Source organism: Mesorhizobium tamadayense, from assembly GCF_003863365.1.
Classification (GTDB): Bacteria; Pseudomonadota; Alphaproteobacteria; order Rhizobiales; family Rhizobiaceae; genus Mesorhizobium; species Mesorhizobium tamadayense.
The window spans coordinates 1-57,671 of record NZ_RQXT01000013.1 but is presented as its reverse complement, the minus strand read 5'-3'; the positions used below and the strand labels follow the sequence as shown (position 1 = coordinate 57,671).

The following is a 57,671-nucleotide window of genomic DNA, read 5'->3' as shown; positions in this document are numbered from 1 at the left end:
TTGCAGTCGAAGATAGACTTCTTCCTCGGCTTCTCGCCCGAACGCGAGGATCCCGGCAACCGCAGCTTTGAAGTCGCGACGATCCCCAAGGTCGTGGCAGGCGACGGCATTGAAGCGGCGGCGCTCGTGCAGGCCTTCTACCAGGGCGTGGTCAAGACCGTCGTTCCGGTTTCCACCACGGCGACCGCCGAGGCGGTCAAGCTGACGGAAAACATCTTCCGCTCGGTCAACATAGCCCTCGTCAACGAGTTGAAGGTCGTGCTCGGCGCGATGGGCATCGACATCTGGGAGGTGATCGAGGCGGCAAAGAGCAAGCCCTTCGGCTACATGCCTTTCTATCCTGGCCCCGGACTTGGCGGGCACTGCGTTCCGATCGATCCCTTCTACCTGACATGGAAGGCGCGCGAATACGAACTGCCGACCCGCTTCATCGAGCTGGCGGCAGAGATCAACACGGCCATGCCGCGTCATGTGGTCGATGAACTGGCGAAGGCGCTGGACCGGCGCTGCGGCAAGGCGCTCAGCCGCTCGCGCATTCTCATCATCGGGCTCGCCTATAAGAAGAATGTGCCCGACATCCGCGAAAGCCCCTCATTGCGACTCATTGAACTCATCGAGGAATGGGGCGGCAAGGCGGAATTCCACGATCCGCATGTTACCGAGATCCCGACCACACGGGAGCATATGGCGATCAAGGGGCGCCGCTCGGTCGAATTGACCGAGGCGGCCTTGAAGGATTTCGATGCTGTCATCGTTGCAACAGACCACGACGCGATCGACTATCAGACGATCGCTGACCACGCCCTTCTGATCGTCGACACACGCAATGTTTTTGGCCGCCTCGGGTTGGCCCGAGAGACGATGGTGAAGGCTTGACGGCGTCTGAGCCGGCGAATTTTTTGCCCGATGTCAGGATCGTGATTGCATCCGCCGGCAGGCTCGCCACATAACGCCATAAGACATAGATGCAGTTACGCCTGCTCCTTGGCTGCAAGGACAGCCATCGGGAAGTTGCCGCCGAAGCCGGTCTCGTTGACTTCGGGGGTCTTATCTTTGGGTCGTTGGCGGACTGTGTTATGGCGGATCAAAGGATAATGGCTCCCTCTTCGACGGGTTTCGAGATAGCATGAGCACAGCGCAAGCAGAAATTTCCACCATTCTCATGGATAAGGTTGCCGATTGGCTGAACCAATCGGCGCTGGCGGGCAACGACCTGGAAACATTGGTAAAAGGCTTTTGCGAACGGCTGGCTGCCGCCGGCCTGCCGCTGAAGCGGGTGCATTTGAGCTTTTCGATGCTTCATCCGCTTTATGACGCGCTTGGCTTCACCTGGTTTCGCGGCCAGGGCATGGAAGTGGAAGGCTTCCGCAAGAAGGCCGGCGTGCCGTCTGACAGATTCCTGACCAGCCCATACTACCATCTGCTCAGCAACAAGCTCGACCATCTGCGACGCCGGCTCGACCCGTCGGTGCCGTCGGAGTTTCCTGTTTTCGATGACCTCCGGCATATGGGCGTCACCGATTACATGGCTTTCGTCCATCCCTTCAGCGGCAACACCAGTCAGGGCATGATGGGGTCTTGGTCCACCGACAGTGCTGAAGGCTTCAACGACAGCATGATTTCGGCGCTGCTGCGCATCCAGAGCCATCTCGCTATCGCAACCAAGATGGCGGTGCTCACCAAGCTCGCCGACAACGTGATGACCACTTATCTCGGCGGCGACGCCGGCAAGCGCGTGCTTGACGGCCAGATCAAGCGCGGCGAAGGCGATACAATCCGGGCCGCACTGGTCATGGCCGATATGCGCGGGTCGTCAAGGCTTGCCGAAACCTCCGGCCGCGAAATCTATATCGATACGCTGAACCAGTTTTTCGACGCCGTTGCTGCGCCTTTCAATCGCCAAGGCGGGCAGATCATGAGTTTCATAGGGGATGGCTTCATTGCCGTCTACCCTTGCGAAAGGCACCGCTCGCAGTCCGAGATCGCCTGCCAGGCTGCTCTTGCGGCAGCGCACAAGGCCACCGCGCGCATGATGGATCTCAATCTGCGAAGAAAGGAAAAGGGGTTGTCCGACATAAAATTTGGCATCGGCCTGCATGTCGGCAACGTGATGTTCGGCAATGTCGGGCTTACCGACCGGCTCACATTCTCTGTCTTCGGCTCGGCTGTAAACGAGGTCCAGCGCCTCCAGACCCTGACCAAGAAATATCCGCACAGCGTTCTCGCCAGCAAGGACTTCGTCAGCTATTGCGGCGCCAACAGCTGGCTGACGCTCGGCAATGAGGAACTGGCGGGCATCAAGCAGAAGCTGACGGTGCTTTCACCCGATCTGTCGGGTGCTCTCGCACTCGATGAAGACGGTGCGCTGGAGCCGATTTACGACCGAAGATCGGACGCCGAGCAGGTCATGCTGCTTCATCGCGATGCCGCGCGGCTGTCGGCGGGCGACCGGAGGAAGCTCCAGTAACCGCCACGATCTGATCCGAACGCCTTTGGTAGGCAGTCCGGTCGCCGGTTCCGCCACTGGCGACCGTTTCGAATCCAAGTTGCTCTAGGCTGGCAATGCGCTAGTCTCGCTTTCTGGCCTGCCGCCCGGCAGGCCGCCAGAGTGGGGCTGGTGTGAGAATGAATTCGGGTGTTGATCTGCTGCGGATGGAGGATGTTGGCATCTCTTTTGCCATTATCGGGGGACCGTTGCATGCCGTTAGGCGTGCAAATCTTCGCGTCCTGCCCGGCAAGGTTACCGCGCTTGTGGGCGAGTCAGGTTCCGGAAAATCGGTTTTGAGCCAGGCAGTGATGGGCATTTTGCCGAACACAGCCCATGTTCGCGGCCGTATCCTGTTTTCCGATCCTGAAAGGCCCGGCACGACGCAGGATATCCTGCAGATGCCGCGTGATGGACCCGAAATCCGGGCGTTGAGAGGCAGCCGCATCGGCATGATCTTTCAGGAGCCGATGACATCGCTGTCGCCGCTGCACACGATCGGCAACCAGGTCAGCGAATCCCTGCAGATTCATACGCCCATGGCTCGGGCGGAGCGCAAGGCGCGGACCGAGGAAATGCTCAGCCTTGTCGGCTTTCCCAATCCCAAGCGCGCCTATGACATGTATCCGTTTGAACTTTCGGGAGGATTGCGTCAGCGCGCCATGATCGCCATGGCGCTTATCTGCCGGCCCGCCCTGTTGATCGCCGACGAGCCGACGACGGCGTTGGACGTCACCATCCAGGCGCAAATCCTGCAATTGCTGCGCGAGCTTCAGACCAAGCTGAACATGGCGATGCTGCTGATCACGCACGATCTCGGCGTGGTCGCCAATGTCGCCGACGAGGTGGTGGTCATCTACCATGGCGAGATCATGGAAGCGGGACCTGTCGAGGCGATATTCCGCCGGCCAGGTCACCCTTACCTTAGGGGCCTGATGGCAGCCGTTCCGCATTTCGACCTGAAGCCTGGCGAAAGGCTGAAGGCGCTCCGCGAGGTGCCGGTGAATGTCGGGAACCTGCTCGGCAAGCAGACGGCGCCGGTATCGAAGGGGCCGCACGACATCCTGCTGTCGGTCAGGGATCTGAAAAAGGTCTTCACCATCCGCAAGTCCGGATGGTTCGGCGGGGATCATCAAACCTCTATTCGCGCCGTGGACGGCGTGAGCTTCGATATCAGGCGGGGTGAGTGCCTGGGTTTGGTCGGCGAAAGCGGCTCCGGCAAAACCACTGTCAGCAAGATCCTCATGCGGGCTGTCACCCCTAGCGGCGGCTCTGTGATCTTCAACGGCCGCGATGGACCGATCGACGTCTTGGAAGGCGAGGGAGACGCCCTGCGCCTGCTGCGCGCGAAAATCCAGATGGTCTTTCAGGATCCGGTTTCGTCGCTTTCACCTCGCATGACGGTGGAGAACATCTTGAGCGAGCCGCTGGAAATCCATCAACGCGGCAATGCCGCGTCCCGACTCGCCACGGTCAAGAGCCTGATGCAGGCAATCGGGCTCGATCCGCGCTTCATCAAGCGTTATCCGCACAGTTTCTCCGGCGGGCAGCGTCAGCGTATCGGCATCGCGCGCGCGTTGGCGCTGGGGCCTGAACTTCTGATCTGCGACGAGCCGGTTTCGGCGCTCGATGTCTCTGTCCAGGCGCAGATCCTGAACCTTCTGAAGGACCTGCAGAAGGAACTGGGCTTGACCTACCTGTTCATATCCCACAACCTGGCGGTGGTGGACTACATGGCAGACCGCATCGCGGTGATGTGCGGGGGGCGTATCGTCGAGCTTGCGCCGCGCGAAATTCTGCTTAGGAAACCGATCCACCCCTACACGCGCTCACTGGTCGCCGCAGTACCTTTCCCCGATCTCGACAGGCCGATGGATTTCAAGACGCTGAAGCTCAGCGGCGCTTCCGACACCAGCGCATGGGGACCGCAATTCCGCGACGAGGGCGACGAGGATATGATGTCGCCGCTCGATCTTGGCGGCGGCCACCTCGTGCTGGCCCGACGTTCGGCCGATGTCAGCGAGCTACGCCATTGATCAGCCGGCGCACCGTCCTTGGGCTCATGGCTTCGGCATTTCTGCCGGGCACGTTGCGCGCCGGCGATCTGGAGCCGGAATTTCTTCAGCCGTTGCTGAAGGCCTTGGCGCTGCCGGCACTCGCCGAACGCTTGCCCAAGAGCCCGCGCGTGTTGAATCTCGCTGCGATGGGCCGGCAGCCCGGCCAGTATGGCGGCACGCTGCGCACGATCATCGGCAGCCAGAAAGATATCCGGATGATGACGATCTACGGGTATGCTCGCCTGGTCGGCTATGACGAAAAGCTTAACTTGCAACCCGACATTCTCGAAAGTTTCGATGTAACGGATGATCGCATCTTCACTTTCAAGATACGGGAAGGACATAAATGGTCTGACGGTAGCCTGCTGACGCCGGAGGATTTTCGCTATTGCTGGGAAGATGTCTGGCTGAACGATGAGCTTTCGCAAGGCGGGCTCGCCCCGGGCCTGCTGGCGGACGGCAAGCCGCCGCGCTTCGAGATCGTCGATCCGTTAACGGTCCGCTATAGTTGGGATGCGCCCAATCCCGACTTCCTGCCCAAGCTCGCTGCTGCTTCGCCGCTATCGCTTGTTCTGCCGGCCGCCTATCTCAAGCAGTTCCACAAGAAATACCAGGATCCATTCCGGCTCGCTGGCCTGATGGAGGAGAACAGGGCCAAGAAATGGACGCTCCTGCATATCCGCATGTCGCGGCAGTATCGTCCGGAGAACCCGGAACTGCCGACGCTAGATCCCTGGCGGAACCGGACCAAGCCGCCGGCTGAGCAGTTCGTCTTCGAGCGGAACCCGTTCTTTCATCGAATAGACGAGAATGGCCGGCAACTGCCCTATGTTGACCGGATTGTCATGAATGTCAGCTCGTCGGCGATCATTTCCGCCAAGACCGGCGCGGGCGAGAGCGACCTGCAATGCATGGGAATTGACTTCGCCGATTACTCCTTCCTGAAGGACGCGGAGAAACGCTACCCGGTGAAGATGCACCTCTGGAAACGCACACAGGGTTCGCGGCTGGCGCTGCTGCCCAATCTGAATTGTGCCGACCAGGTGTGGCGTGGCCTTTTTCGTGACGTGCGCGTGCGCCGCGCACTTTCGCTCGCTGTGGACAGGCGCGAGATCAATATGGCTGTGTTCTACGGATTGGCGCAGGAAAGTGCCGATACAGTCCTGCCGGAGAGCCCGCTCTACCGGCCGGCATTCGCGAAAGCCTGGGTCGCCCATGATCCCGACCGGGCCAATGCCTTGCTCGACGAGGTCGGGCTTCAGACGCGCGACGATGACGGCCTGCGAATACTTCCCGATGGACGCCCGGCGCAGATCATAGTGGAAACGGCCGGCGAAAGCACGCTGGAAACCGACGCACTCGAACTCATCACCGATCACTGGCGCCAGATCGGCATCGCCCTGTTCATCCGGACTTCGCAGCGCGACATCTTCCGCAGCCGCGCGCTTGGCGGCCAGATCATGATGTCGATGTGGTCGGGCATCGACAATGGCGTGCCGACCGCCGACATGAACCCGTACCAGCTGGCCCCCACCGTCGACGACCAGCTGCAATGGCCGCTCTGGGGTGCTCACTACTTGTCTCACGGCACGCTCGGTGAGGCGCCCGATCTTCCGCCTGTGGTCGAGTTGATGGCTCTGCTCAAGCGCTGGAACGCATCGACCGAAGCCGCGGAGCGCGCCGAAATCTGGAATTCAATGCTGTCGATCTACACCGATCAGGTGTTTTCGATCGGCACGGTGAACGGAACGCATCAGCCGGTTCTGGCGTCCTCGCGGCTGCGCAATCTGCCTGACAAGGCGCTCTACGGCTACGACCCGACTGCCTATTTCGGTGTCTACATGCCGGATACATTCTGGCTTGGAGAGACCTGAGCGTGCTTCGATATATTGTCTGGCGCATCGCCGTGATGGTTCCAACGCTGCTGATCATATCGGCGCTGGTGTTCACGATCATCGAACTTCCCCCTGGCGACTATTTCGACAGCTATGTTGCCGAGCTTAGGGCTCAGGGCGAAGCAGTGGATTCCGATCGCATCGAGATGATGCGCAAGGAATATGGTTTCGACAAGCCGCCGGTCATTCGCTACTTCTACTGGGTCGGCGGGATGCTGCACGGCGATTTCGGCTATTCCTTCGAATATGAGCTGCCGGTTCGCAACGTCGTCGGAGACCGAATGTGGCTGACGATGCTGGTTTCCTTCGTCACGATCATCTTCACTTGGCTCATCGCCTTTCCGATCGGCATGTACTCCGCAACGCATCAATACAGCTGGGGCGACTACGGCCTGACTTTCTTCGGCCTTCTCGGCCTTGCCATTCCGAACTTCATGCTGGCGCTGATCCTGATGTATTTCGCCAACATCTGGTTCGGCACGTCCATCGGCCATCTCATGGACCAGCAATATCTCGGCGAGCCGATGAGCTGGGCCAAGGCGAAGTCGATCCTCGCCCATCTCTGGATCCCGGTCTTGATCATTGGCACCGGGGGCACGGCAAGCATGATCCGGCGGCTGCGCGCCAATCTGCTTGATGAGCTACATAAGCAATATGTCGTGACCGCGCGCGCCAAAGGCCTTCATCCCTTCAGGGCGCTGGTCAAATATCCGCTGCGCATGGCGCTCAATTTCTTCATTTCAGACATCGGCTCTATCCTGCCGGCCATCATCTCCGGCGCCGAAATCACGGCGATCGTGCTGTCTTTGGAAACGACCGGGCCGATGCTGATCAAGGCGCTGCAAAGCCAGGACATGTATCTGGCAGGGTCGTTCCTGATGTTCCTCGCCTTCCTGACGGTCATCGGCGTCCTGATTTCCGACCTGGCGCTGGCGCTACTTGATCCGCGAATTCGTTTGCAAGGCGGCAGCACCAAATGAACACGCAATCGCCGCTGCCCGCTCCGGGTGCCCCACTGCAACACTACGTTTCCATCGCGCCCTTTGACCTGCAGTCGGTCGAGGCGATGACGCCGGAGCAGTCGAAGGTCTTTCAGGCGTCGCAGTTGCGGCTGATGTGGTGGAAATTCCGTCGGCACCGGCTTGCCGTTGTATCCGGCATATTCCTGGCAGCGCTCTATTTCGGGATACTGATCTGCGAGTTCCTGGCGCCCTACAATCTGCACACGCGCAACATGGACTACATCTATTCGCCGCCGCAGCGGGTGCACCTGTTCCACAACGGCCAGCTTGTCGGGCCGTTCGTCTATGGTCGGCAGATGACGCTGGATATGGACACGCTCAAGCGGAACTACATCGAGAAACAGGATGATGTTCAGCGGATCCGTTTCTTCTGCAAGGGCGACAGTTACCGGTTCTGGGGCCTGGTCGAAGGTGACAGGCATTTTGTCTGTCCTGCCGAAAACGGCCAGCTGTTTCTGGCCGGCACTGACAGGCTGGGGCGCGATGTGTTCTCGCGCATCATATATGGCGCACGCATTTCACTGACAATCGGCCTCGTCGGCATCAGTTTCAGCTTCCTGCTCGGCATAGTCATCGGAGGACTGGCCGGCTATCACGGCGGTATCTTCGACCTGATCGTTCAACGGATAATCGAAGTTCTGCAATCGATCCCCAGCATTCCGCTATGGCTGTCTCTGGCGGCGATCATGCCGATAACCTGGAGTCCGACGCTGATCTATTTCGGCATTACCGTCATCCTCGGGCTGCTCGACTGGACCGGACTGGCGCGGGCCGTGCGTTCAAAGCTTCTAGCCTTGCGCGAGGAGGATTACGTTCTGGCCGCGCAATTGATGGGCGCCAGCAGCAGCCGCATTATCCGGCGACACCTCATTCCCGGCTTCATGTCGCATCTGATCGCGACGGCGACGATCTCCATACCCGGCATGATCCTGGGCGAGACGGCGCTGAGCTTCCTCGGGCTCGGCCTGAGGGCGCCGATAACCAGCTGGGGCATCCTGCTAACCGAGGCGCGCAGCGTCAGCGTGATCGCGTTCTATCCATGGCTGCTTTTGCCAATGCTCCCCGTCATTCTCGTCATCTTGGCGTTCAACTTCCTCGGCGACGGCTTGCGGGACGCCGCAGACCCCTACAAGTGACATCGCTATTCCGCTCAGGACACACAAACGCATATGACTCGCCTCGAGAGTTTCATCCGCAGGATGACCGCACAGCGCGACATTCTCGATCAAGTCTGCGCGGAGGTGGCGAAGATTGAGGGGCCCGTGATCGAGCTCGGCCTCGGCAATGGCCGGACGTTCCACCATCTGCGCGAGCGCCTGCCCGGACGCCGGATCGTGGCGTTCGACCGCGCACTGGCCGCACACTCCAGCTCAATTCCCGAACCTGAAAACCTCGTGCTCGGCGAAATACGCGAGACGGCGAGCAGGTTCATTGGCATCGACGCAGCTCTTGTTCATGCCGACATCGGCACCGGCTATGAAGATCGCGATGCAGTGACCTCTACCTGGCTTCCCGATCTGACCGCGCGCCTGCTTCGCGTCGGCGGCATCGCGGTCAGCGGCACGCCGCTCGATCACCCGCAGTTACAGCGCCTCGCGCCGCCGCCTTCGGTGCCCGCCGATCGTTATTTTATCTTTAGGCGCGTATGAGGGGCTGGGACGACCCAAATCTTCAGGGGCCAGGTCTTCAGGGGATCATATACACCGCTATCTCTCGCTCAATGCCGCGCAGCGAGACCTCGTGGGGCACGGGCGTCAGCGCGTTCCTGTGCAACAGATCGGCGGTGAGATTGTCGTCGACCACCGCACGAGTGGCGAAGATCGCCTGTGCGTTGGCAAGGTTCTGGACCCGCGAAGCAATGTTGACCGTCTGGCCGAAATAGTCCTGTCGCTCGTTCATAGAGACGGCGATGCAGGGGCCGGCATGGACTCCGATCTTGAGCAGCAGATCCTCGCGCCCGCTCTTGTCGTTGAGCGCACGCATTGCATCGCGCATCCTGAGGGCCGCAGCAATCGCACGATCAGGCGTCGCGAATGTCGCCATCACCGCATCACCGATCGTCTTCACCACCGCGCCTGCCTCCGCCGCGACGATCTCGTGCAGAACCTGGAAATGCGCGCGCACGAGATCGAAGGCCGAAAGGTCGCCCACCCGCTCGTAAAGCGCGGTCGATCCGCGCAGGTCGGTGAACAGGAAGGTCAGGCTGGTGATCTGCAGGCGCTGGTTGATGTCGAGCGTATCCGTGCGATAGAGATCGCGGAACGTCTGGTTGGTGAGCAGGCGCTTGGCGGTGAGGAAGGGCCGGCGTTTGCCCAGGAAATCATGCAATGCCTGGCCGGCGATGAAGACCGTCGGCAGCACGCGGGTGTCGGTCCTGTTTTCCAGCGAAATGCGCAACGGGCCGGGCTGCATCTCCAGCGTCTGGTTCTGGACATGGTCGCGGTCGAAGACCAACGAGAGGCTTCGGCGCTCCTTTGTTGGTTCGCCCTTCACGTCGATGAACTGCGCTGAATGGGTGACCGGCTCGAAGACGATGATGAATTCGGACGGAAGCTGTATGGGCAGAACTGCCTTTTCACTGGGCGCAAGCTCGATATCCTCCAGCGAGAACGCTTCCAACTTTTTCGCGAAATCCTCATCCGGCACATCGACGCCGGACGCCCAGTAGATCTGGCGGAAATATTCCACCAACGGCAGTTCGTGTGGATTGTGGGCGGCAATCCTGCGAATGCGCGGACTGACGGTGAATGTCACCTCGACCATCTCGTCGAGGGTCGGCGAATAGCCCTCGGAGCACAGCGCGCAGGTGTATTCGTCCTTCTGGAGGGTTTTCAGCGTGGCGTTGGTGTCGAGCACGCCGCCGCAGCCGGGGCACAGAACATTCCAGGAAATGTCGAAGATGCCCACCCGCGCCGCATGGAGAAAGGCGCTTATGGCGCGCTCCTCGTCGAGGCCATGCTTGCTGGCGAAGGCTGGCGCATTGATGCGGCAAAGTTCGCGGTCCTTGCCCTCCGCGACGGTTCGCTTGATTGCGTCGATTGCCAGCGGATCGACATCGGTCGATTGCCGCAGAAGCGAGAACAGATCCTGAGCTTCGTTCATCGTGCAGGCTCCGGAAAATGCGCCCCCGAGGTGTCTTGACCGGACCGCTCTTTGGTCCGAGCGCTCCATTTTACTTCGAAACGGACCGTACGGCCATTCGAATAGACAATCCTCCATTCGGCGGATTTTCACCGGCCGCAAGCGGCACTATGATGGTCGATAGGCATTCATCTTTGGGACTCTCTCCGATGCCGACATCCGACAACCCGCCATTTCCCGCGGCCCTGCGCCTTTTCTCAGTGGTGGTCATCATCGTCCTGATCGTCGGCGCCGGCCTGTTTTTCGCGCCTGTGCTGGTCAAGCCGCGCTGGCCTTGGGCCGTCACGCCGTTCAATGCCCGCTTCCTCGGCGGCTTCTACACCGCCGAAATGGTCGTGATGGCGGCGCTGCTGGTCTGGAATCGCTGGTCGCCCGGCAGGCTCGTGCTCGTCATGGCCTTCATCTTCACCGTCATCGTGTCGGTGGCTTCGTTCATCAATCTCGGCTATTTCAACTTCGAGCGCAAAGCGCCCTGGCTCTGGTTTTTGGTCTATCTTGCTTCGGTCGCGGTATCCGGGCTGTTCCTATGGCGGGCCAGGGCCCGTCCGTCTGCCAAAGGCGTCACCTTAAACCCCGCATGGCGCGGCTACATGCCCGTGGAATCGGCGATCCTTGGGCTCTATGGCGTCGGCCTGTTGCTGTTTCCCCTGACATTCGGCAGCATCTGGCCATGGCCGATCGATGCCTTCCACGCCCAGGTCTACAGCGCCATCTTCCTCGCCGGTGCGGGCGGCATATATCTCGTCTGGAGAAGCGCGCCGCGCGAGGAACTGCTGGTGCTCGGCTTGGCGCAGTTTCTGGTTGGCCTGCTTGCCGTCCTTGGCCTCGTCATCACCGACGCTGCGGTGCACCGGATCGACTGGACGGCGACCGGGACATTGTGCTGGCTCGCCCTTTTCGGCTGGATCGGCATCAGCGGCGTCTTCAAACTCTACGCCGCCTCGCGGTATTTTAGCTCGCAATCGGCATCATAGGTTGCAGAGACGGCTGGATTTTCAGATGACGTCCGGTGCATCGTGCCGGGCCGATTGCCTTCGCCGGGAACGCCATGACCAGAACGACCTCGCCATCCTCCGAGAAAATCCAGCCGCAGCTCCGGGCCGTCCGGCCAAGCGATGCTGAGGCGCTTTGTGCTATCTTCAACATGCCGGGCTTCCGCTGGGGCACGTTCAGGATGCCCTTCGAGATGGTGGAGCAGGTGGAGCGGCGCATCGCCAAGTCTGGCCCCGAAACCACCTGGATCGTTGCGGAGTTGGACGGCAAGGTCGTCGGCCATGGCAGGTTGGTCGTGCAGGGTTCGCCGCGCCGTTCGCATATCGGCGAGATCAATATCGGCCTAGACGATGCCTTTGTCGGCAAGGGCATCGGCTCTGCCATACTCGGCGCGCTGCTTGACGTGGCCGACAACTGGCGGGCCCTGAAGCGGGTCGAATTGACCGTCTATGCCGACAACGAACCGGCCGTCCGTCTCTACACAAGCCACGGCTTCGAGGTCGAAGGTCGGCATGTGAAGGCCGGTTTTACTGACGGGCAGTACCGCGACCTCCTGAGCATGGCCCGGCTGCGGTTCTAAGATCCGCTGTTTGGCCTTAGCTGTTTAGCCAATCTGACAATTCGTGCCGAGTCGGCGAACAGGTGATTGCTCATGGAGAACTGCGTAGGATACGGTCAATTTCGTCTCACACCATTTGATCAAGTTGACGATCTGGGCCGGCCGCATCCAGCAAGTCTGGTCTCCCTTGGCGTTTGCACCGCAAGCGGCTAGACGGGACCAATGACCGCCGTCTTTGATCCAGCCCCTACGCCTCCGGTGGAAATTCTGGCTGTGCTGTCGTTGCTCTGCCCGGAAGTCGTGCGTGATATCGAGCAGAACTGGAATGCACCGGTTTCCGATTACGCCCGCCATCTGTGGCGGCCGGTGGCAAGGCCTGCATCGGGCCCGGCGATCGCTGCCCGATCGATCCTGCGCGAAGTCCTGCATCAGCGCCTCGGTGTGATTATGCAGCCTGAGGAGATCGGCAAGACCCTCGAAGAGTTCGAGCACAGACCGGTGATTCAGTCCGGGCTGCACTGCCTGCTTCTGATGGACCGGATTACCTTCGATGCCCTCCTGCTTGCGTGGCTCGGCGCGGTCGAAAACGGGCTGTCGGCCTTCTTCGGCTTCATGGGAACGACGATGACCATGGAGACAATTGGCCGGGAGGGGCCGGGCTGGCTCGATGTCGGCGACGACAAGATCAACCTGTTTGGCATGGGGCGCCACAAACTATGCCGCAAAAGCGCCTGCGTGGCCGGCCCCGTCTCGCTCAACAAGCGCGCGCTCGAAGCGGTGGGCGATGAAACGGATGCCAGCCGCTGGCTGGGCACACTGCTTGCCAGTCAGGACAAGGTGTTTGGAACCGCCGCCGATGCGCTGACAGCCCTCAACGAGGATCTGGTCGCCAATTGGGATCGTTCCGGCATGGCCCTGCCGGTTTTCATCGATGATCGGATCGCCGCGGCTGCCATGGCGCGGCATCTGGAATATGACGGCAGCCTTCTTTCCAGGCTGCTCATTGAACCCGCAAGACGCCAGCGTCTCGAACATGCCTTGCAAGAGGCCGCATCGAGCCCATTTGGCAGATTCCTGCCCAACGCCACGGACTATTTCTGGGGCATCCGCGAGGAGCGCGTGCGCAAGCTCGTCCTCGAGAACGGGCACCTGATCGAACCTGACAGGCCGCATGGTCTTTCCATCCCGTTCGAGCGGCCGCATCTCAAGCAGGCGCTGCTGGACGGCGTGCTGCTGCCGAACTTGTTCCTGATGTTCCTCGTCCTCGCTATATTGCCGCGGGTTCGGGTTGTGGGCGGCCTGAGACAAATTGGCTATGTAGCGCTTTTCCATTCGATCCTGCTGGCTGCGCTAGACGAAAACGCGCCGGAAGAGCGCGATCTGGCTGCGGAGCTGCAGGTTCGGGAAAATGCCTGGGGCACGCGGGTCATCGATGAAAAGATCTCGGTCCGCGAGCAGCTTGCCGGCCTGCCGGAAGCGGCGCTCTTCCCGGACTTGCTCCGGCAATACCGATTGCGGACATTGGCCGAGACGACCGACGACCTGAAACTGGTTCGCGAAAACGCCCGATGGCGCAAGATCGGCCAGGCAGAGATCAAGGCGACCTGAGCCTCATTTAAGGCAGCGCCCGCAACGGCAACTTGCGCCTTATCCGGACCTTGCCAGTGATGCCGCGAATGTTAAGTCTCGGCGCCGATGCGGACTTTCCGCCCGGGTTCGAAGACTGACTGCGACCGTACTGCGGCCTTCGCATCGATAGCGCCAATGAGCGGCGTCCCACATCCCACTCCTTGCGTCCATTGGGAGGGGTCGTTATGGACCAAGCCTTACTACCCGGGCTTGTGACAAAGCCGATCCAGCGCGTCTCGAAGTGCAGTGGCAGCATCGCCACGCTCGTCAGGGGACATCAGCTCCGGTTCAAGTTCCAGCCTGAAGTGCGGCAGCTCGGTTCGAACGGCACGACGAGCGGCCGCCAGATTGGCCTTCACATCGATGACGCGGTAGGTGGCGACGGGATAGGCGATCCCCTTGACCTGGACGTGCCCCAGCTCCTCACAGTCGATCGAGTCCTTCACTTGCGCAAACGTCTCGTAGGAAATAACGATGGCGCCCGGCGGCGCCTCCTGCTCCAGGCGCGAGGCGAGATTCACGGCGCCGCCGATTATCGTGTAGTCCATCCGGTCCTCACTGCCGAAGTTACCGACGGTGCAGTAGTCGGTATGGATGCCGATGCGACAGCGCAGCGGTGTTTCGATCCCCATGTCCCGCCAGACTTCGGCAAGCTCGCTAATCCGCTTTTGCATTGCAAGTGCCATCTGCGCGCAAGCCAGCGCGTCCTCCCTGACGCCGCGAGTCTCGGGATCGCCGAAAAACATCAGGATCGCGTCGCCGACATATTTGTCGATCGTCGCGCCGTGATCCGAAGCAATTTTCGACATTTCCGTCAGATAGTGATTGAGGAGTTGGGTGAGATCCTCGGATTCCATTTTGTCAGTGGTCTCGGTAAAGCCTGCGATATCTGAGAAACATATTGTCAGTTTCTTCCGCTGGCTGGCGATCCTGACCTCCTGGCGGCCGGTGAATATCGAGCGATACACTTGGGGCGCCAGATACTTCGCCAGCTTGCTGGAAAGTGCCTCCAGAACCACGGATTTCTCGGCGAGGTTCTCCTCCCTTTGCTTCAGCTCAGTGATGTCCGAATAGACGGCGACCGTGCCGCCGGCGCTGATCCACCGCTCGCTGATCATGACCCATCGCCCGTCCCCTCGCCGCTGCACCCAAGGTTCGCCAGGGTTGCGGTGCCGCGAGAGGCGCTCGGCGACCCACTCCTCGACCCGCCCCTCGGCGTCCCTGATGTAGCCGCGCTCAGCGGATCGGCGAATGATTTGCTCGAATGTCGTGCCGGGCGTCAGTTCGGTCTCCAGACCGGTGTAGAGCAATTCGCGGTAGCGGCTGTTGCTGAGGACGAGCCGGTCCTCCCCGTCGTACAGAGCGAATCCTTCGGAGATGCTTTCGATGGCATCGATGAGCCGCTGACGAGCTTCCGCAACGTCGCGCAGGTTCTTTTCCTCGACCTCGACAGCAGTATCCCGGAAGAGTCTCAGCGCTTCGGCCATGCGCCCGATTTCGTCGCTGCCCGCGGCTGGCAGCGGCGCACGAAGGTTGCCCCCCGCAATCGCGAGCATGCCCTGGCTCACGGCCCCCAGTCGGGCGAGGAGGCTGCGATCGACATAGAGCCAGACAACCAGAACCGAACTCAGGAGGCTGAGGAAGGCGGAGCCGAGCACAACCGCGGTGCCGTAGCGCTGGACGAGCGCGGCTTCGCGACCGGACGCAGCGATCTCCTGGTCTGCCGTGGCGACCAGGCGATCGACGCCAGCGGTGAGATTGCGCGACAGTCGATTGTTCTCGGCCAGAAGCCTTTCGCCCTGTGCCAGGACAGCAAACTCGTCCTCCCGCGCCTTGGGGATGCTGTCCTCGCCGTCGGTCAAACCCTTGAATTCGTCGACACGCTGCCGGAAGCGGGTCCGCAGCTTTTCGTCAATCTCCGTGGAAACCTTTTCAAGAGCACTGAGCGAACGGCGCAGCGGAAAAAGGATCAACGCCAGGTCGCCCGGCGTCGGCGCGTTCGCAACCTTCACCAGCGCGTCGTTGACCGCCGAGATCTCCAGCTGCGCCTTCTGCTGGGGGATGTAGGCCGCAATCGCCTGGACCAGGTCGGCCATTGCCGCTGCGCGACGATCGGGCGACAGCGACGTGTCGGCCGCGACCGCCCGCCATTGCGGGAGCCTGGAATCCATCACTAGGATGCCGGTGGCGACAAGGCGCTGGCTTCCGGTCGTCGTCGCGGCGAGGCGGTTCAGGAGCGCCTCCTTGCGGGCGACCACGTCGAGGCGGGCGACAACAAGAGAGTCGAGCTCCTTCAGGTTGCGCCTCAGAACAATCGCGGCTTCCTCGATCTCGGCCAAAGGCACTGTGCCCAACGTGGCATCCCGGAGGTCCGTGCGCAGGGCCTCGAGGCGGGACATCTCGAGCGCGACGGCAGCCGAGACCTCACTGTGCTGAGCCCTGCTTGTCGCCGCCAGCACCGATGGCGCGGCAGCAGCGACCCGTTCGGCCTGGCGCGACAGCTGGAGGGAGGCGAGCGCCGACGGCACTCGATCCTTGGTAATTCGGTCGACGACGTCGCCAACCTGGAGGAAGGCATAAAGCGCCGCAGCGGTTGCCAGCACCGCAAGTGCGCTGATCCCGAAAAAGGCGAGCAACAGCCGGCCGCGTATGCCGAGGCGTTCAAGCATCTCGGGGAGTCGGAACAGTCCGGCCACACTGGTCTGCATCAGACTAGACGTCTCAGCCGGCGCGCCGGCGATCAACGAACCCCTATTCAACCGGCACGTACTCTCCACCGCGCCAGACGTACCAAACCCAGCTCTGCTTCGTGAGGTCGCCCTTGTCGTCGAAATCGACCCGGCCGATGACGGTGTCGAATTCCTGTTCGTGCAGTGCCGCAATGACGGCCTTCGGCTCCAGCGAACCTGCCTTCGAGACTGCCTGGGCCCAGACCTGGACCGCGCAGTAGCTCAACAGCGTGTAGCCCGCGGGTTCGAAGTTCTCCGCACGGAACTGCTCAACGACCGCGGCCGCTTCGGGGCTTCGCCTCGGGTCCGCCGGGAACGTGAAGAGGGTCCCCTCCGCCGCGGGGCCGGCGATCAGGGCAAATTCCTCGGTCGCCAAAGCATCTCCGGATATGAGCTGAACCGTGTAGCCACTGTCGTGTGCAGCGCGAGCAATAAGCGCAACCTCGGCATGATACCCACCCACATATAAGGCGGAGACGCCGGCGGTCTGCAACGCAGCGACCTCGGCCGAATAGTCGTCCTTCCCGGGAAGGTATGCGTTGTAAACGGCCTCAGTCACGCCCCGCTTGTTCAGCTGCTTCTTGGTCTCGTCGGCGAGACCCTTCCCATAGGTCGAGTTGTCGTGGAGGATCGCAATCTTCTTGTTGCCCCAGCGATCGGCAAGGTAGTTGCCGGCGATGAAACCTTGCGCGTCGTCGCGGCCAATGGTGCGAAAGACATTGGCACGGCCCTGTTCGGTCAGCTGCGGATTGGTCGAGCCTGGGGATATCTCAACGACGCCCGCCTCCTCGTACACTTTTGATGCGGGGATCGAGGCCCCGGAGCAATAATGCCCGACGACGAACACGACCCCGTCAGCCACCAGCTTCTTGGCGGCCGCCACAGCTTGTTCGGGATCGCAGAAGTCGTCGACCGAGATGAGCCTCACCTTCTGGCCGAGCACGCCGCCCGCCGTGTTGACGTCGGCCACTGCCATCTCCGCGCCGCGCTGTCCCTGCTCGCCGATCCAGGCGAGCCGTCCCGTCATCGCAGCCGAGACGCCGATCAGCACCTCCGCCCGCGCGGAGCTGAGCGCGGCCGCGAGAACTAAGATCGCTATGGCGATGATGCGGTGCATGAGTGCACCCCTTTAACTGTAGCTTACGCCAATCCCGTCAGAGCCGACAGCCCCTTCGGCAAGCGCGACTATCTCGGCTGCTATTGCAGCGCACACCCAATTTGGCGAAGCGATCATACACTGGAATGGCGTATTATAACTTCGTTCGCTGAGGTCGGAATCGCGCGCCAAATCCGGACGTTACCACTGACCGGAGTGAGCGTCGTGATTGGGTCAAACTTCATCATAGGCCCTCTGCGAACGACCGTCCGCAAAGGGTGCCTCGAGGGGGTCGAATGTTCTCATTCGCATCTTGCATGATTCGATTGCCTGAGCCGATTGGTGCTATACTGGCGAGCCGGCCAACGCCGCAGACCTCTGTTGAAGAATATGACCAAGGTAACCGCTCTACCTGACCAGATCGATTTTAACGTGGCCGCCGATGAAACCTTGCTCGAGGCGGCTCTCAGATCGGGCGTGCCATTCGCCCATGCCTGCGGCGGCCGGGCGAAATGCTCTACATGCCGCGTCTGGGTGCTCGATGGCCTGGAGGCCTGCCCGGACCGCAATTCCGATGAGACTTCGATGGCGGATCGGTTGAGATTGGCGGATGAAGTTAGGCTGGCCTGTCAGCTCAGGCCGCAAGGCGAGCTTCGCGTCCGACGCCTGGTGCTGGACGAAACCGATATGATGATCACCAGCCAACTTGGCGGTGCTGCCGCGACGCGTTGCGGCGAAGCAAAGCATGTTGCGGTCTTCTTCAGTGACATTGTCGATTTCACGGCGCTGTCTGAGCGGCTTTCGCCCTACGACGTGATGTATCTGCTCAATCGCTACTTCGCTCAGGTCGGCGACATCATTGAGCAGAATGGCGGTTTCATCGACAAACTCATCGGCGATGGGCTCATGGCAATATTCGGCATCGACGACCAGCCCGACGCTCCGCTCCGTGCCGTGAATGCCGCGCTCCAGACCCTCGCCACAGTCGATCGTCTGAAGCCGTTCTTTAGCTCGATGTATGGCATCGATTTCGATATTCGTATCGGCCTCAACTATGGCGAAGCCGTCATTGGCACATTGGGTTTCGCCGGACACGAACGTCTCACGGCGATCGGCGACGTGGTGAATCTGGCCAGCCGGATCGAGGCGGCCAACAAGGATGCTGGTACGCGCTTGCTGATATCCGAGGCCCTCCGCGACCAGATCGCCGACAAGGTGGAAATCGCCGACTTCGTCAGGGTGCGCCTTCGCGGTACCGGCGAGCGCACAAGCCTGTTCGAAATCGTCAGGCTGAAGCCCGAAATTGACGCCGAGCTGAATGCCAGACGGCCTCGCGAAACCATCCGCCAGGGCGGCAGGAGGTGGATTCGCGCTTTTGCCGAAGACGAGCTTCAGCCCCACGAACGCCGGATTCTCGATTTTGAAGATTACGATATCGTCGTCGTTCGCGGATCCGACAACTATTGCGCCTTCAACAATGCCTGCCCGCATCTTCATCTGCCGCTCTACGAACGCCGAAGTTCCGCTCAGGCCGAAGTGCTGAAGCTCCCACACACGGAGAGCACGATCACCGCAAATCTTGGCCTGGTCTGCCGCTGGCATCAGAGTTGTTTCGACCTGCTTACCGGCGAAATCAGGGAGTGGGCGAAGTTGGAGCACGATGGTACCAGGGCGGGCCTTGAATATCTGGGTGACATTTCGAAAAACCGCGCAAAGCTGATCGTATATCCCTGCCGAAAGCAGGACGGCTTTGTGTGGATCGGGCTCGACTGAAGCGACTTTCCGATATTTCAGTTTTCCGGACGGCCACGCAGCCGCCCGAATCGGCAGCGCTCTGCCACAGGACCCATACCGATCGCTCGATGCCCATTTGCGCTGCCGCTTGCTGGTCGACGGCTATCGGTTCATTCTTATGAATACCCTGGCCGTGAAGTGCGTAGCGAGATCACGCGTCACGGCCCCTAGTGAGGTCTTGTTCGATGGACTGCTCGGGCTGCGGTTTCGAGGTTGAGGGCGGTTACGCCTTCTGTCCGAGGTGTGGCAAGCGCCAGCCCGTGCCATGCGCCAGTTGCGGCTACCCCTGCGCACCTGATTTCGAGTTCTGTCCGAAATGTGGGGCAAGCGTCGGTGCGCCCGCAAAAGCCGTCGAACGGCCTGCTCCGACACCAAGCCGGACCATTGTGGCGCCTTCTCGAACTCCGTCGCTGCCTCCGAACATCGAAAGCGAAGAAGGGCTGCATCCCGTCTCTGACGCCGATCGCCGGACGGTAACGGTCCTGTTCGCCGACCTTTGCGGCTTCACGACACTCAGCGAACAGCTCGACCCCGAGGTCATGCAAACGCTGCAGAACGAACTGTTCAAGGAATTGACGGCGGCCGTGCGAAACTTTGGTGGTTTCGTCGACAAATTCATCGGCGATGCACTGCTCGCTTTGTTCGGTGCGCCGGTCGCGCATGAGGACGATCCGGAACGTGCGCTTCGCGCCGCTCTCGACATGATCGCCCGGACGGCGCGGCTCGGCCAAAGCACCCCCCGCTCCGGCTCGCCTCTGTTACTCCACATCGGCATAAACACTGGTCCGGTCGTTACTGGAGGATTGGGCATCGGCGCCGCAAAATCCTATTCGGTGACCGGCGACACAGTGAATACGGCGCAACGCCTGCAATCGCTGGCCGCACCGGGTGAGGTGCTGGTAGGCGAGCTCACTCACAAGCTGACCCGGCATGCCTTCTCTTACGAGTCGATGGGTGATGTCGTGCTTCGCGGCAAGGCTGGCAGTGTGCTCGTCCATCGACTGGATGCACCGCTAGCGGCGCCGCGTGCAGCGCGCGGGCTCGAGGCGCTCGGCCTCAGTGCGCCGCTAATAGGTCGTGGTGCGGAGCTCAATAGAATGCTGGCGAGCCTTGACCAGGCGTGCGGCGGCTCGGCCCAACTTGTCCGCCTCGTCGGAGAAGCCGGTATCGGGAAATCGCGGCTGGTGAAGGAGTTCGTCGCCCGCGTCGGCGACGAGGATCGTTTTCGCAACGTCGCCGTGCGACAGGCCACGTGCTCACCGCTGGGCGAACAATCATTTGGCGCCTTGGGTGCAGTGGTGCGCAGCGCTGCCGGGATGATGCAAAACGACAATGGGGACGAAATGCGGGGGAAGCTCGCAGGCTTGCTTACCGATCTCGGCCTGCAGGGCGAGGAGGCGAAGCGGCTGATGCCTTTGCTCTACCATGTGCTTGGCCTTGGCGACCCGGATGCCACCTTGCAGCATGTCGAGCCCGAGCAGCTGCGGCGGCAAATTCTCTACGCAGTCCGCACAATCGTCGAACGGCGGCTTGCATTGTCGCCGCTGTTGATTGTCGTCGAAGACCTGCACTGGGCCGACGCCGTGTCGCTCGAGGCACTACGTTTCGTGATGGACAGGTTGGAACGCACACGGTTGATGTTGCTGGTCACGCATCGTCCGGCGCCGGACAACGACCAGCTCGACTCAAGTCGGGTCAGTCACACAGCGCTCAGGCTTTCGCCGCTCAACAGTGATGACGGACGCAGACTGCTGGCGGCGCTTTTCGGCGAGAGCTGGGTAAACTCAGCAGGAGGGCTTCTCGACCAAATCCTCGAGCGGGCGGGCGGCAACCCCCTTTTTTTAGAGGAGATCGTTCGCGGCCTTATCGATCGCGGTGTGCTGATGCGCGAGGGCCAGCGATGGCGGACTGTGGCAGGCGAAGTCGCAACCGGCATTCCCGCCACTATCCAGGCAATGCTGCTTGCCCGTGTCGACCGGCTGCCCCAAGAGGCGCGCCGGTTGGCCCAGGAAGCCGCGGTAATCGGCCCGCGCTTCGACGCGACACTGCTGAAAGCCGTGACAGCCGACCCCGGCCGTCTGGAAGACGGCTGCGAACTGCTTTGCGATGCGGAAATCATCGAGGAAGTTGCCGGTTCAGGCTCGGTCTCGTCGCAAAGCTACCGCTTTACGCAAACATTGCTGCAGGACGTGATCTACCAGAATCTGCTCCTGCAACGCCGGACCGAAATCCACGGGCGGATCGGTGCTGCCTTGGAGCAACTGTGCGGCGACATGAAGGAACGGCTCGAGGATTTGACCGTGCTCGGTCATCATTTCGCACTGAGCGCCGAGCGGGAGAAGGGCGCGCGTTACCTGCAGGCGGCAGGCGATCGCGCGCGCATGATATACGCCAACGACGACGCCCTTCGTTTCTACGAGCGAGCACTGACTGCGTTGGACACAAGCGGGCAAACACCGCTCAAACTGGCAATTGCAGAGCGCATTGCCGATTTGAGCGGCCCGGCAGGCCGCCGCGAGATCGCGCACCGCCACTACGAGACGGTGTTGCAGGCATATCGCGAGTCAGGCGATCGTGTCGCTTCGGCGCGAGTTTTGCGTAAGATCGGTCGGCTGCTCTGGGACGTCGGCAAGCGGGACAAGGCAGAATCGCGCTATGCTGAGGCGGCGGCGTTCCTCGATGGAGCGGATGCCCCGGTCGAGCAGGCGCATCTGTGGCAAGAACGTGGCCGACAGGCGTTCCGCAGCGGAGATCACGCTCTCGCGGCAAAATGGGCAGACGCGGCGCTGGATTGCGTACGCACTCTGACAACGGAGCATGCCTCCGAGGTAGGGCGCGAGGCCACTCTTGTGACCGCCGAAGCACTCAATACCAAGGCTGTCGCGCTGGCTCGCCTTGGGCGAGACCTTGAAGCCGTGCGTCAGGTTGAGCGTAGCATTGAATTGGCCGAAGCCGCCGGCCTCCTGGGGGCTGCCTGCCGCGGCTACACCAATCTCGGCGTGCTTTACACGACCATCGATCCAGCAAAGGCGATGGAGGTCTGTCGGCGCGGTCTTGAAGTGGCGCGCCGTATTGGTGATTTGGGTTTCCAGGCGCGCCTCCTCGCCAATCTGGCGGTCGCTTGTTGTACTTTCACGGATCGCTGTCCAACGGAGGGTGTGCCTGCTGCCGAGAAGGCCATCGAGATCGACCGGGCGCTCGACCAGCGCGAGCACCTGCCGGTGCCGTTGATCGTGCTTGGGCAGATCCACCAGTGCAACGGCCGTCCGGACTTGGCGGTTGGGTTGTTCCATGAAGCACTGGACGTAGCCCGCGAAACGGGCGAACCCCAACTGCTGTTTCCGTGCTATGATGGCCTTGCAACACTTAATCTCGACCTCGACAATCTGGCCGAGGCCGAACGCTACTTTTCCCTGGCGCAGGGTATATGCGCCCAGCACGGGCTCGACCCGGAAGCGCTTGTGGTGCTGCCTTTTCTCGACTAGCCGGGTGGGAGGTTGGAAATGTCCGCGCGTATTGACTTGGTACCGCTTCAACCGGGCGATCGTGCGCCAAACGTAGTACTCGACGCCATTACCCAGGAAGGCAAGATCGCGCTTGATGACTTTCGCGGACAAAAACCGGTGCTGGTCGGCCTGTTTCGAGGTCTGCATTGTGCGTTTTGCCGGCGCCATATCGCCGCCCAGGCGCGGCTTGATCCGGAGCTGCGCGAAAAGGGCGTGCAAAGCCTGACGGTGGTCAACACGCCGATCGAACGGGCGCGTCTCTATTTCCGCTACCACCCGATGCCGAATCTGCTTGCAGCCTCCGACCCTGAACGCACTTCACATCGTGCTTTTGGATTGCCCAATCTCGAATTCACCCAAGACGAGACGAACTGGCCGTACAAGGTCTCGATGGCAGCGGCAAAGGATATGCGGGTCGACATACCAGGCGAGTTGCCCGGTCCTATGGATCCTTTTGCGGCCAGCGAATTCCTCGACAAGAGGGACCATTACGAACTGACCGAAGCCGATGAGCAGATGATGGCAACGGGACATGGACAATTGATCGGTCAGTTCCTACTGGACCGGCAGGGGATCGTCCGCTGGAGCTTCACCGAGGTTCCAGAGGGTGGGCGATATATGTTTGCGGCGCCAAGCCCGCGGGAGCTGATGTCAGCCGTGACCCAAGTCACCCAATAGACCTGCGAACGAGGTAAACCGGCGGGACACTGAACAAAAAGCGGAGCCAATTGCTACAAAACCAGACATTGGCCTCGTTCATTCGAGCACGGCCTCGATATTGGCAACAAAGTCATCGAGCGAGCGATCGCCGCGAATCTCGATGCGCGGAAGGTCGATGGGATCGCAATCGAGGTCCGCCGACCCGTGCCTGCCGCCGAAGCCGATCCGATAGCCGCACTCCTTGGCCAGCCGGCCAAGCCGTCGGTCGGTGACCGAGAAGGGTGCCGCGAACGCCGTGGTTGGTCGACCGGTCCACCGTTCGATGAACATACGAGAGCGCAGGAGTTCGGCGGCCAAGTCAGAGCTCGACAGACCATCGATCGCGCGATGCGTCGCCAGATGGCTTCCGAAGAACGCGCCTTCGCCGGCGAGGCGTCGTACCGTCCCGGCGTCCATAAGCTGCGTCGGCGGGCCGCTGTAGGCATCCCACCGTGCACTTTCACCCACCAAGTCCGTCACCAGGAACACTTCCGCGGTCAGGTCGTTCGCGCGCAAGGTCGGCCAGGCATGGTCGGCAAAGTTCTGGAAGCCGTCATCGAAGGTGATGAGCACTGGGCGGCCAACGAAAGGGTGACGGTTGGCGATGAACCATTCTAGCTGCTCGGACCTAATCGCGTGAAAGCCATTGGCGCGCAGCCATGCCATCTGGCTGGCGAATGCGGCGGGCGTGAGCCGAAAACGGGCGAGCGCGGCCGGGCCTTCATCGGCGACGCTATGATACATGAGGACAGGGATGCGCTGCCGCCGCTCGCTACGCGCGACGTCGCGGCGCAAGGCCCGCGCCCCGCCCCAGACGATATTTCGCGCGACCCCGATTTCGATGGGTGCGCGGATTGGCACATGATCTATCATCGGTTCCGTCGCCACTTCGCCTGGTGACAGGCGGCGGAAGCGGTCTATGCGATAGAGCTCGGTCTGGATCGATTGCTCGAGGACGAAGCCTTCGGTTGCTGCCAGCGTCTCTGAGATCGCTTGTGCACCGAATGTGTTCCAGTCGAAGCCCGTCCTTTCAACATTGTCACGCAGCACGAATGCGTGTGCGCTGATGAAACTGCCGCCAGGCGCCAACGCCTCAACGAGTTTTTTGGCGATGCGCCGCAACTCGGCGAGATCATCCAGGTAGTAGAGCACTTCCGAACAGACGATCAGATCCATCTCACCCGGCAGCGTGTCCGCGGAGAAATCCAGTACGCCGAACTCAACATTCGGCTGATCGCTGCATCGCGCGCGCGCCCGCCCGATGGCTATGTCGGAGATGTCGGTTGCGGTCAAATGGCCCACCCGCGGCGCCAGCTGCCGCGTGAAGTGGCCCTCCGCGCAGGCCAGCTCAAGCGCCCGTCCGATGGGACCGGCAGGCAGAATTTCGAGCTGCCGCTCATATTTTTCCTGCTCATAGGGCGAACTGTAGTTCCAGGGATCCTCGATCGCGAAACGGCGATTCCAGAACGACGTGCGATCATTGTCGTTCCTATCCGCGGCCGGTGCACGGCGCGGTGCTGCAAGAGGCTCTGTAGCTTCGGCGCTCGAGCGAACCAGCGCCTGCGCTTCCGCGGCCAGTCGCGCGAGCTTGCCGAAGTGGCTGTCCCGAGCAGGCCAGCGTCCCCCCATAGACAACACTGCCTCGGCTGCAAACATGTTTGACGTGTCGGCGCCGGCGTCCTGTTGCGGCGCATGGACAGGCGATCGCCTCATGCGCTCATAGCGGGAGAGGCCAAGCCGCTCAGCGGGCATGAAACTCAGGATCAATTCGATCCAATGACGCCTCGTCACTTGCCCGAGCACGCCGAACTGCACGACAGCCTCGATTTGGCCATCCATCATCAGATAGGCATAGATTTGATCGATTCCTTCCGGAAGTTCGATCGAGGTCGGATTTCGCGCGTCGACCCGAATTCCGAGTGTCCGCGCCAGTCTTCGCGGTGCAGCAAGATCGTCGGCATCGAGCAGCATTTGCTCGAGGTGATACTGGACGCGGCGAGCCGCGTCGGGATTGTTCCAGACCTTGCCGAGTTCGATGATCAGTTCGGCGAGGGAGCCGCCGAACCTGTCCCACCCGGCAGCCAATTGCGCTGGCACCGACAGGCTTCCTGCCATAAGGCCATCGACGGCCACCTTGGCGATCTCACGCGCCCATTTCCGTCCTGGGGGGAGCGCGCGCAGCGACTGCGGGTTGATCGAACCCGAGCCGCGGCCGCAATCCGATGCGGCGTTCCACAACGCGAACCACGCGAGTGCTTCGGAAGCGCTGCCACCGTTCGCCTCGATCGCTCCATTGATGTGAGCCGATGCCGGGTGTTTGATCCTGGGATCAGGAGAAAAGCCGCGGGCGATCACGATTTCCGCATCTGCCAGCATCTGCGTCGAATTGCGGCTGAGCGCGTTGGGGCTGGTCCGATAGAAGGCGAGCGGCTCGTCGACCATCACCCAATTTTTGCCTAGACGTGCGAGGCGCTGCCACAGATCCCAGTCCTCGCAGGTGTGTAGCGACACATCGAAACCACCCAACTCGACAATTGTCTCCCGGTCGACCAGCAGCGCGTGAGTGCGAATGGCACACCGGCGGGCGAATGTTTCGAAGGGCTGCATCGCAACCTCCGTTGAGATGCTCGACGGGGTGAGTTCGCCATCGGGCATCACGCGCCGAGAACCGCAATAGGCGGCGACGGCATCGGGGGCGGTTTTCAGTGCGGCCAGCATTTTCGCAAGGAAGCTGGCATCCACCCAATCGTCCGCATCCAGAAACATGAGCCAGTGGCCGCGCGCTGTCGAAATCCCGCTATTGCGCGCGCCGGCGGCGCTATACGCGCAAGAGCTCAACGTCCGAAATCGGGCATCGTGCTCCACATAACCGGCGATGATCGCGGGAGTGCGGTCCGTTGAGGCGTCGTCGACAATGATCGCCTCCCAATCCACTATTTCCTGATCGAGAAGGCAGTCGAGTGCGCGCGCCAGCGTTACCTGTGCGTTGTGCGCAGGAACCACGATTGAAACCAACGGATTATGCGCCACGCCGTCTTACCCTCGCCTGGTTCGGTAGAACACAAGAGTCCCGAAACATCGTCCACCACGACTATATCCAGTATCTGGTAGGTCTGCCGGCGGATGCCGGCAAGCGTTGCGCCGATGGTTTGCTCGGCATTGAACATCGGTACCACACCGCCTTGCGGCAGCATTGTCCTGGATCATCGAGCTTTCGTTTTCTTCGGCAAGAGTCAGCGAATGTCAAAACCGGATGACGGCATCGGATGGCAGCACTGCCCTGTCAAGATCGGGGCGAATTAGAGGCAGGCAAAAAAGACTTGAAGACAGGCTTGAATGGCAAGCGCTCATGCCCGACGGTTTAGAGCGCACGACCGGCCTAAGCCGAGAAGAATCCGGCTTGCGGGCCGGCTATTTTGCTGACATGTTTATTAGTTGCTAAATTAGCACTGTGACAGCTGGTCAAATGAAGGGGCATAGGGATGGCCAAGGAATCTTCGAGTACCGCTTCTTCGGCAAATAAAGCGGACGGAAATCTGATAAGTAATGCAGACGGAAACGGGCTGACCTTCATGGCCGGCCAGGCTCGCGAGAGCGGGGCCCCCGGCGACGCTGTAGGTGTCGACAAGATACGTGATCTGCTGTTCGGCAACCAGATGCAGGACTATGACCGCCGCTTTTCCAAGCTTGAAGAACGGGTCTTGCAGCGCTTCAAGGATGTCGAATCCGAGGCCAAGCGCAATCTTGAAATGTACGAGTCAAATGCAAAGAAGCAGGTCGACTCGCTTGCGGCGCAATTGCGGAACGAAAAAGACGCGCGAGCCGACGGCGACAAGGAGATTGACCGGAATCTTCGCGAGCAAAATCAGGCGCTTGAAAAGCAGGTGCGCGCGCTGTCGGATCAATTGAGCGAGCTTGAGCGCGAAGTTGCGGACCGGATAAATCGAAACGATCATTTGCTGCGTGAGGAAATCAAGCAAAAGAATGAAAGCATTCAGATGCTAATGGAGAAAATGTTTTCCGATCTCGGCAATGTCAAGACCGACCGAAATCTTTTGGCTGGCCTGTTTGTCGAGGTTGCAAAATGTCTAAATCAGGATCCCGTCGGCAGCAAAAGCAACTCGGAGCGTAGCTGGAAAGGGAGTTGATCGGAACTTGACGTCGACCGTCGACCCAATCAGCCTTCCTCAAAGAGCAGCTTCGAACGATTCAGAGATTGATCGCGAGGCTCTGGCTAGTCTTTTGATCGAAATTGCCCGGAACGTTGATCCGGACTATCGTGCGCGTTTCGACGGAGTTCCAACCGCCGATCCTCGCATGGAAACGCTGCGCCAGTTACTGGTCGGCCGCGAAATTTCGGAGCTTTCACGAGTTACGCACCTGCTCGACGAACCTGAGCAGCTTGCGGTGGCAGTGGGGGGCGTTCTCCCCGGTGCGGCCGCACGTGCGTCTCATGCGCAACTCGGCGAGGCCCTTGCGCCGGCTGTCGAGAGGGCTGTGCAACGGTCCATCCAGAAGAGCCCGCGCACGCTGACGGATATATTGTACCCGGTGTTTCTGCCGGCAATTCGCAAGTCGATCGGCGAAAAGATCGACCAGACCTTTCAGTCGCTGAATGAAACTTTAAGACATATATTTACCTGGCATGGGCTTAAGTGGAGATTTGAATCTTGGAGAACTGGAGCCAGCTTCTCGGAAGTTGTTCTGAAGCATTCTCTTATCTATCGTGTAGAGCACGTCTTTCTCATTAACCGCAATTCCGGGCTTTTGATAGCACATGTAACTGCCGATAATGCGACGAGCGAAGATCCTAAACTCATTTCTTCTATGCTTAGTGCAATTCAAGATTTTGTGAAAGATTCTTTTAACGAGAAAGAGCAGAGCGGCCTGGACACTATCCGTTTTGGCGACCTTCGTCTCTGGTCGGAAGTTGGACCGTTTGCGACCTTGGTCGCGGTGATCCGGGGAAATCCGCCAGAGGAATTACATGAAATAATTCGCGATGTATTGCTTCGCATTCATGATGAATGCTCACAGGCTTTAGAGCAGTTTGACGGCGACAGTTCGCAGTTGGCCGGCGTAGAGACGCAGTTGCAGACCTGCGTTGAACTGAAGCAGGAGGAATCAAACCAGGGATTTCCGTGGCTGGTGCTGGCGGCAGTCCTGCTGGTTTCGATTCCGGCAGGCGGTTGGTTCTTTCTTTCCTGGCAATCCGGGCAGCGCTGGCAGGCCTATGTGTCGCGACTGGAGACCCAGCCGGGTATCATCGTTGCCGAACAAAAGATACGCGGTGGCCAATTCTATATTGCCGGCCTGAGAGACCCGCTTGCCGTCGACCCGCAGTCGCTGTTGTCCGGAATGCAGGTCGATCCCGCCCGCGTTCATTCGCAGTGGCAATTCTATCAGAGCCTTGAACCGGAGTTCGTGTTGAAGCGGCTGACGGCGTCGCTGGTTCCGCCGGATACAGTGCGACTTTCGATCGTCAATGATCGCATCGTCGCCGAGGGTGAGGCTACCGCCACGTGGATCAACCGCGCATGGGCCGCCGCCCAGCAGCTTTCGGCAGGCGGGCCGGTATTCGATATCTCCAGGGTCCGTGATGTGAGCCCCGAGGAACGCGAGGCGGAGCGCTGGCAGGCTTATGTGTCGCGACTGGAGACCCAGCCGGGCATCATCGTTGCCGAACAAAAGGTGCGCGGTGGCCAATTCTATATTGCCGGCCTGAGGGACCCGCTTGCCGCCGACCCGCAGTCGCTGTTGTCCGGAACGCAGCTCGATCCCGCCCGCGTTCATTCGCAGTGGCAATTCTATCAGAGCCTTGAGCCGAAGTTCGTGTTGAAGCGGCTGACGGCATCGCTGTATCCACCGGATACAGTACGACTTTCGATCGTCAATGATCGCATCGTTGCCGAGGGTGAGGCTCCCGACACCTGGATAGATCGGGCGCGGGCCGCCGCCCGACAGCTTTCGGCAGGAGGACCGGAATTCGACATCTCCAAGGTTCGTGATGTAAGCCCCGAAGCACGCGCGGCGGAGCACTGGCAGTATTATGTGTCGCGACTTGAGGCCCAATCGGGAATTATCGTCGCCCAACAAACGGCAAGGGGCGGACATTTCTACATTTCCGGCCTGAGAGACCCGCTTGCTGCCGACCCGCAAGCTCTGCTGTCCGGAACGGAGGTCGATCCTGCCCGCGTTCATTCACAGTGGCAATTCTATCAGAGCCTTGATCCGAAGTTCGTGGTGAAGCGACTGACGGCGTCGCTCACCCCGCCGAAATCGGTTCAGCTTTCGATCATCCAGGGTCGCATCGTTGTCGCGGGCGAGGCTCCTGCCGCCTGGATCAACCGGGCGCAGGCCGCCGCCCAGGAGCTTTCGCAGGACGGAGTGGCCATGGATGTCTCACAGCTGCGTGAGCTGGACCTTGCAGAACTTAATCAGTTGAGGCAGGCCATCCAGACGACCGATATTTTCTTCTCTTCCGGCAAGGTTGTACCGGGACCAGAGCAGATGCCGGTTCTCGACAGATTGGCGGATCAAATAAAGGAATTCGCCCAAAGTGCCCGCAAGTCAGGCGTAACAGCGCGGTTCATGCTGACCGGCCATTCGGACGCCACGGGCCGTGAGACGGCCAACGCGTCGATCAGCGCCGCCCGCGCCGAGACAGTTCGTGCGCTTCTCAACAAGCGCGGCGTCGCTCCGGAACTGCTGCTGGTGCGAGGCGCGGGCACCTTTGAGCCGGTGGTGCCTGAAAATAGTCGAACCGGGAGCTCCACCAATCGCCGGGTTTCGGTTACGGTAAACCTGGACTAGCGCGGGGCCTGGGATGTTGCAAAAAAAGATCTGCATGCTGGGCGGGTTCTCTGTCGGAAAGACGAGCCTGGTTCGCAGGTTTGTGCAAAGCATCTTTTCAGAAACCTACTTGACCACGGTGGGAGTGAAAATCGACAAGAAGAGTGTCGCACTCCCGGACAAGACCGTGGATCTGATTTTGTGGGATTTGGCCGGCGAAGACGATATCGGCTCATTCCGCGTCAGCCATGTGCGAGGTGCGACCGGGCTCGTGCTTGTCGTCGATGGAACCCGCGCCGCTACTCTTGCCGCCGCGCTCACGTTGCGCGAGCGGGTCGAGGCCGAATTCGGCGCTATGCCGTTTGTATTGCTGTTCAACAAATCCGATCTGGCCGATCGGTGGGTAATACCGGATAGTGAGATTGACGAACTGAGGCAACTTGGATGGCAAATCTATCTAACAAGTGCGCTTTCGGGTGAACATGTTGATGATGCATTTCGTCAACTTGCTTCGATGGTTGCCAAATAGACCATGCATGGATTGCCGAGAGAAGTCGGAAACTGGATTTATAATTTCTTCTACAACGAGCACTCTATCGCATATGTGAAAATCGACACCCAGCTTTGCATAGCGGCGAAGGGCGGTAACGTTAAACATTACGGGCTCTCATCCCTTCGCATCGGTAAGCCTGTTGCCGAGCAGCTTGAATTCATGGAAGGGTTGCTGCCTTGCCCGGAGCTTCCATATCATATGGCCATGGTCGAGCTGCCCGGCGGGCGTGTCGCGGACCTTCATCTTTTTGCCGGCAAGGCCTGCGTGTGGCTGCTCTTTCTTGACGCCACTGCCGAACGCGACAATAGGCAGCGGCTTCAACAGAAGGCTTATGAAATGACGCTCCTGGAAGAAAGGGCGCGTCAACTCAACGAGAAATTACAATCGACGAACGAGGCGTTGAGGAAGACCCAAGAGGGATTGACGCGCGAATATCAGCGCGCCGAATCCCTACTCCTCAACATTCTTCCGGCGTCGATTGCGGAGCGGTTAAAAGCGGACGAACAAATTGCAGACAACCACGCGGAGGTGAGTGTGCTTTTTGCCGACATTGTCGGTTTTACGGAAAGAGCGCGAAGCGTCGGAGCCGCGACGACGCTCGCTATTTTGAATTACTTCTTCAAGGCGGCGGATCTGCTCTCGGAACAATACGGCTGCGAAAAGATCAAGACAATCGGCGATTGTGTGATGGCGGTCGCTGGCCTGCCTACCGCGCGATCCGATCATGCGGAAGCCCTTGCGCACTATGCACTTGAACTGCGGAAGGCGGTCAAGCGCGAACGCTTCGCAGGAGAACCGATAAGACTCAGAATTGGAATTCACTCAGGACCAATCGTCGCGGGCGTCATAGGCAAAAGGCGGTTTGCCTATGACCTGTGGGGCGATACCGTTAATCTCGCCGCACGTATCCAAACGTCCGCGGAGCCCGATGAAATCCGTATTTCGGATGCAACTCACAGACTGCTTGGACCAAATTTTGCTTGCGACCCACTCGCGGAAACGGAATTGCGTGGTACGGGTCGTGTGCGAATGTGGCGGCTCCCGGCAAATTGGGATTCGGTGTGATGGTGGTCGACGATCGTCTTCTCGAAAGGCAAGATGACCGAGATCGAGCAAGCGCGAGCCTGGAGCCCGCGCGTCATCTCAAAATTCGAAACGCTTATCAGGAGCGGCGACGACCAGGCGCTCTATCGTGTCAATCCGCTGGCCTTCGCCCGCGACCGCGCAATCGCCGAGCCTGAAGCAATCGACCTCTTCCTTCACGCGGCCCGCTGCGGCCTGTTCGATATGAGCTGGGACGTGCTCTGCCCCCAGTCCGGGATGGTGCTCGAAAGTTTCGGCGCCCTGCGCACGCTGCAGACGCACTACGTCTGCGGCCTTTGCGACGTATCGGGCGATACCGACCTTGACGACTTCATCGAGGTCTCCTTCTCTGTTGTATCGCCCCATTTGCGGCGCCTTCCCTTCAACGAGCCCCAGACGCTCTCTGTCGAGAACTTTCACTGGAAGCTACGCTTCGGCAATGACGGGCGGCTGCCCGGGCAGGACGTACGCTTTCTGGACGTTCTGCGAGGCTTCGTGCGGGGCATGACGTTCCTGCCGCCGGGCACCACAACAATGCTGCGCGCTGACCTCGATCCCGGCTCCCTGTCGGGTGTCAACGTGCAGACACAGGCGGCATTCGCTGTACCTATATCCGGGGACCCGGTGTTGGCGCCGACACTTCTTAAGATCAACTATGACGGCAAGCGTTTCTTGCCGGCGTTGCCGGCCGTGCCGCCCGGTCCGGTTGTCATTGAGGTTGCGAATACCGGACCCGATCGTGGCGCGTTGCTTCTCATCAACTGGCCGCCCGAGCTTGTCGCGTTGACGACCAAACCGGCGCTCGATTTCGACCCATATGTTTCCGGTGGGGCGCTGCTTGCGCGGCAAACCTTCCGCCAGCTCTTCCGTTCCGAGCGTGTCGACGAGAAGGAGGGGCTCGGCATCCGACAGGTCACCTTCCTGTTCACGGACCTCAAGGGTTCCACCGCCATGTATGAGCGCCTCGGCGACCTCAACGCCTATGCCCTGGTCCGCGAGCATTTCGCTCTTCTCAATGCTGCGGTCCACCAGCATTCCGGCGCTGTCGTAAAGACGATCGGAGATGCGGTGATGGCAGTATTCTCGCGGCCATCGGATGCGATTTCGGCCGCCCTCCACATTTTTGAAGAAATCGATCGCTTCAACGGCGATAATGTCAGGCCGGGGATTGTCCTAAAGATGGGTGCCCACTGCGGTCCATCGATTGCCGTCACACTCAACGACAACCTCGACTACTTCGGCCAGACCGTGAATGTCGCCGCACGCGTGCAGTCACTGGCGGAAGCCGGACAGGTCTGCATCTCCGAGGCGCTCTATTCCGCGCCCGGCGTGAGTGACCTGCTTGCCGGCCGAGGCGTCGTCGCGTTTGATGCGCCGCTTCGAGGTGTAGAGGGCGATGCAACTGTCTATCGCATTATGCGGGGATAGACGCGACTGCGTGCCACAAACTATTAATGGGAGGCGGTGCCTGCCCCTGCACTTGTAGAGATGGCCGAAAGGCCGAGCCAACTCGTTGGCCAATACGCGGTGATGCCATCGGCTGCCTTCATGTGTACAGCTGTGTCAGAGTCCCAGATAGGCAGCGCATATCCGCTCGTCTGCAATCAGTTCCTCGGCCGGCCGCTGCATGGTCATGCGCCGAGTTTCCATCACATAGCCTCGGTCGGCGATGCCAAACGCGGCATACGCGTTCTGCTCTACCAGAAGTACCGTGATGCCCAGCGTCTTCGAACTACGGATCACATCCATGATTTGCGCGACCAGACGCGGCGCAACGATCTAGCTCGGAACGATGAAGGCTTGCACCGCAACATCGGTTTCTTCAAGGTTAGGGCAACGACGGACGTAGATGTCGTTGCTTGCCGATTTGACTGGAAGGGTACAGCACGATGCCGCTCATGATTCGACGATTGGGGGCCAGGAACCTGGCGCGCCCGGCACGGCGTCTCGGAGACCTGACTGCGATGTTTGTCCTGATTGCCAGGCCGCTCGTCTTTGGGATCGCCCTCTTGTTGGCTGGTCAGGCACAGGCGCAGGCGCCGGCGACGGTCCCGCCTGAAAGGGTCAAACAGCTATTCGAGCTTCTCGACGATCCGTCAGTGAAGGCCTGGGTGGCCGAACAGCGAAATCAGGACGCCGTATCAACGGGAGCGCCTGCCGAGGCAGGAGCTTCGCCGAGCGACGCATCGTCCGGCGCCGTGGCCGCACCAGGCCAGATGAATACGATGGCATCCTCGACGCTCGATCGGATCAGGCACCATATCGAAAGAATCGTGCGAACGTTGCCCCTGCTGCCAGGCCAGTTCGCGCGCGTTCGGGCAGAGACCATGGAGGATATGTCCAGCAAGGGTTCTGCCGGCGTATTTGTGCTGATTGCGATGTTCATCGCTGCCGGCTTGGCGCTCACTTGGGTAACGTACAGGTTCACCCGTCCATTTCGTCTTTGGATTATCGCGCAACCGAAGGATACGCCCATTGGGCGAGCCAAGAAGATTGGTGGTCGCACGCTTTATTCCAGCATGCTGATCGTCTCGTTCGCACTGGGCAGCGCCGGCGCGTTCATGTTGTTCGACTGGCCAATGCTTATCCGCGAGATTGTACTGACATTTCTGATGGCGGCAGTCGTTACATGGGGTGTGCGCATGTACGTCATGGCCATGCTCGTCCCTTCCTTCATGAACGTCGAGAACGCCGTCGAGGTTCGTGCTTTGCCGATCACGAACGAAGCGGCTGACCATTGGTCCTATTGGCTACCCCGGATCGTCGGCGTCTTCGCCTTCTTCGGCGCCGCGTTCATCCTCTTGCCAGGCCTCGGCATCGATCAGGACGGTATGATGGTCCTGTCACTGGGCGCCGATTTCGTGCTGCTTTTGCTCTTGCTGCTTGCCATTTGGCGGCGGCCAAGAACGCAGCGAGACGGTGCGCGCCACAGCGGTCACACGGAAGCGACATGGCTATTGACTGCTTATTTCGTCGTCCTGTTCCTGCAGCGCATCGCCGGTCTTTATACATACTTCTGGTTTACCTTCGCCGCATTCTTCCTGCCTTTGGCAATCGTGATGACGCAGCGCGGGGTTAATTTCGTTCTGCGGCCAGGTTCGGAAGATGTCGGCCGGCCTACGATCCCGGCGGTCACGATCGCTGTCATCGATCGCGGAATCCGAATGATTTTCATCCTGGCGGCGGCTTACTTTCTCGCGCGTGTCTGGGGTCTGAACATGCAATCCATGCGGGACAGCGATACGACGACGACGTTCATATTGCGCGGCTTGATCAATGTCGTGGTCATTGCCCTCGCAGCCGATTTTGGCTGGTCGATCATCAAAGCCTTGATCGAACGAAAGCTGGGCATCGAAACACCGCACCCTGTGATCAGCGACGAGGACGTCCCGATCCTCGATCCGCAGCAGGCGCGGCTGCACACGCTCTTGCCGATCCTCCAGAACATTCTGCTCGCATCGATCATCGTGATGGCGGTGCTTATGATGCTCGCCTCGCTGGGTATCCAGATCGGCCCGCTGATCGCCGGCGCTGGCGTCGTCGGCGTCGCGGTGGGCTTTGGGGCACAAACCATCGTCAAGGACATCATTTCGGGGGTGTTTTTTCTGCTCGATGATGCGTTTCGTGTCGGCGAATATATTTCCTCGGGCAATTACAAGGGTACTGTGGAAAGCTTTTCGCTGCGCTCGGTGAAGCTGCGCCACCATCGTGGTCCGCTGTTCACGATACCTTTCGGTGAACTTGGGGCAGTCCAGAACCAGAGCCGTGACTGGGTTATCGACAAATTCAACATCACCGTCGGCTATGACACCGATATCGACTTCGCCCGAAAGCTGATCAAGCGGATCGGGCTCGAACTGGCGGAAGATCCCGAGTTCAAAAACTGGGTGCTCGACCCGATCAAGATGCAGGGCGTACAGGAGTTCGGCGAGTACGGCATCGTATTGAGGGTCAAGGCCACAACCAGACCGGGAGGCGCCTTCGGTATGAAACGCAAATTCTATGTACGGCTGCGCCAAGTCTTCAAGGAGCAGGGCATCGAGCTGCCATTTCCAACCGTCCAGGTCCAGGGGCTCCAGAACCCACATGGGGCAGAGAATGCGCCGTTGGAGATCACACCCGAATTAAAAATGGCCGTCGCGCAGTCGCACACTAATCGGCGCAGAAAAAGAGGTAGCACAACGGAGTAGGAAAGCTGTGACACCTGCCGGTCACAACGCGGCTTCCGCGCATCTCACCGACCCCTGACGGTACTTTGAAAGGTTCGGCCGGCAGCATGCCGGAGGTCCGTTGGGCCGTTAGAAATCTATGACGCTGGTTTAGATAGGAAATTTCCGCCGAAAAATTTGAGCTTTCGTGCACTATCGAAGTTAATCGCGCTATATCGGCCTGACCCGCTGCGATCGTCAATTGGGCTGGAGCGCTAGATGATCTTTGCTCATTTTCCGATGGCACGGCACCCATCGGAAGTTCCGGGCTATTCTCAGCAAAGTATTTATGACTATCAGCATTAGATGTAGCTCTAGGTAGGTCATCGGCCACATCAAGGCCGAGCATCGGATGGGCCGCAACTACCTCGCCGGCCGGCAGGGCGACGCCCTCAACGCCATCCTGGCCGCCGCCGGATACAACTTCTCCCTCCTGCTCAACTGGTTCAGGCAGCTTTTGTGGCTTCTCATCGCAGCCCTCCAAAGTCAGCCAAACGAGATCGAAGCCTGACCAATCTCATTGTTCGACGATGAAGCGCGTGGATGGCCGAAATAAGCCTGGATCGCGTCGCCTATGTAACTCGCCGTCACTCCCTTGTGGCGCTCAATGACCGCGCTGCAAAGCCTGCAGAAGCTTTCCATAAGGCGGCGAAAATCCTCTGGATCGAGACGGTCCGCATATTCGGTCGACCCGACCAGGTCGCAGAGCAGGATCGTAAGGTGGCGCCACTCCGCTGCAGGTGTCTCGGTGCTCCTGAGCGGGGACGGATTGTCCGTTGGATGCGGAGTTGTCACGTTTTGAGGCTCTCCTTGATGGGCCGCCCTGTCGCTCCGGTAGCCGATTTCGGACTTGGCCATTGCTGGCAGCGCGGCGCTCAGTCGCAAACGATGTCTGCGTAAATCAGGTGGTCCATCGCACTGTACGTGGCGTTGCTCTCGTCAAAGCAGAACCTCTTGGGAAGAAGCCGGATGAGGATGCGCTGATTGCATTTGCCGGGAACGTCAAGCCGGAAACTGCGCGGCAGCGTGGATGCCACCGGATCAGTCCACCTCGTGTGGCCAGCGTAGGAAGCGTTCTGGATCACCAGGCTGGACCCGGCTGAGCCGATGGCTTCATGAGGCTCGAGATCGATCCCCTTCGCCTCCTCGACCGTTGGATAGGCATCGATCTTCGGCGGCGCGCGGTCCCACGGCATCGCGCCCGTCTTGATGGCCACATTGACCCTGACGTCGTCTCGCTCGGGCACGCCGCCATAGCCGTTGAGATACTTCCAGCCGAAACGAAGGACACGAACCGTCGTCGCCTCGCCTACCGGTGCCGGAAGCACCTCGATCGTCGCATTGGTCAGCAACGACCCTCCGGCCTCCAATTCCGGGGCGGGGCAAGGGGTATAGAGCGGGTGGTACCCGCACTCTGCGCCGCCGGCATCCCACAGGCAGTCGCTCAGCCTTTGCCAGTCCTCGGCGCTCAATCCCGGTGAATTCAATGATAGATCATTGCCGGACCCAGGCACCATCCAGGGATGGATGCCTCCTACCCTCTCGAGGGCCCAGTCCGTCCGATGTGCAGCCGCGGCCGCGTAGATTATTTTCTCCTCCCGTAGTTGCAGCAATTGAACCCAGCTCGGCAGCGTGATCCTCGGTTCGCGTGAAACGGCATCCGGTGCCAAGCGCTGGCCGGTGATTTGCGTCGTCAGTGTGTGACAGCCCGTGCAATTCCCACTCGGATCCTGAACCGTCTTGGCCCGCATGAGATCGACGCTGTAAGTGCTGGTATAGCCCGATCCGATGACGCGGAAGGGAGAGTCCAGCAATCGGGGTCGTAGCGGCAGATAGTCTGCGAGGCTGAACGCAGTCGCTCGGGAATCTTTTTCGGCTGCGCGGTAGCCTACCCTGCTCTGCGCAATATGTGGATCGATCACATACGGACTCTTGTTGTCATGGCAGGCGTGACACGGAACTTGAAACGTCGGGTCGTAAAACGCCTCCGCCTCGGCGCGGCCGACCGAATCGGAATAGGAGTGGCCCCCCGGCGGAACAAACGTTTTCGACCAGTCGAACACACCGCGATCCTTTCGACCGTCAAAAAAGACGATCTCGCCAGATTGACGATTGAATCCGATCGTGCCGAAGAGGGAGAAGCGCGGATCTGACCCCAGCCAGTAGGGATCGGTGCTGACCTCCTGGCTGTAGTGCGACTTTCTGCACAAGAACAACCATTCAACGTTGCCGCGGACAACGCGAGCGAGACGGGAATTCAACCCACAAAAAGTAGCACTTCCGGCTAATGATGGCTTGTCACATTTCGGCAGCGTCGCCGTCCACTTGACCTCATTGCCATTTTGATCCCTGTGCTCGAACTCCAGCGGATGCCCCTGCTTCGCAGGATTGGGCCGCAGGTCAACGATGTTTCCGTCAACTTCGCGGGGAATGGTTTTCGATTCAGGGCCCTCGCAATCTCCCTCGGGAATAGGGCCGAACACCGCGCGAGCCTCGTCTCCGGACCTCGTGACGATGTTGGTGCTCTCGGAGGCCGGCCGCCAGAAGATATCGCCGTTCCATCGCATGACGGTATCGGCAAATGCCCTCCGTTCGAGGTCGGAAGCAGAGAAAGCGGCGAGTCGGATGTCGCGCTGCGCACTCGCTGGCTCAGCTAGGGCCAGTTCCCTGCACGCCTGGAAGGCCGCGAGATCGCGGACGTACCGCTCGTGATCCCGACCGGCAGGCAAGACTTCGAGCACGGGACCGGGTGGAGCTTGCGGGGCCACACAGCCAGTCAACCTGTCGCATCGGTCATCCCGCTTGCAGGGGAGCACTGTAGCTAAGCGGAGCGTCGTAGCGGCAGGCAGCCCCAACTCGCTCGTCCAATGGACGAGAACCGCAATCCCCAGAATCGAGGCAATGCCCGCTACAGCCCGCATGCAGACTACGCCCTGCGTCTAGGTCTGTCGCCCGCAGTAGCTTGTACCAGGGTTCTCGCAGCAGCCAAACCCATTATCGTTTCTTGGCCACGATAGCGGCATTGTCGGCGTAGACAGTGAGGGATTGAAATTTCCAGTTCCCGTCGCCGTCCTTTGCCAAGGTCGCCCTGACATCCGCCGAGTAATCAAGCTCCGGCGCCTCGAGGTTAGAGGCTTGCAACGTCACGAGGACGGTCGACTTCGTCTTCACCGTCTTGCCGTCTTTGGCTGCGTCGAACAAGGTGTTGGTGACAAGGTGTCGAGTCTGAAGATCGTGGTCCTTCAAGTACTTCGTGATACTTGCCATTTCGGTTTCGAGGTCCTTGCTGGGATCCTGGTGTCCAAACGTCAACTTGAAGACTTGTCCGCCGACATTGCAGAGTTCATAGGAAGACGACGCCTCCTTGAGGAACAGATCAACAAACGATGTCGGATCCCTGTCATCGATCGTCCAGGCATAGCTGGACAGAACATCCGTGATCGACCGCTGATCATCGAGGGAAGGGTTGCGTGGGAGCCACCCGGTAACAGCGGTGGTGCTGCACGCTTGCTGCGCCTGTGCGGGCACCGACCCCTCGAACGCAAGGCAAATTCCGGACACGACGGCAAAAGATCTCAAAGCTGTTCGACTATTGAATAGGCCATTCCAAAGATCGCTCATGACAGTTCCCCTCATATAGAACGTGATGGAAGGTGCCTGCTTACCCTACACGAGAACATGAAATTCGTAAGTCGAAATCGTCGACATCTCACGGCTGGAACGGGCATGCCTATTGGAGCACTGCGGCGGGAGGTCGACCGTTCCCAAAAACGCAAATCACTCTTCGAATTATTCTTCCTCCATCGCTTGTGGTAAGATATCATTGAAGCATCCGACAATTGCTCGATATTTTTATTGAGATCAAATTGTTTGTCATGCTCAGCGACTGACCGACGATGCATACACCTGTCAACGGGCCGCTCCCGATGTCCCTGCCCAAGATGTTAAGAACGCTCAAGCTCGGCGTGCTTTTAGCCGTGTTGCTTTCTCTTGCTTCGGCGGGCCTTGCCGGGGACTCGGTCGACGGCACGGTCATCGCGGTCAGACAGGCAGACCTCGTCCTCACTTTCGACTATGGCGCCGGAACATATGAGATCCGCATTGTCGGCATCGACAATCCGCGGGATTCCGACATGGCGGAAAAGGCCACCCTGTTCGTGTCCCAGCGGCTGCTGGGAAAGAACTGTACGCTGCGCTTCGAAGGCCGGACGCCAGAAGGGGAAATGATCGGACGACTGTTCACCGATGATCCGGACTACGGAATCAAGGATGTAGGCGTCGAGTTGGTACGCAATGGTCTCGTTTCCCGGCAGTCGAGCTACGTCGGATACAAATACGACGAAATGAAAACGGCGGAGGACCAGGCAAAGGAAGCGCGGCGCGGTATCTGGAAGACTCGACAGTGACAGGCAACTCGTTGGCCTACACGACCGGCCGATACAGCAGGAGACCACCACCATGAAGGCGACTTCTTTGGGTGGCAGGCGGGCACTGGCGGCCTGCCTGTCAGCGATAATTTGGCTCTCGATCGATGTTGCGCATACGTCAGCGCAGATCGTCGGCGAAGCCGAGCGCAATGTATCGGAGATGGAGGACTTTCAGAACGAATGTGCGATCGCCATCAACCCGTCGAACCGGAACGAGCTGTTCGTCGCGTGCAACAAATCCGGTCCCGGTCTTTTCTTCGCCCGCAGCATCGATCGCGGCCATAGCTGGAGCTATCCCGATTCGGACAAGGCGATCGCTGACGGCGACCCAGGCCAGGGACCTCTCGCCTGCTGCGATCCGAGCGTCGCCTGGGATTCGTTCGGCAATCTCTACGTCACCTATTTGGCAAATGTCAGCGATATGGAGGACGACATCACCGGCGTGGTGACCCTAATCAGCACGGATGGGGGGCAGACATTCGAGATGCTGACGGAATTCGCAGGAAGCGCCGACCAACCAACTGTCGTGGCAGAAAACACAACTGCTGCCGGCGCGCCGGTTGCCGTCTGGATCGTGTGGTATCTGCCGCATCGAATGCGGGCGATGGGCGCGGCCGTAAACGGTCTTGGTCGTACCATGATCGGTCCGTTCCCTTCGACCCCGCAATCGGTTCCAGGCACGAATAGCTGCTCGTTCGGCGATGTCACGATCGCGCCCGACGGGACAGTCGTCCAGGCTTGCCAAGTTCCGAAGGCGGGCGAAGGCCCCGGGCATATAATGATCAATATCGACCCCGACGGTCTCGGGGCTCTCCCCTTCGGACCGGCGGTAGTGGCCACGCCGACGAACGTCGGAGGGATCGACTTCATCCCGCCGCAGGACTTTCATGGCGTCGACGCTGAAGCCGGCCTGGCCTACGACCGCAATCCCGCCAGCCCGCATTTTGGTCGACTATACCTCGTCTACACCGACGAAGTGGCCGACGAGGGCAACGACACTGACATCATGCTGCTATACTCGGACAACAATGGCGAGACATGGAACTCAACCCCGATCAGGGTGAATGACGACTCCTCTAGCCCTGTTCGCAGCCAGTTTCTGCCGAGAATCGCTGCCAATCCACTTTCAGGCAACATCCTGGTCTGCTGGCACGACGCTCGGAATTCGGCGAGCAACACCGAGATGCAGGAATTCTGCTCGGCTTCGACCCCAACGTCGTCCGTTCCGTCGTTCTTCCCCAACAAGCAGGTCGGGGCCGGAACCTCCAGCGGCACGGGTTCCTCGGCCGCCGGGAAGCATGACATACAGTATGGAGACTATTCCGGCCTCGATTACCTCCAAGGACGAGCTCATCCGGTATGGGCCGACCAATCTAACATCACCGGTGACAACCCTGACGGCACACTGACATGGGAGGCCGAATCCAACCGCGTTGGCGGCGGCCCGATGGCGAGCGAGGGGGACCCCCACATCACGACGGTCGATGGCATCCACTATGATTTCCAGGCATCCGGTGAATTTGTCGCGGCTCGTGCGGCAGATGGATTCGAGGTTCAGGTCCGGCAGACGGCAATACCGACCAGCTCTTTCCCGGGACAAAATCCTCATACTGGTCTCGCGACGTGCGTAAGCATCAATTCAGCCGTTGCGGCGCGGGTCGGCAAGCACCGCGTCACGTGGCAGCCGAGCCTCGTGGTCAGTGCCAACCCTTCCGGGATGGAGCTTCGGATCGATGGAGTTTCCACGCCTTTGATCGATGACGGGGTAGCACTCTCCGGAGGTGGGCGCGTCCTTCGTTCGGCCGTCGGCGGTATGGAAGTCGAGTTCCCAAATGGCGGGCTACTGGCGGCAACGCCCGGCTTCTGGCCCTCTCAGGGCAAGTGGTACCTCAACCTGAACCTCTCGGGGACCGATGCTTACGAGGGGATCATGGGCGCGCTGCCGGCCAACAGCTGGCTGCCGACCCTTCCGGACGGCTCGTCGCTCAGCGCGAGGCCGGCGTCCTTATCACAGCGCTATGATGTGCTCTATCGAGAATTCGCGCAGGCTTGGCGTGTCAGCGAGGCGAACAGCCTCTTCGACCGAGGGCAACCCGCACCCGAATTCGCGTCTGCAACGTGGCCGAAGGCTTCCCCACCCTGCGACGTCCCCGACCAGAAGTCCGGAGGGCCTGCTCATGAGAGCATTTCGCGGGATGTTTGCCGCGGGCTTGCCGACTATCAGAGGCGTCAGAATTGCATCTTCGACGTGGGGGTTACGGGCGAGACCGGATTTGCAGAAACCTATCTCAGGACCGAGCGTCTGGAACGTTGGGGAACGACTACGATCCTGGCTGCAGAGTCGAAACCGGAACAGAGCGGCGGCACGATCCAGCGCTTTTTCGTTGCGACCCCCGTGCCGAGATGGTTGCCCAGCAAAGAAGCCCCGACGGGGACAGTGCAGTTCTATGTCCGCGGCGAGCCGGCGGGCGAACCCGTGGCACTCGATGACACCGGGCGCGCAACTTGGGTGCCGAAGGATTTCGATCGGCAAAGCTATGAGGTCTCAGCTCGTTATATTCCGGCGAAAGAAAGCGCATTCCTCACTAGTATCAACGAGACAGCCAACAATCCCAAATGATGTTAATTTCTTGATACCACTGACCTACCCGCACGCCTGCATTATTTGCGTCATGTCGCCTTTTAGGATGGTCTCGGATACTGGGTGGAGACTCGCCTCGCTCAAGCCGCCTCGCTCGGAAAGCATCCTCTGGTTTCCAACGATGCCCAATTTCGGGGCGCCGGTGTTGGGGTCGATTGCCACGATCTTCACGACGCCAAACTTTGCGCCTGGCTCCACGTTTTGCGACACCCAGCTCGAGAAGGTCGTTCGCGCTGGGATGCACTAAATTGGCTTGCCGCTGAAACACATTCAGCGAAGTCCCCAAATCCTGACCGTCCGAGTACGGGGCCAAGTGACGCCTGCCTCGACAACTCTGAGTTCCTTATCCTCGCCGCCGATCTTCACCCATTCTGAGTGGAGAGCCTCAATCGCCGCCCGTCCCCGCGCGGGAGGCGCGTAGGGTGAGAAGGCTTCGCTGTCATCGGTGAAGATCGCGGCGCAACCGGTGGGGAGCCGGTGGCTCTGAGTGTGGCTACCGCCCACTCTACACTCGCTGCCCGGCGCCAGAGGCGGAGGATGAAGGCTCTTCGCTCGCCGATGCTGAGATTCAGGTTTTGCCTCCACCGCCCGGAGAGGAGGCGAAGGCGCGTGTCCTTCGCCTAAGCTGGACCTTTCGCAACAGCTACGGTGATGTTCCAGAGCGCGACGATATCAGGATCAATGTGGTAGTCAGCGCGGCGCGATCCCGGCAAACGGGGATCCGCCGCAAAGCGGCGAATATCCGAGCATCGAGCAGGCAAAGGGTACCAACGTCGAGGCCATTTCCGGCTCAGTCAGCTTAGCCGGCTCCAGCCTGTTGATCCAGAACGTTTCGTTTGCCGGTCACACCAAATGGAGCGATCCGACGTCGATGTTGCCGCGCACCTTCCAAATCGATCTACCTGGTGAATGCAACCGACGCACCTTGATTCGATTGGTGCCCAAACGGTTCTGCTTCGACCAGAGCGAAGCGGCATTTGGCGAGGCAGACCATTTGAACTACGCCGATGTTCAGTGTGACGACCTTCGATGATCCACTTGACGCGATCGAAAGCGGCTGATGAGCGCAAGGATTTGCGATAAGATGACTGGTGCTACATAGTCGCCGCACCAAGGAGGGTCCCAGAGCGTGACCACACCGGTTCCTTTGGCTAGCCCGATTTTGCCCAGCAGTCCCGCGAAGTCTGTTGCAGAGCGGCGTTATCTCACCATCCTGTTTTGTGACATCGTGGGGTCAACCGAATATGCCGACCGCCTAGATCCCGAGGATTTCCAACGCCTGATTGAGAGCTTTCTGCAGACCTGCAGCAGCGTTGTCCGGCGCCGCAAGGGTGTGACGGCTAGTTACATCGGCGACGCCGTCCAGGCCTATTTCGGCTATCCAAGAGCTGGCGAGGACGACAGCGAGTTCGCGGTGCTGGCGGCACTCGAGATCGTCGATGCGGTGGCCACCATCTCGGCAAATCAGGGATATCCGTTGCAAGTGAGGGTGGGGATCGCGAGCGGCCAAGTCGTGGTGGGGGAGTTCGTCGGCGCGCCGAGCGGCGTGTCCACTGTCGCCTTCGGCCACGTCGCGCATCTAGCGGCACGGCTGCAGGTACTGGCCAAGCCGAATACGGTCCTTGTCGACGCGGCGACCTTCGAGGCCGCGAGCGGCGCGATTGATTTCACCAAGTTCGGCAAACATGAGCTGAAGGGATTCGCCGAGCCAGTCCAGGTTTGGCAGGTGCAACGGGCGCGCATGGTGCCGACCCGCTTTGCAAAGCGTGCGCATATGACCAAGCTGTGCGGCCGCAATGCCGAATTGCGACTGCTGATGGAGCGCTGGGAGAGCGTCGTGCGCGACAGGCGCGGCAATGCGGTGTGGGTCTCGGGAGAGTCGGGAATCGGCAAATCCCGGTTGCTCAACGAGATCCAGCAGCGCCTGCGCAGCTTTCCGCAGCTGACCATGCAATGTTCTCCGACCTTCGAGAACAGCACCCTTTATCCATTCCTCGCAGAATTGCAGAGGATCGCAACGATCGAGGACGGTGACTCGACGGAAGAAAAGCTACGAAAGCTCAGCAACGGACTGTCGATAGGTTCGGTGTCCAGCGACGTCGCGCTGGCGATCTTCTCAAGCCTGCTCGGCATACCAACGACCAGGCCGGACAGGCTCGAGGGGATAAGCGCCGAACGACAGCGCAACATCGCCGAGCAGGCGTTCATGGATCTGATCAGTTATCTGGCGCGTGCTACCCCGATCCTGATCTTGTTCGAAGATGAACAATGGGCCGACGCGACCTCACGCGAGCTTCTCGACAAAATCGTCGCCGGGCTGGCTTCGACTCCTGCGCTGTTGCTTGTATCGAGCAGGAACAACGCAAGCGTTCCATGGTTCGACAGGCCGGATGTGCATCACATCAGGCTTGAAGCGCTCGGACGCGAGGATGCCGAAGCGATTGTCCACGATATTAGTCCGAATGCGCTCGCTGCTGATGTTTCAGTGGTGCTCGATCGCAGTGAAGGCGTCCCGCTCTATATCGAAGAGCTTACTCGGAGCGTGGTCGAAACGGGGTTGCGGCTGGACGTACCGCAGCCAAAGCGTTTGTCGCTTACGAACAACATTCCAAACTCCCTGCAGTTCTCGCTGCTTGCCCGCCTCGACAGGCTGGGGCCTGCCAAGGAAGTTGCGCAGATCGCAGCGGCGATCGGCCGCGAATTCGATTTCGACATACTGCGCGAGATTTGCGATTGGCCCGAAGCGGAGTTGCGCGCCGCAGTTGGTGACCTGATGCGCACGGGACTGATCGTAGCCGAGCGAGGGACAGCCGGCGCGGGCTTTTCGTTCACCCACGTGCTGCTGCAGCAGGCCGCTAGAGGCACGATGCTGCACGAACGTGCGCAGCAGATCCACAAATTGATTGCCGAATGTATCGAACTGCGCGACGACAACGCTGCTTTTGCCTATCCCGAAGTGCTCGCTGAGCACTTCGCCGACGCAGGTCTGTTTGATCGCGCCGCTGACTACTGGCTGCTGGCAGGGCTGAAGGCGGCTAAGACTTGGGCAAAAGTTGACGCAGTGCGTACCTTCAGGAAGGGGCTCGAAGCCGCGAAACTCTTGCCCGAATCCGATGATCGTAGCCGCAGGCTGCTTCGCTTCGAACTGGAGCTGGGCGATGTGCTCTACGCTGCGCTAGGCTATGTGACGGGCGAGGGCAGTGCCGCGTATCAGCGGGCCATTGCACTGAGCGAAAAGCTTGGCGAGCCGGAAGCGACGATCAGGGCGCTCGACGGGCTTTTCGGCACCCATTTCAACTCTGGCCAGTTTGGTAAGGCCCTCGCGGCCAGTGATGAGTTAATTCGAGTCGGCGAGGAGGGGGGCTACCTAAACGCGCTCGTCATAGGTCTGCAGTTCAAGGGGATGAGTCTGTTCTGTCAGGGCGAGTTGGCGGCGGCCCGGCAATATCTTGAGCGCGCTCTCAGCCACAAGGGCAGCGCAGACAAGGTCGGCAGCGACTTTCCGAGTATGGCCATGATCTACCTTTCCTGGACCTTGCATATTCTGGGGTATCGCCATCAAGCGCTGAAACTCTACCTCGAGGCGGAGGCGACCGTTCGGCAGCAGTCCGCCTATCGCTTGGCCGCCTGTTTGGGAAACGGGTGCGTGTTGTTCGCCTTCCGCGAAGAGAGCAGGGAGATCGCTCGACTGGCGGATGAACTCCTGCCGCTAGCGCAGGAAAACGGTTTCAATCTCTGGGCAAGGGTGGCGCGTTTTTTTGGCGGCCTAGCTGCATCGAACCTCAATGACAGTCTGGCGGGAAGCCACATGATGGCATTGACCGAGAGCGATCTTGAAGATCAGGAGGTCGACAAGTCGTGTTATTTAGGCTTACTGGCCAAGGCTTTCATGAACTCTGGGCAATTCAATATTGCGGCAGAGACCGTTGAGAAAGGTCTGCGAGAGGCCGAAAAGATTGGCGAGCATTACTTTACGGCTGCCTTGCTTCGCATTCGCGGTGAGATCGAACTTGCAAATGGAGTAGGAGACAGAGCGGCGGAGACTTCCTTCCGCGAGGCGATTGCCTTTGCGCGGCAGCAGAACGCTAGGAGTTGGGAGTTGCAGGCGGCCAATAGTCTGGCGAAGCTATTGCGGTCGCAGGGTAGGTTCGAAGAGGCCCGTGCGGAATTGCGGGAGGTCAACGATTGGTTCATCGCAGCAGACGTGGCGTAATCAACGGTGCATCACGTCTCTGCCGGCAGACGAGCGCGGCTTCGGCGACATCACGATCCTGACCGTGGCCGAGTATCGCGACTTGTCGCGCTGGCATACAGGCTCTACCGCAACTCCGTCGTGATGTTCGGCATCGGCCTATCTGGCTTTTCCTGCTCAAGGAAAGGCTTCCCTTCGGCATGCATGATGCGCGGCCTCAAAGACGGGACATCCACGGTCAGCCTCGGCAAAGACGGCCCTGGCGCAACCGCGACTTACAGTCTTACGCAGACCAATGTCCGCTTTCGGGTAGCGATGGCATTGATCTGAATGGCCGGCATTAAGGCGCAAAGCAGACCGGCCTTTGCGCGCGCCGTTCCACGCCACAGGCCTCAACCCCCTTTGAAAGGGCTTTACGTCATCAGCGACCTGGCCGCAGATGGGACTTGCCGATAGGAGATGGCGAATGCCAGTTCGGAGAGAAGTGAGGGCGCGAAAACAATCTATGCGACGGCGAAAATCGCCGTCCCAGCTCCTCACTCCCACTCGATTGTTCTGAGGGATGATAACGCATTGATCCATCGAGGAAAATCTTTCCGCTGACGACGAAGAACCGTGTCCCGGATCCGTCAGAAATTCTCGCTCTTGAATTCAAAGGAGAATTTCGGCGATCCGCGATTTGCTCGGGTTCAAAGACTTTCGATATCGGTTGGTCTATTTTCCTCGGAGTTCTCCGCAAAAGCGGCGTCTCCAGCCTGCCAAAAGACCGTCAGCGATGGTGAAGTCCGTCGCCGTCAGTAGTGTGGCCCTCGCGCCGGTTGCGATACGGCGCACCATTCGCGGATTGAACGACGCCGCTTCAAGCGATCGCAGCTCGGCTTCCGACCGGATTACGGCAAGCGTCGCCGGCGACTGCCGCGCGTCAGTCGCGCGATACGGACAGTCCCGCGAGAAGCGGCGCGTACGCGGCGAGCCTGCGGGAAACGAACTCGGTGAAGAGCCGCACGCGCTTCGTCTTGCGTGTCTCCCCCTGTGTGAGAAGCCAAACCGTTCCGTACATGTGCAGGTCGGTGCCCGGCACCCTCACCAGTAGGGGGTCGGCATCGCCAATGAAGCACGGCAGTGTCGTCATCCCGAGCCCTTGCCGTACAGCAACGATCTGCGCCTCGGCGTCCGTGGTCCTGAATGGAACCCCCGTGGTGCGAACCTCACCCTCGCTGGCCCATTCCGGAATTCCATGAATGCTTATGACGATCCACCGGATGGGATCAGGCGCGCCCGCACGCCACGCGGCTAGTCGATCGCAGGACATGTAGACGCCGCCGAACAGCTCCGGTCCCTTCAGGCCGTGAAGATTGAGCGGCAGGGTTTTGCGGTCGTAGACGACGCGGATCGCGACGTCGGCCTCTCGGTTGGTCAGATTTGCCAGCTCGCCGGACGACAAGATTTCCATCTCGATGTCCGGATGCAGACGCGCGAAATCGGCGAAGTCCGGCATGAGCAGGTGTGTCGCGAGGGGCGGTGCCAGCGTCACCCGCAGAAGCCCGCGCACGCTCTGGTCGCGCCCGAAGACGCGCGTCTCCAGCAGGTGCGACGACACTTCCATCTGGTCCGCGAACTGGAGGACCTCCTCGCCCGCAGCCGTCAGGCGGTAGCCCGAAGGCAGCTTTTCGAACATGTGCACCCCGAGGCGTTCCTCGAGCTGGGCGACGCGTCGCAGCACGGTCGAGTGGTTCACGCCGAGGCGCTCGGCGGCAGCCCGCACCGAGCCTCCGCGCGCGACGGCAAGAAAGTAGCGAATGTCATCCCAGTCGATCATGGTGCAATCCGGCACCGCGCGGTGCGCCTTCCAAAGCCCGTATCTAACACATCGAACAGCGGTACGGGCGGTCATCATAGCCTATGTCGACGAGCGCGGCCCAATTCCGAACGGCGGACACCGATCGTCGCGGCTGGCGTCAGTCGTCCAGCCGGATCGATTTCGCACCACCGATGTGCGCGCTTCCGCACTCAACAACGGACGCCGGCGGACCCATTTCGAGGTTCTCGGAGGCAGATGCTGTCCCGACACCACGAAAGGAGAAGTCATGGGAAAGCTTGAGGGTAAGATTGCGGTCATCACGGGTGGATCGAGCGGCATGGCGCTGGCGAGCGCCAGGCGGTTCGTTGAAGAAGGCGCCTATGTTTTCATCACCGGCCGGAGACAGGAGGCGCTGGACGAGGCCGTCAAGCTGATCGGCCGGAACGTGACCGGCGTGCGCGGCGACGCGTCCAATCTCGACGACCTCGACCGCCTGTTCGATACAGTCAAGCGGGTAAAGGGCAAGATCGACGTCCTGTACGCGAGCGCCGGCATGGGCGAAGCCGTCCCACTGGGCGAGATTACCGAGCAGCACTTCGATGCGGCCTTCAACCTGAATGCGCGCGGCACGCTGTTTGCGGTTCAGAAGGCGTTGCCGTTGTTCAACGATGGCGGATCGATCTTCATGACCGGGTCAGTTGCTTCGATCAAAGGTTTTCCTGGTTTCAGCGTGTATGCGGCGAGCAAGGCGGCGTTGCTCGCATTCGCACGCGGGTGGCTCAACGAACTGAAGGGCAGGAATATCCGGGTGAACGTGCTGAGCCCGGGGCCGATCGCCACACCGATGCAGGACCAGGTTCTAACCGAGGAGGCGAAGCGGATGTTCGAATCCGTGATCCCGCGGGGAAAGATGGGGCGTCCTGAGGAAATTGCTGCGGCCGCGGTATTTCTTGCTTCAGACGATTCGAGCTTCGTGAATGGGGTGGAGTTGTCTGTCGACGGCGGCCTCTCGGCCATCTGAAAGGTGGGGGAATCAATATCAACACGGATCGGAGAAGTATTATGAGCTATGCGATTGTAGGATTCGGTAAGATAGGCCAGGCCCTCGCCCACGCCTTCGCCCGTAAAAACATCGACGTGACCGTCGCGAGCCGCCGGGCGCCCGAGGCGTTGGCGCCGCAGGCTCGGGCGATTGGACCCACGGTCGTCGCCAAGTCGCTGCGGGATGCACTCGAGGCCGACACAATCATCTTGGCGGTCCCGTTCGGGGAGCATCGCGAGGTTGCGAAGGCCCTGCCGAGCTGGAAAGGCAAGACGGTCATCGACGCGATGAACGCGTTAGTTCCCCTTGAGGACCTGGACGGTCTCCCGTCCTCCGCCTTCGTTGCGAAGTCGTTCACCGGCGCCAAGTTCGTGAAAGGTTTCAATCACCTGGTTGCGGCCACCCTGGCTGCCGATCCGGTCGTCGAAGGCGGCCACCGGGTCGTCTTTCTATCGAGCGACGACGAGGACGCGACCGCTCCCGTGGCGGCCTTGGCCAAACTACTGGGATTCGCACCCGTCGAACTGGGAAAGCTCAACGAGGGTGGCGCGCTGGTGCATGCACGCGGCCGCACTTGGGGCCAGCTCGTCTTCCAGGATTTGTTCAAGAAGGAGCAGTAATCGATCTACGACCGTGTGATTTGGCCCAAGAAGTACGATTCCGAAAAGTCGGCCATCTATGCGCTCAATGACATCGACGTGAAGGCCCCCCTCAAGCGGCGTGACGCCCGACGGAGCGGCGGATCAACCCTTTTTCATGCGGTGTGCTCAACCAGGATTGCGATGGCTTAAGTGCTTGTGCCTCTGTCGCTTTCAGTGGCAGCGATATTAGGCGCCATTCACCGTGACACGGCCCAGTCGAGCACCACGAACGGTTCATCGATCTCTCTGTTGAGCAGCGCGCCATAGACAGCAGACGGGTCACTGGGATCCAAGCCGCGGACCAAGCCGTCCACCGGGATACGTCCTTCCGATAACCATTTCAGCGCCTTGGCCAGGCCGGTAAAGGTGCTATGCGAGGCGTTGTTGTACCCCTCGTAAAGTTCCTCCCACACGAAGCTACGGGCAAGGATCGGAACTTCCCATTCCCAGCCGCTGCGTAAAACTACGAAATTGAAGAACACTGCGTGGAGTATCTCTTGCGCCAAAATGGCCGTATTCGCCTTCCACGGCACACCGACCAACACGACCTCGCCGCGCTTTCGCACAACTTTGCAGCCGTCGAGCACTGCCCGTTCATGTCCCGAGCAATCGATCACAAGAGCGACCGAGCCGACATAGGCCGGATCGCCTACCGGCATAGTTGGGAGCGTGTTGAGGATGCCCGACCGTAGCGCTTGAGCCCGCCGTTTTTCATCTGGCTCGACAACGGTAACCTCGTAACCGGCGATCCGGCACTGGTGCGCTGCCAGGTAGCCGATAGGACCGGCGCCGCAGACGATGACCTTGTCGCCGGGCCGCGCCGTCGTGGTCATTAGCGTGGTCATCGCCACTCCCATCAGGCGAGCCACGACCGCTTTCTCTGGCGTCATACCATCAGGAAGCTTGAGTACGTAGCGCGCATCGCACCTCTGGGTTGACCGGTGGGCGCCCATGCATAGCAGCCGGTCGCCCGGCTTGATACCGGAGACGGCCGAGCCGATCTCCTCGGCCTCGAACACAGCGGCATAGCCTGGACGAACTGGGAAATCGCCGCCATCGGCCCACGCAAGTTCGGTGCCAGGGCTAACCAGGGTCACCAATGTTGGACCACGTACTTCATTTGGCGCGGTTGGAGTGTCGTCGTAATCTGCTAGTTCAAACTTGCGCTTCCCGGTGAAGACGATCTCTCGTCCCATGGCGTCCTCCAATGGATTCGACGTGACCGCAATCTCCGGGCCGAATGGCCTGCCCGCTTTGTGTGTCAAAGATGTGCAGTCTGTCGGGATCAAAAGCGATGCGGACATTTTGCTGCCCGGCGGTGGGCCTGTCCGACGCAGGTACCTGCGCCACAAGCGCCTGCCCGCCCGCGCTGAGGTTTAGCAGTGCCTCTGTGCCGAGATATTCGACGACCTCGATCGAGGCGTCATAAGAGGTCGTCGCGGCGTCGCTACTCACCAGCCGGATGTCAGATGGTCGCACCCCAATGGTGACCTGCTGTGCCGTTTTGAGGACCCGACTCAGAGCGTTTGGTGCCGGAATCTGCAATGAGCCACAGGTAAGCGCTGCCCCCCCGCCAGAAGCCGCTACGACACCCGGCATGAGGTTCATCGCGGGACTGCCGATGAAGCTGGCGACGAACAGATTGCGCGGCAGCGAGAAAACCTCCTCCGGCGACCCGATCTGTTCTATGCGGCCATCCTTCATGATGACGATCTTGTCGGCCAGTGTCATCGCCTCGATCTGGTCGTGGGTGACATAAAGGATCGTGGTGCCAAGCCGTTTGTGTAGCTTCGCAATCTCCACGCGCACCTGCGTGCGCAGCTTTGCGTCAAGATTGGAAAGCGGCTCGTCGAACAAGAAAACCTTCGGCGTTCGCACCATTGCGCGCGCCATGGCGACGCGCTGCCGCTGGCCGCCTGAAAGCTGTGAGGGTTTTCGCGCCAGGAGCGGTTCGAGGCCGAGAATACGCGCAGCTTCGCCGATACGACCTTCCGCTTCAGTCGCGGAGAGTCTTTGCGGCTTTAGCGCGAACTCCATGTTCTGGCGGACGGTCATATGTGGGTAGAGCGCATAGTTCTGGAAGACCATCGCGATCTGCCGGTCCTTTGGCTGGACATCATTCACCCGGCGGCCCGCGATCTCAAGTTCGCCGCCCGAAATGTCCTCAAGTCCGGCGACCATGCGAAGGGTGGTGGTCTTGCCGCAGCCTGAGGGGCCAAGCAGGACGACGAACTCGCCCTCCTCGACGGCCAGGTCGATACCGTGCACAACTTCGACTTGGCCATATCGCTTGACCACATTTCGCAACGTCACCGACGACATTGACGTCCTCCTCTGGAATTGATTGCCGGTATCGCACTCATCCCTTGACCGACCCCATGGTCAGGCCCTTCACGAGCCAGCGCTGGCAGGTGAGAACAAAGATCACGCCTGGAACGAGGACGACTAAAGACCCCGCCATGATGCGGCCCCACTGGACCGCATCGCTCGACCAGAAGGACATGACCGCCACCGTCACAGTCTGGGCTTTCGATCCCGTCAGCATCAGCGCGAACAGAAACTCGTTCCATGAGAAGATGAAACAGAACACCGCGGACACGGCGAGCCCGGGAGCCGTCAGCGGAAGGGTCACGTAAAGAAAGGTCGCGAACACGCCGTGACCGTCGACCTGGGCCGCCTCCTCCAGCGCCTCCGGCACCTCGTCGAAAAATCCTTTCATCAGCCAAACAGTGAGCGGGATGTTGAAAGTTGAGTAGACGATTATGAGAGCCAGCGGCGTGTCAAGCAGGCCGAGCGACTGGAAGATGATGTAGTAGGGAACTACGACCGCGATGGGCGGAAACATGCGCATCGACAGGATCCAGAAAGCTACATCGTTGATCCATCTGCTCTTGATGCGCGAGATGGCATAGGCGGCGAGCGTCCCAACGGTGAGGCTGAAAGCGGTCGAACCAAGCGCCACGATCAGGCTGTTCAGGATTTGCAGGTGAAACGGCCGCATCGTGAAGAGGTCATAATAGTTGTCGAGCGTCGGCGTGAAGATGAAGGCTGGCGGTTTGGAAAACATGAGCGCGGCCGGCTTCAGCGAGGACACCAGGATCAGATAGATCGGCGTCATGAAAATAATGAGCACGACGCTTAGCAGCAGGTAGACGAGAAGCTTTTCGCGAACACTCGATGTCATGGCGATTTCCCCCCTCACCGCGCCTGAGTGACCTGGCTGCGCTGCATGGACTTGAAAAAGAATGTGATCAGGACAGTGATAATGATGAGCGACACAAAAGACGCAGCCGCCCCGACGCCCATGCGCCAGAAGGTGAAACTTTGCCGATATATGTAAAGCGACATGACCTCGGTCGCGTCGCCCGGCCCGCCTTTTGTCAGCACGTAGATGATGTCGTAAATTTTGAAGGCGTCGATGGCACGCAGGAATAGCAAGCTTATGAGAACTGGCTTGAGCTGCGGTAATGTCACGTAGCGGAACACATCCCAACGCGAATTGCCGTCTATGCGTGCGGCCTCATAAGGTTCCGGCGAAAGGCTCTGCAACGCCGCAGCGGTACCCATCATGATGAAGGGCGTCCACTGCCAGATATCGGCGATCGCTATGGCGGTGAGCGCCCAGCGGGTGCTGGTAATCCAAGGTACGGGCCCCAGGCCAACGAGACCGATGAAATAGTTGAGATAGCCTAGCTCGGGAAAATAGAGGAAGAGCCAGACCAACCCAACGACGACTGGCGAAATCATCATCGGGATAAGCAGCAATGTTCTTGCCACCGCCATGCCGGGCAACTTCTGGGTCACGAGCAGGGCAATCCCCACCCCAAGCACAAGCTGTACGGACAACGTCATCGCCATCAGCTTGAACGTCGTCAGCAGCGCATGGAAGAATGCCTGCGACGTCAGGATCTCGAGATAGTTGGCAAGTCCGACGAAAATTCGCGGGATGAAGGGCTTGGAAAGGTCGTAATTGCGAAAGCTCAGCCACAACGCGTAGACCATCGGGTAGATGGTCGTGACGAACAGAATGAGGACGGCTGGCAAAAGAAATATCAGCGCGATTCTCTGGTTACGGCCGGCAGTGTGGCTCATACGGCTCTTCCTCCCTCTCCCATTTGAAGGAACCCGCCCTGACCGCGAAAGATCGGGGCGGGTAGACCACAACTACTTCGCAAGAACCTCGGCCGGTACGTCCTGAATCCAGCGCAGACGCTGTTCCAGCGGAAAGATCGAGAGCCGCGAGTTGACGGCATTGCATGCGTTGGAAAGCGCTTCCAGAGCAGTCGGCGTTTCACCTGCCATGTACTTGCTCAGCTCCACACCAAAGTTCTCTTCCATATCCTGATAAAAGGGATGGAAGATGCGGCGGCGAGCATTGACCTGGCTGTCGAGAAGCACCTTGTAGTAGGGATATTTTTTCTGCAGCGCCGGGTCAGACAGGATCGACTTGCGGAACTGGCTGACGCCGCTTCCCTCGTCAGCGAACCGCCTCATTATTTTTTCGCTGGTCGCCCACTTGATGAACTCCCATGCGGCATCCTTTTCCTTGTCCGAAGACTTGGCATTTATGGCGAAGCCAAGGGTGCCGGTATAGGTCGGCTGGGGCCCCGCGTCAGATACAGGACTTTCTGCAAAACCCGCCTTGCCAATCGTAGCAAGCGTCGCTTCCTTGGGGTTCGTCAGGCGTACCGAACGCACGCTCCAGTAGGCCGCCTCGGCAGCTTCACCGCGCTCCATGAAGCCCGACTGAATGTCCCACATCAGACCGAGATAGTCCGGCGGATTGAACGGAATGAGGGACTTCATGTACTCCGCGGCCTTGACATGCGCGTCACTCGTCATGGCGCACAGCCCAGTCTTCGGGTCCCAGTAATCACCACCGAACGAGCGCATGAATGGAAAGTAGTCGTGAGTGATAGCACCCTGGACACGGCTATAGGATTGGCTCGCGCCATAGAGGTCGAAATCGAGCGGCTTGCCGCCGGCAAGCTCACCTTTCTTGCGTGTGAAGAATTCCGCGATATCGCGATATTGAGCCCATGTCTTGGCAGGCGCCAGGTCATAGCCATACTTCTTCTTGAAGTTGGCCTGCTCATCAGCATTCTCGAGCAAATCAGCTCGATATTGCTGCATCCAGATCATGCCTGAAGCCGGGAAAGCGAGAAGCTTGCCCTGCCAGGTGTTTTCCTGCAGTTGGACTGGAATGATATCATCCAACCCGATCTCCTTGGCATCACGCTTGGCGCGGGCGGTCATATCCTCCAACGCCCCTGCTTCACCCAAAAGACCGACCCACGGGCTGTCGACCCAAAGCAGTTGATATGTCGGACTGCTCGAGCTCGCCTCGACCACAATCTTGTCGATGAGGCCGGGATACGGGAGTTGATCGATATGGACTTTTATCCCCGTCTGCTTCTCGAATTCGCCGACGATTGGCGCGACACGGGTGACGGACGTGTCCCCTATGCCGAGCATTTTCAGCTCGACCCCGGCGAAAGGTTTGTCATCAGCCAGGGCGGTTCCGCCTAAAAGCGTCGCCATACTGGCTGCCCAGACCATTGTTTTCCATTGCACCATTAGCTTGATCCTCCATTGGCTTGCGTTGCAGAAAAAATCTTGCCGATGCGATTGCCGATCGAAAAATCGGGCTCCCCAAGCGCAAGCATCGAGAGAGATGGCCCGGTCCTCTGGTCTTCAGCTATTCGCCGATCGGAGACCACATTTTCGGACCGCCGCCCTGCTCGTAGCCCATCGGGCCGGTCGTGCTCACCAATTCAAGAAACTGGCCCCAAGGCGTCCGCAGATAGACCCATGTCAGGCCCTTCATCGGACCCGATGAAATCAGTGTCGGCCCCTCCAGGACGTCGACACCCGCGGCGCGCAAGCGATCGGCCGCAGCGACTGCGTCGTCGACGGCAAGAGCGAGATGAAACGCGCCGACTTCGCTGTTGCGTTTGATTTTGCCGGGTTCGGCTTCGCCGCTATATTCGAAGAGTTCAAGATTGCCGCCATTCCCGCACCGAATGACCCGTTGGTCCTTGATGCGGCGACCAGGGGGCACGCCCAACCGGCGGGCCATGAAGGTATCGTCGACGTCGACGCTGCCGCATTCCATGACGGTCACCGCACCGAACATCGTCTGAAAGAAACGCACTGCCTCTTCCATGTCCGGCACGGTCAGGCCGATATGCTGGATGCCGTGAACCTTGATCATCTCTGCTCCCCTTCGTCTGCCATGCTCATTCAATTAAGCTATCTGAGGCAGCTCGTTTGTAACTAATTAGTTATTTCATAGCGCCGCCTGACTGTCAACCGACAAGACGCGATCCCGGGCTCTCTTAACGCTTCGTCGAAGCGTGGAACCGTCGTTCCGTTCCCGAGCGGAGACTGCAGGAGCAAGCGCCGGCTTGCCGGCCACGCAGGTCGACGGCCGCTCGCCTGTTCGGCGCGTTGGCGTAGGGGAATTGACGGCATGATGCATGGGTCGCAGACACGCAGCCCTTCCAGGCCATGCACCTTTAGGTCGGCGCCTCTAGCTCCATCGAGCGAAATGCGCAATCGCGCCCAGAACCTCGACTGGCCGATCCTCAGACGGACCCCGTAATCGTCAAAGCGCCTTCTGCAACTCCGGCAGGATGACGAAGAGATCGCCGACGAGACCGTAATCGGCAACCTGGAAGATCGGC

At 60.0% G+C, this 57,671-nt stretch carries 39 protein-coding genes and 2 pseudogenes (1 of these 41 running past the window's edge); 25 read left to right on the top strand and 16 right to left on the bottom strand.

All coding sequences use genetic code 11. The features are described 5' to 3' along the window. The 7 genes from EH240_RS13275 to EH240_RS13245 form a co-directional block, all read left to right on the top strand. On the top strand, positions 1-876 hold the 3' portion of the coding sequence (locus tag EH240_RS13275) for a nucleotide sugar dehydrogenase (RefSeq protein WP_124998881.1). The gene continues 468 nt to the left of window position 1, outside the view; the window shows 876 of its 1,344 coding nt (coding positions 469-1,344); the start codon falls outside the window, past its left edge; its stop codon occupies positions 874-876. Between the two features lie 250 nt (positions 877-1,126). Beyond that, positions 1,127-2,467, top strand: a complete 1,341-nt coding sequence (locus EH240_RS13270) for an adenylate/guanylate cyclase domain-containing protein (protein ID WP_124998879.1) — start codon at positions 1,127-1,129, stop codon at positions 2,465-2,467. A 158-nt stretch (positions 2,468-2,625) separates the two neighbouring features. Continuing rightward, positions 2,626-4,521 (top strand): ABC transporter ATP-binding protein, encoded by a 1,896-nt coding sequence (locus tag EH240_RS13265; protein ID WP_124998877.1) that lies wholly within the window; start codon positions 2,626-2,628, stop codon positions 4,519-4,521. Further along, complete coding sequence (locus tag EH240_RS13260) at positions 4,518-6,416, top strand: ABC transporter substrate-binding protein (protein WP_124998875.1); 1,899 nt, start codon at positions 4,518-4,520, stop codon at positions 6,414-6,416. Before EH240_RS13265 ends, EH240_RS13260 begins: the two co-directional genes overlap by 4 nt. A gap of 2 nt (positions 6,417-6,418) precedes the next feature. Then, the gene (locus EH240_RS13255) at positions 6,419-7,417 is read left to right on the top strand and encodes an ABC transporter permease (RefSeq protein ID WP_124998873.1); all 999 of its coding nucleotides are present in this window, start codon (positions 6,419-6,421) and stop codon (positions 7,415-7,417) included. After that, positions 7,414-8,595 (top strand): ABC transporter permease, encoded by a 1,182-nt coding sequence (locus EH240_RS13250; RefSeq protein ID WP_124998872.1) that lies wholly within the window; start codon positions 7,414-7,416, stop codon positions 8,593-8,595. Before EH240_RS13255 ends, EH240_RS13250 begins: the two co-directional genes overlap by 4 nt. 33 nt (positions 8,596-8,628) lie before the next feature. After that, entirely contained in the window at positions 8,629-9,108 is a 480-nt protein-coding gene (locus EH240_RS13245) for a class I SAM-dependent methyltransferase (protein ID WP_124998871.1), read from the top strand. 37 nt (positions 9,109-9,145) lie between these two features. Here EH240_RS13245 and EH240_RS13240 read toward each other — a convergent pair whose 3' ends face one another. Continuing rightward, positions 9,146-10,561, bottom strand: a complete 1,416-nt coding sequence (locus tag EH240_RS13240) for an adenylate/guanylate cyclase domain-containing protein (protein WP_124998869.1) — start codon at positions 10,559-10,561, stop codon at positions 9,146-9,148. A 188-nt stretch (positions 10,562-10,749) separates the two neighbouring features. Here EH240_RS13240 and EH240_RS13235 point away from each other — a divergent pair, with 188 nt between their 5' ends. From EH240_RS13235 to EH240_RS13225, 3 genes are all read left to right on the top strand, one after another. Beyond that, positions 10,750-11,574: a hypothetical protein gene (locus EH240_RS13235; RefSeq protein WP_124998867.1), complete on the top strand. Its 825-nt coding sequence runs from the start codon at positions 10,750-10,752 to the stop codon at positions 11,572-11,574. A gap of 74 nt (positions 11,575-11,648) precedes the next feature. Further along, on the top strand, positions 11,649-12,173 hold the full coding sequence (locus EH240_RS13230) for a GNAT family N-acetyltransferase (RefSeq protein ID WP_124998865.1): 525 nt from the start codon (positions 11,649-11,651) through the stop codon (positions 12,171-12,173). A gap of 201 nt (positions 12,174-12,374) precedes the next feature. After that, the gene (locus tag EH240_RS13225) at positions 12,375-13,760 is read left to right on the top strand and encodes a hypothetical protein (protein WP_124998863.1); all 1,386 of its coding nucleotides are present in this window, start codon (positions 12,375-12,377) and stop codon (positions 13,758-13,760) included. A gap of 221 nt (positions 13,761-13,981) precedes the next feature. On the opposite strand, the gene EH240_RS13220 is transcribed toward EH240_RS13225, so the two are convergent. Next, positions 13,982-16,450, bottom strand: coding sequence for an adenylate/guanylate cyclase domain-containing protein (locus EH240_RS13220; RefSeq protein ID WP_124999026.1), 2,469 nt, complete (start codon positions 16,448-16,450; stop codon positions 13,982-13,984). An 82-nt stretch (positions 16,451-16,532) separates the two neighbouring features. Beyond that, positions 16,533-17,627, bottom strand: a complete 1,095-nt coding sequence (locus tag EH240_RS13215; RefSeq protein ID WP_124998861.1) for a branched-chain amino acid ABC transporter substrate-binding protein — start codon at positions 17,625-17,627, stop codon at positions 16,533-16,535. A 369-nt stretch (positions 17,628-17,996) separates the two neighbouring features. Here EH240_RS13215 and EH240_RS13210 point away from each other — a divergent pair, with 369 nt between their 5' ends. The 3 genes from EH240_RS13210 (at position 17,997) to EH240_RS13200 (ending at position 23,584) form a co-directional block, all read left to right on the top strand. After that, a complete protein-coding gene (locus EH240_RS13210) occupies positions 17,997-19,379 on the top strand; it encodes an adenylate/guanylate cyclase domain-containing protein (RefSeq protein ID WP_245436006.1) in 1,383 nt (460 codons plus the stop codon). Between the two features lie 206 nt (positions 19,380-19,585). After that, positions 19,586-22,885, top strand: a complete 3,300-nt coding sequence (locus tag EH240_RS13205; protein WP_124998857.1) for an adenylate/guanylate cyclase domain-containing protein — start codon at positions 19,586-19,588, stop codon at positions 22,883-22,885. An 18-nt stretch (positions 22,886-22,903) separates the two neighbouring features. Further along, positions 22,904-23,584 carry a redoxin domain-containing protein gene (locus tag EH240_RS13200; RefSeq protein WP_124998855.1) on the top strand — a complete coding sequence of 227 codons (681 nt, stop codon included), beginning with the start codon at positions 22,904-22,906 and terminating at the stop codon, positions 23,582-23,584. 78 nt (positions 23,585-23,662) lie between these two features. Here EH240_RS13200 and EH240_RS13195 read toward each other — a convergent pair whose 3' ends face one another. Both EH240_RS13195 and EH240_RS13190 read right to left on the bottom strand, forming a co-directional pair. After that, positions 23,663-26,635 carry a trifunctional glycosyltransferase/class I SAM-dependent methyltransferase/polysaccharide deacetylase gene (locus EH240_RS13195; RefSeq protein WP_124998853.1) on the bottom strand — a complete coding sequence of 991 codons (2,973 nt, stop codon included), beginning with the start codon at positions 26,633-26,635 and terminating at the stop codon, positions 23,663-23,665. Then, positions 26,581-26,772: a glycosyltransferase family A protein gene (locus EH240_RS13190; protein WP_245436004.1), complete on the bottom strand. Its 192-nt coding sequence runs from the start codon at positions 26,770-26,772 to the stop codon at positions 26,581-26,583. Before EH240_RS13190 ends, EH240_RS13195 begins: the two co-directional genes overlap by 55 nt. A 315-nt stretch (positions 26,773-27,087) precedes the next feature. Between EH240_RS13190 and EH240_RS13185 the strand changes: the two genes are divergently transcribed. The 5 genes and pseudogenes from EH240_RS13185 to EH240_RS13165 all read left to right on the top strand — a co-directional run bounded on the left by EH240_RS13185 (position 27,088) and on the right by EH240_RS13165 (position 33,461). After that, positions 27,088-27,753, top strand: coding sequence for a coiled-coil domain-containing protein (locus EH240_RS13185; RefSeq protein ID WP_124998849.1), 666 nt, complete (start codon positions 27,088-27,090; stop codon positions 27,751-27,753). A 7-nt stretch (positions 27,754-27,760) separates the two neighbouring features. Next, positions 27,761-30,418 (top strand): OmpA family protein, encoded by a 2,658-nt coding sequence (locus tag EH240_RS13180; protein ID WP_124998847.1) that lies wholly within the window; start codon positions 27,761-27,763, stop codon positions 30,416-30,418. Between the two features lie 13 nt (positions 30,419-30,431). Further along, positions 30,432-30,926, top strand: a complete 495-nt coding sequence (locus EH240_RS13175; RefSeq protein WP_124998845.1) for a Rab family GTPase — start codon at positions 30,432-30,434, stop codon at positions 30,924-30,926. 3 nt (positions 30,927-30,929) lie between these two features. Further along, positions 30,930-32,015, top strand: a complete 1,086-nt coding sequence (locus tag EH240_RS13170; RefSeq protein ID WP_124998843.1) for an adenylate/guanylate cyclase domain-containing protein — start codon at positions 30,930-30,932, stop codon at positions 32,013-32,015. Then, positions 32,012-33,461 (top strand): annotated as a pseudogene (locus EH240_RS13165) (DUF5939 domain-containing protein). The gene EH240_RS13170 and the pseudogene EH240_RS13165 overlap by 4 nt, the downstream one beginning before the upstream one ends. Before the next feature lie 135 nt (positions 33,462-33,596). Here the strand turns inward: EH240_RS13165 and EH240_RS13160 are convergent. Then, on the bottom strand, positions 33,597-33,782 hold the full coding sequence (locus EH240_RS13160) for an ATP-binding cassette domain-containing protein (RefSeq protein ID WP_124998839.1): 186 nt from the start codon (positions 33,780-33,782) through the stop codon (positions 33,597-33,599). A gap of 215 nt (positions 33,783-33,997) precedes the next feature. Here EH240_RS13160 and EH240_RS13155 point away from each other — a divergent pair, with 215 nt between their 5' ends. Then, complete coding sequence (locus tag EH240_RS13155) at positions 33,998-36,223, top strand: mechanosensitive ion channel family protein (protein ID WP_124998837.1); 2,226 nt, start codon at positions 33,998-34,000, stop codon at positions 36,221-36,223. 340 nt (positions 36,224-36,563) lie between these two features. Beyond that, positions 36,564-36,752, top strand: a pseudogene (locus EH240_RS13150) (IS5/IS1182 family transposase); the annotation flags it as partial. Here EH240_RS13150 and EH240_RS13145 read toward each other — a convergent pair. From EH240_RS13145 to EH240_RS13135, 3 genes are all read right to left on the bottom strand, one after another. Continuing rightward, the gene (locus EH240_RS13145) at positions 36,728-37,099 is read right to left on the bottom strand and encodes an adenylate/guanylate cyclase domain-containing protein (RefSeq protein ID WP_124998835.1); all 372 of its coding nucleotides are present in this window, start codon (positions 37,097-37,099) and stop codon (positions 36,728-36,730) included. The pseudogene EH240_RS13150 and the gene EH240_RS13145 sit on opposite strands and share 25 nt — an antisense overlap. Positions 37,100-37,116: 17 nt before the next feature. After that, positions 37,117-38,982: a hypothetical protein gene (locus EH240_RS13140; RefSeq protein ID WP_245435993.1), complete on the bottom strand. Its 1,866-nt coding sequence runs from the start codon at positions 38,980-38,982 to the stop codon at positions 37,117-37,119. Positions 38,983-39,235: 253 nt separating this feature from the next. After that, positions 39,236-39,862, bottom strand: coding sequence for a nuclear transport factor 2 family protein (locus EH240_RS13135; protein WP_167484009.1), 627 nt, complete (start codon positions 39,860-39,862; stop codon positions 39,236-39,238). Positions 39,863-40,167: 305 nt separating this feature from the next. On the opposite strand from EH240_RS13135, the gene EH240_RS13130 reads away from it, so the two are divergent. The 3 genes from EH240_RS13130 (at position 40,168) to EH240_RS13120 (ending at position 47,522) form a co-directional block, all read left to right on the top strand. After that, a complete protein-coding gene (locus EH240_RS13130) occupies positions 40,168-40,647 on the top strand; it encodes a thermonuclease family protein (protein WP_167484008.1) in 480 nt (159 codons plus the stop codon). Between the two features lie 52 nt (positions 40,648-40,699). Continuing rightward, the gene (locus EH240_RS13125; RefSeq protein ID WP_124998827.1) at positions 40,700-43,288 is read left to right on the top strand and encodes a hypothetical protein; all 2,589 of its coding nucleotides are present in this window, start codon (positions 40,700-40,702) and stop codon (positions 43,286-43,288) included. 1,150 nt (positions 43,289-44,438) lie between these two features. Next, positions 44,439-47,522 (top strand): ATP-binding protein, encoded by a 3,084-nt coding sequence (locus EH240_RS13120; RefSeq protein WP_124998825.1) that lies wholly within the window; start codon positions 44,439-44,441, stop codon positions 47,520-47,522. Positions 47,523-48,423: 901 nt separating this feature from the next. Here the strand turns inward: EH240_RS13120 and EH240_RS13115 are convergent. Beyond that, positions 48,424-49,320: a LysR family transcriptional regulator gene (locus EH240_RS13115; RefSeq protein WP_124998824.1), complete on the bottom strand. Its 897-nt coding sequence runs from the start codon at positions 49,318-49,320 to the stop codon at positions 48,424-48,426. A 268-nt stretch (positions 49,321-49,588) separates the two neighbouring features. On the opposite strand from EH240_RS13115, the gene EH240_RS13110 reads away from it, so the two are divergent. Both EH240_RS13110 and EH240_RS13105 read left to right on the top strand, forming a co-directional pair. Next, positions 49,589-50,323, top strand: a complete 735-nt coding sequence (locus tag EH240_RS13110) for an SDR family NAD(P)-dependent oxidoreductase (protein WP_124998822.1) — start codon at positions 49,589-49,591, stop codon at positions 50,321-50,323. 41 nt (positions 50,324-50,364) lie between these two features. Further along, positions 50,365-50,964 carry an NADPH-dependent F420 reductase gene (locus EH240_RS13105; RefSeq protein ID WP_124998820.1) on the top strand — a complete coding sequence of 200 codons (600 nt, stop codon included), beginning with the start codon at positions 50,365-50,367 and terminating at the stop codon, positions 50,962-50,964. 218 nt (positions 50,965-51,182) lie between these two features. Here the strand turns inward: EH240_RS13105 and EH240_RS13095 are convergent, their stop codons facing one another. From EH240_RS13095 to EH240_RS13070, 6 genes are all read right to left on the bottom strand, one after another. Further along, positions 51,183-52,181, bottom strand: a complete 999-nt coding sequence (locus EH240_RS13095) for a zinc-binding dehydrogenase (RefSeq protein WP_124998818.1) — start codon at positions 52,179-52,181, stop codon at positions 51,183-51,185. Beyond that, on the bottom strand, positions 52,141-53,307 hold the full coding sequence (locus EH240_RS13090) for an ABC transporter ATP-binding protein (RefSeq protein ID WP_124998816.1): 1,167 nt from the start codon (positions 53,305-53,307) through the stop codon (positions 52,141-52,143). Before EH240_RS13090 ends, EH240_RS13095 begins: the two co-directional genes overlap by 41 nt. A gap of 37 nt (positions 53,308-53,344) precedes the next feature. After that, on the bottom strand, positions 53,345-54,169 hold the full coding sequence (locus EH240_RS13085; RefSeq protein WP_124998814.1) for a carbohydrate ABC transporter permease: 825 nt from the start codon (positions 54,167-54,169) through the stop codon (positions 53,345-53,347). A gap of 14 nt (positions 54,170-54,183) precedes the next feature. Further along, on the bottom strand, positions 54,184-55,077 hold the full coding sequence (locus EH240_RS13080; protein ID WP_124998812.1) for a carbohydrate ABC transporter permease: 894 nt from the start codon (positions 55,075-55,077) through the stop codon (positions 54,184-54,186). Positions 55,078-55,149: 72 nt separating this feature from the next. Continuing rightward, entirely contained in the window at positions 55,150-56,562 is a 1,413-nt protein-coding gene (locus EH240_RS13075) for an extracellular solute-binding protein (protein WP_245435991.1), read from the bottom strand. A gap of 121 nt (positions 56,563-56,683) precedes the next feature. Beyond that, entirely contained in the window at positions 56,684-57,199 is a 516-nt protein-coding gene (locus EH240_RS13070; protein WP_124998810.1) for a VOC family protein, read from the bottom strand. Between the last annotated feature and the right edge of the window lie 472 nt (positions 57,200-57,671).

Bases quoted from the DNA above. Each gene is read 5' to 3' on its own strand.
- EH240_RS13270 (WP_124998879.1), top strand. From the start codon at position 1,127: ATGAGCACAGCGCAAGCAGAAATTTCCACCATTCTCATGGATAAGGTT.
- EH240_RS13265 (WP_124998877.1), top strand. From the start codon at position 2,626: ATGAATTCGGGTGTTGATCTGCTGCGGATGGAGGATGTTGGCATCTCT.
- EH240_RS13250 (WP_124998872.1), top strand. From the start codon at position 7,414: ATGAACACGCAATCGCCGCTGCCCGCTCCGGGTGCCCCACTGCAACAC.
- EH240_RS13245 (WP_124998871.1), top strand. From the start codon at position 8,629: ATGACTCGCCTCGAGAGTTTCATCCGCAGGATGACCGCACAGCGCGAC.
- EH240_RS13240 (WP_124998869.1), bottom strand. From the start codon at position 10,561: ATGAACGAAGCTCAGGATCTGTTCTCGCTTCTGCGGCAATCGACCGAT.
- EH240_RS13235 (WP_124998867.1), top strand. From the start codon at position 10,750: ATGCCGACATCCGACAACCCGCCATTTCCCGCGGCCCTGCGCCTTTTC.
- EH240_RS13230 (WP_124998865.1), top strand. From the start codon at position 11,649: ATGACCAGAACGACCTCGCCATCCTCCGAGAAAATCCAGCCGCAGCTC.
- EH240_RS13225 (WP_124998863.1), top strand. From the start codon at position 12,375: ATGACCGCCGTCTTTGATCCAGCCCCTACGCCTCCGGTGGAAATTCTG.
- EH240_RS13220 (WP_124999026.1), bottom strand. From the start codon at position 16,450: ATGCTTGAACGCCTCGGCATACGCGGCCGGCTGTTGCTCGCCTTTTTC.
- EH240_RS13215 (WP_124998861.1), bottom strand. From the start codon at position 17,627: ATGCACCGCATCATCGCCATAGCGATCTTAGTTCTCGCGGCCGCGCTC.
- EH240_RS13210 (WP_245436006.1), top strand. From the start codon at position 17,997: ATGACCAAGGTAACCGCTCTACCTGACCAGATCGATTTTAACGTGGCC.
- EH240_RS13205 (WP_124998857.1), top strand. From the start codon at position 19,586: ATGGACTGCTCGGGCTGCGGTTTCGAGGTTGAGGGCGGTTACGCCTTC.
- EH240_RS13200 (WP_124998855.1), top strand. From the start codon at position 22,904: ATGTCCGCGCGTATTGACTTGGTACCGCTTCAACCGGGCGATCGTGCG.
- EH240_RS13190 (WP_245436004.1), bottom strand. From the start codon at position 26,772: ATGTTCAATGCCGAGCAAACCATCGGCGCAACGCTTGCCGGCATCCGC.
- EH240_RS13185 (WP_124998849.1), top strand. From the start codon at position 27,088: ATGGCCAAGGAATCTTCGAGTACCGCTTCTTCGGCAAATAAAGCGGAC.
- EH240_RS13175 (WP_124998845.1), top strand. From the start codon at position 30,432: ATGTTGCAAAAAAAGATCTGCATGCTGGGCGGGTTCTCTGTCGGAAAG.
- EH240_RS13170 (WP_124998843.1), top strand. From the start codon at position 30,930: ATGCATGGATTGCCGAGAGAAGTCGGAAACTGGATTTATAATTTCTTC.
- EH240_RS13160 (WP_124998839.1), bottom strand. From the start codon at position 33,782: ATGGATGTGATCCGTAGTTCGAAGACGCTGGGCATCACGGTACTTCTG.
- EH240_RS13155 (WP_124998837.1), top strand. From the start codon at position 33,998: ATGTTTGTCCTGATTGCCAGGCCGCTCGTCTTTGGGATCGCCCTCTTG.
- EH240_RS13145 (WP_124998835.1), bottom strand. From the start codon at position 37,099: ATGGCCAAGTCCGAAATCGGCTACCGGAGCGACAGGGCGGCCCATCAA.
- EH240_RS13135 (WP_167484009.1), bottom strand. From the start codon at position 39,862: ATGAGCGATCTTTGGAATGGCCTATTCAATAGTCGAACAGCTTTGAGA.
- EH240_RS13130 (WP_167484008.1), top strand. From the start codon at position 40,168: ATGTCCCTGCCCAAGATGTTAAGAACGCTCAAGCTCGGCGTGCTTTTA.
- EH240_RS13125 (WP_124998827.1), top strand. From the start codon at position 40,700: ATGAAGGCGACTTCTTTGGGTGGCAGGCGGGCACTGGCGGCCTGCCTG.
- EH240_RS13115 (WP_124998824.1), bottom strand. From the start codon at position 49,320: ATGATCGACTGGGATGACATTCGCTACTTTCTTGCCGTCGCGCGCGGA.
- EH240_RS13110 (WP_124998822.1), top strand. From the start codon at position 49,589: ATGGGAAAGCTTGAGGGTAAGATTGCGGTCATCACGGGTGGATCGAGC.
- EH240_RS13105 (WP_124998820.1), top strand. From the start codon at position 50,365: ATGAGCTATGCGATTGTAGGATTCGGTAAGATAGGCCAGGCCCTCGCC.
- EH240_RS13095 (WP_124998818.1), bottom strand. From the start codon at position 52,181: ATGGGACGAGAGATCGTCTTCACCGGGAAGCGCAAGTTTGAACTAGCA.
- EH240_RS13090 (WP_124998816.1), bottom strand. From the start codon at position 53,307: ATGTCGTCGGTGACGTTGCGAAATGTGGTCAAGCGATATGGCCAAGTC.
- EH240_RS13085 (WP_124998814.1), bottom strand. From the start codon at position 54,169: ATGACATCGAGTGTTCGCGAAAAGCTTCTCGTCTACCTGCTGCTAAGC.
- EH240_RS13080 (WP_124998812.1), bottom strand. From the start codon at position 55,077: ATGAGCCACACTGCCGGCCGTAACCAGAGAATCGCGCTGATATTTCTT.
- EH240_RS13075 (WP_245435991.1), bottom strand. From the start codon at position 56,562: ATGGTGCAATGGAAAACAATGGTCTGGGCAGCCAGTATGGCGACGCTT.
- EH240_RS13070 (WP_124998810.1), bottom strand. From the start codon at position 57,199: ATGATCAAGGTTCACGGCATCCAGCATATCGGCCTGACCGTGCCGGAC.